The sequence below is a fragment of the Aliiglaciecola lipolytica E3 genome, assembly GCF_000314975.1.
Classification (GTDB): Bacteria; Pseudomonadota; Gammaproteobacteria; order Enterobacterales; family Alteromonadaceae; genus Aliiglaciecola; species Aliiglaciecola lipolytica.
In genome coordinates this window covers 56,703-114,373 of record NZ_BAEN01000035.1, presented here as the reverse complement: position 1 = coordinate 114,373, position 57,671 = coordinate 56,703, and the positions used below count along the sequence as shown (strand labels likewise).

Below are 57,671 nucleotides of genomic sequence, written 5' to 3'. Positions count from 1 at the left end.
AAAATGGATAAAGCAATTGATTTACTCGAACGAAAACGCCTCAACGCGAAAGACATAAGAGAAAAGTACGCTGAATTCTCATTAGAATTAGCGCGCTGTTATTTGACAATAGCCGAATCCAAGCAAGCTAATGAACGAGCGAATCCATTGCGTGTAGCTCGTTATTTAATAGGTAATGCTGGTCGTAAGTATTTAGAAGAAAACCTTGCGATAAAACGTGATTACATGAACATATTGGCGGCAATTCTAGAGAATGATCAAGATAAAGCTGCTGCGTTATTAGATGAGGTAGATCAGAAAGACTTTAATAGCGCTGATGTGCCTACCATGACCGATGCTATTAAAGCCTGGATAGGTGTAGGAGATGAATTGCGTGCAGCACAAATCTTGTTTGATTGTGAAGAAAAAATGCACGAAACTGAGGATCTGACAGATAAAACCATCTCATCAGTGGTCATCGCTCAACAAGAAGAAGAGTTGGGTGAGCGCCGACCACGAGCCCTTAAATTTAACAAACAGGGCCTGCACTTACACAACCAACAACAATATCAAGAATCCGTTGATTATTTCTATCAAGCCTATTTGTTATTTCCCAAAGAAGCGGCATTTGGATTAAATTTATTGCAAGCCCTTTTAGAGTCAAATCTAGCTGAATACAAAAAGGCCAAAACCCTGCGCTTATTTAACGAATTAGATAAACGCGAGCTAAGTAATGACAACCGCAAGCGCTTAAATGATATTGGTCGAAGAATTAGTGCAAATAAAGAGCAATTTATCATTGAAGGTGAAGAACAAAATAACCAATGGGAAGCAATATCTTGATGCTATTGACTGCGTTTAAGTTAGCTAAGTCACTTTACTTTGTTGGTTAAACTCAGCTCGAAGATATGCTTTAGTTTGCACAATTTCTGCTAATTTTAGTAATGCAGTCGCCACATCAGCATAACTAACATACAAAGGTGCAAAGCCTAACCGTAATGTATCTGGGGCACGAAAATCAGCAATCACATTTTGGGCTATCAATGCTTGGCAAATCGCGTAACTGTATGGATGGTTCAAGGCAACTTGACTACCGCGATGGGCAGATTTCTGAGGGGAAATACACTCAAATATGCTATCCAGTTTCAAAGTAGACATCCCAGTCATAAAAAAGTCTGTCAGTTTTTGCGACTTCTTTGCAACCTCAAGCATACTAACCTCGTCGAACACATCTAAAGCTGCGTCTAATATACTCATTGAGATAATGGTTGGTGTACCGGTTAAACATTGTTCTACATTATTTTTTGCGACAAATTCAGCGGTGAACTCAAACGGGTTGCTATGTCCCATCCAACCAGACAATGGCTGCTTTAAAACTGGTTGATGACGTTTTGCCACGTACATGAATCCCGGAGCACCGGGGCCTCCATTTAGATATTTATAAGTGCAACCTACGGCAAAATCCACAGCACATTGATCAAGTTTTAAATCAAGTACACCGGCACTATGAGCAAGATCCCAAATCACAATAATGCCCTTCTCATGCGCCAATTTTGTGATTTTTTCCATATCATGAATATATCCTGTACGGTAATTCACTTGAGTTAACAGTAGTACCGCCACATCTTCATTAAGTCCACTGACTAACTCGTCTGCGGGAACCGTTTTTAACGTGCAACATTGTTGCCCTAATAACTGTTCAATGCCCTGCACCATATATAAATCAGTAGGAAAATTATCGGTTTGTGACAACACGACATTTCGTCCGGGTTGCATTGCTAACGCTGCACACACTAGTTTGAATAGATTGACAGAAATAGAATCACAACAGATTGTTTGCCCTTTTGCCGCACCAATTAATCGTGCGATCTTCTCACCGACTTTGGTTGGCAGATCAATCCACTGGTGTTTATTCCAACTGGTAATTAGATCTCGTCCCCATTGCTGCTCAACCACGTCAATAGCGCGCTGCTTGGCACAAATAGGTAATGCTCCTAAAGAATTTCCATCCAAATAGACGCAATTTTCAGGCAACGCAAATAAGCGTTTATAGGTTTGTAACGTGTCGTTTTCATCCAGTATTTCAGCCTGCTTTTTGATGACTGCAAAAGGAGTAGATATCATATCTTGGTAGGCCATTTAATCATTCTATTTTCTTGTTTGTACGTATTTATTCAAAATTGAAAACGCTTTTGTTTTTGGATGTAAGAAATCAAAATGTCCTGCACCTTGAATGACTACGACTTCTGCATTCGTTTTAGTACTTTGCGACAAAGGTACGATTTGATCTTTATCACCATGTAACAAAATTGCTGAGTTCACGTCCTTAGGATTCGCATCCGCAAAAGCGCTTGCCTCATCAACAGCGCTTCCTCCCATGAATTCAACAACCGCCTGCTGACAACTATTTGACCCTTCTGCATAGTCGATGATGTCGGTAATCGCGGCCAACCCTATGACTTGAATCTGGTGATTAGATTGTTGTTGAGAATCCAATGCTTGCTGGGCCAGTAATGCTAAATGTCCTCCGGCGGAATGACCTGCGATGATAATACGTTTGCTGTCAAACCCATATTGCGGCTGCTGTTTTAAAATATACTCTATGCCTAGTACTATGTCTTCTAACGTACCCGGCCAACCGCCACCATTATCCCCTGTTCGCCGATATTCAAGGCTCCATACCATTGCGCCATTTTTAGCTAAAGCGCTGGTCAAAGGGTAGCTATGTTCAATTGAAAACGCATTTAACCAACAACCACCATGGATAAATATAACCAATGGAAAATTTTCTTTAGTATTTTGCTTAGCTGGGAGCCAAAGTTTGCCAAATTGTAGCTTATCGGTACCGTAACTTAGGGTTTTATCTGCGACGTTAAATTCTGCTTCCAATACTTGACGATAGGCTACATTTTCAAACTCTGTTTCTGCAGCATCTACTTTTGCTAAAAACATAGTCGCAACAAGCGAGACAACCATCGACGTTACTTTTATAATATTCATTTATGCTATTTACTTAGTACCAGTGAACCTCATCATAAAGTTGATCGAAAGTTTTCGCTAGCAGATTAATTTCGATTGGACGAATACCTGTACATGAAACTGAACATTTTCGTTTTCATCTTTTCAATTACCTAGCATTGTAAAATTTGACCTTCAGCAAACGGTAGATTACCTTTATATTAAGTTTACGTGAACGTAAAGGTAAGGTTGGGAATAAGAAATTTAGGCAAAGTACGTGGGTAAATAAAAATAACACTATTACTTAGCTTATTAGCAACTTCTTGTCTCCCATCGCTTAAACAAGTTCACCCCAAGGAATAAACAATGAATGAAGATAAGCAAGTGAACAGCCCCAACACAGATGTAGCCAAGGAATGTCAGACATTCAGCATCGGAGAACTTGCTAAAGCATTTGACGTTACCCCACGTTCTATTCGGTTTTATGAAGAACAAGGCCTGTTGTCTCCTCAACGCTCTGGGCAAACGCGTATTTACAGTAAAAAAGATAAAGTTAGATTGAAACTCATTTTGCGTGGCAAACGTTTAGGATTTTCATTAGCAGAAACCAGAACGCTATTTAATCTTTATGACAGCCATCAAAATTCCAAAATACAACTTCAAGCGATGCTTGAAATGACCGCTCAAAAACGCGCCATACTGACGCAACAACTTGAAGATATTAATGTGTTGATGACAGAGCTGGATGACGTTGAACTTCGTTGTAAAGACGAACTTGAGCTATTAAAAAGAGGATAATTTTAATGAATGCACCCTACCCTACATTAAACTTTGGTTTAGGCGAAGAAATCGACATGCTTCGAGATCATGTTTACAACTTCGCACAGGCCGAAATTGCCCCACTAGCAGAAAAAGCAGATGAAGATAATGCTTTCCCGAATCAACTTTGGCCCAAACTTGGCGAAATGGGATTGTTAGGAGTGACTGTTGCAGAACAATACGGTGGCTCGGATATGGGCTATCTTGCGCACACTATCGCCATGGAAGAAGTGAGCCGAGCATCAGCTGGAATCGGTTTAAGTTATGGTGCGCACTCCAATCTATGTGTCAATCAGATACATAAAAACGGATCGGACGCACAAAAAGAAAAGTATTTACCCAAGCTAGTCTCAGGTGAGCACATTGGCGCTTTAGCTATGAGTGAGCCAAATGCCGGATCGGACGTGGTCAGCATGAAATTACGTGCAGATAAAAAAGGTGACAAATACATCCTCAATGGTAACAAAATGTGGATCACGAATGGCCCAGATGCACATACCTTCGTAATTTACGCAAAAACAGATGTCAAAGCAGGCTCTAAAGGTATTACCGCATTTATCGTTGAAAAATCGTTTCCGGGATTTAGTCAGGCACAGAAGCTGGATAAATTAGGGATGCGTTCATCCAATACGTGTGAACTGGTTTTTCAAGATTGTGAAGTACCTGCTGAAAATATATTGGGTCAAGAAGGCGGCGGCGTCAAAGTCCTGATGAGCGGGTTAGATTATGAACGTTTAGTTTTATCAGGCGGCCCTTTAGGCATTATGCAAGCTTGTATGGATGTAGTTGTACCTTATATTCATGATCGCCAACAATTTGGTCAATCTATTGGTCAATTTCAATTGGTACAAGGCAAAGTAGCTGACATGTATACCCAGATGAATGCCGCAAGAGCGTATGTTTATGCCGTAGCCCGCTCATGCGATCGCGGTGAAACCACTCGTAAAGACGCCGCAGGTGCTATTCTTTATTCTGCAGAATTGGCCACTAAAATGGCATTAGATGCAATTCAGCTTCTAGGTGGCAATGGCTATATCAACGAATATTCAACAGGACGTTTATTGCGTGATGCTAAGCTTTATGAAATCGGAGCGGGCACATCAGAAATACGCCGTATGTTGATTGGAAGAGAATTATTTAACGAAACTTGTTAATTATCCGCACCTTGACATCAGGATGTCATGCTTGTGGGTTTAACTCATTATTAATCGGATTAGGAGCGAATAAGTGCCCCCTATCGTCACTAAATTAAACGTTAAAAGTCAGGAATTTATCGACAACGCTGCCCACATGAGTGAGCAAGTTGATGATTTAAATGCGGTTATCGCCAAAATTAAACTTGGTGGTGGTGAAAAAGCAAATGAGCGTCATACATCCAGAGGAAAACTACTTCCAAGAGAGCGAATTAATGCGCTACTAGATAGCGGATCACCCTTTCTGGAATTATCTCAGTTAGCTGCGTTAAATGTGTACGACGATTATGTTCCCGCTGCTGGAGTAATTGCAGGTATTGGCCGTGTATCTGGCGTTGAGTGTATGATAGTCGCCAACGACGCAACCGTTAAGGGTGGGACTTATTATCCACTGACGGTGAAAAAGCATCTTCGCGCGCAAACTATTGCAGAGCAAAATAACCTCCCCTGTATCTATTTAGTAGATTCAGGTGGGGCAAATTTACCTCGTCAAGACGAGGTATTCCCTGATCGTGAACATTTTGGTCGCATCTTCTATAACCAAGCCAATTTATCAGCACAGAATATCCCTCAAATTGCTGTAGTGATGGGTTCTTGTACAGCCGGTGGTGCTTATGTGCCAGCCATGGCTGACGAATCAATAATTGTCAAAAATCAAGGAACTATCTTTTTAGGTGGTCCGCCTTTGGTAAAAGCGGCCACAGGAGAAGTGGTAACAGCAGAAGAGTTAGGCGGCGGTGATGTCCATTGTCGTACATCAGGTGTCGTCGATCACTTGGCAAATAATGACCATCATGCGCTACAACTAGCACGCGACGCAGTTGCGCGTTTAAATCGACCTAAACCAACCTTTATCGACGCAATCGAACCATCAGAACCAGCTTATCCCGTGAAAGATATTTACGGTGTTATTCCAAAGGATAGTAAGCAGCCTTTTGATGTCCGGGAAATAATAGCGCGCATTGTAGACAGTTCAGAATTTGATGAATTCAAAGCTTTATTTGGTACCACGCTAGTGTGCGGATTTGCCCGCATATACGGACACAATGTGGGTATTGTGGCAAACAATGGGATCTTATTTTCTGAGTCTGCGCAAAAAGGCGCTCACTTTATTGAACTGTGTGCACAACGCAAAATTCCGTTGGTATTTTTACAAAACATCACTGGCTTCATGGTTGGAAAACAATATGAATCTGGCGGCATAGCAAAACACGGTGCCAAAATGGTAACTGCTGTAGCCTGCGCAAAAGTACCTAAGTTTACGGTTCTTATTGGCGGTAGTTTTGGCGCTGGGAACTATGGTATGTGTGGTAGAGCTTATGATCCACGATTTATGTTTATGTGGCCAAATGCACGTATTTCAGTCATGGGTGGAGAGCAAGCTGCTGGCGTGTTAGCGCAAGTTAAGCGAGATCAAAAACAACGTCAAAATGAAAATTGGAGCGCCGAACAGGAAGCTGAATTTAAGCAACCTATTATTGACACCTACGAACAACAAGGTCATCCCTATTACGCATCAGCTAGGCTCTGGGACGACGGTGTTATTGATCCAGCTGATACTCGATTTGTACTCGCGCTTTCTATTTCGGCGGCTTTAAACAAACCTATTGAAGACACACGCTTTGGCGTGTTTAGAATGTAAGGTATTTTTCTTATGAGCGATAATTCAAATAGCCAACAAAGCGCGTCGCAAGACGTACTTTACGACCTCGATGCACGAGGCGTTGCAACGATTACATTAAACAGGCCAGAAGTTCACAACGCATTTGATGATAAAATTATAGCGTTACTTACTCGTTTATTTAAGCAGGTTGCCAGAGATGAAAAAGCACGTGTTTTAGTATTGCAATCAAACGGTAAAAGTTTTTGCGCTGGCGCTGACCTTAATTGGATGAAGCGCATGGTTAATTATTCCTACGAGGAAAATGTTGCCGATGCGAATGCATTAGCCCAGATGCTACACACGCTTTATACCCTTCCCAAGCCAACTATTGCCAAAATTCAAGGCGCCGCCTTTGGTGGTGCTGTTGGTCTCGTATCTTGCTGTGATATTGCGATTGCTAGCCGACTCAGTAAATTCTGCTTGAGCGAAGTAAAATTAGGACTAATACCAGCAACAATAAGTCCCTATGTCATCGATGCGTTAGGCGATAGAGTCGCACGTCGTTATTTTATGACTGCCGAAGTATTTTCTGCCAGACGTGCACGTCGCTTAGGCTTGGTTAGCGAAGCGGTAACAGAAGAGGAATTGGACTCAACCGTCTCGTTTTTAGTTAGTCAAATAATTAGTAACGGACCAGAAGCCGTCACGGCTGCAAAACAACTGGTTTTCGATGTTAAAGATCAAGAACTTGATGATGAACTCATGGAAAAAACCAGTTTACGCATAGCAACAACCCGCGTTTCAGCAGAAGGTCAAGAGGGTTTAACTGCATTTTTAGAAAAAAGACGTCCTGCTTGGCGAGATCAGTCATGAAAAACATTAAACCGATTAAAAAATTATTGATCGCGAATCGAGGCGAAATTGCTTGCAGAATCATTAAAACAGCACGCTTGCTTGGCATTTCCACAGTAGCAGTTTATTCAGATGCGGATGCAAATGCGTTACACGTTAAAATGGCTGATGAAGCAGTAAGGCTGGGTCCTGCACCCTCCCGAGAAAGTTATCTCAAAGGCGAGTTGATAATCGCTGCTGCGATTAAATTAGGCGTAGATGCGATTCATCCCGGCTATGGTTTTTTATCTGAGAATGCCCAATTCTGTCGCCTTTGCGAACAACACAATATTATTTTCGTGGGGCCACCTGTAGCCGCCATTGAAGCGATGGGTTCAAAATCGGCTGCTAAACAGATAATGCAAGAAGCAGGTGTCCCGTTGGTTCCTGGCTATCACGGTGAAGATCAATCCCCACAATTACTCAAAAAACATGCTGACGATATGGGTTATCCAGTATTGTTAAAAGCCGCTGCCGGTGGCGGTGGAAAAGGAATGCGTCAAGTAAGTCATAGTGACGAATTTTTTGATGCATTAGATGCGGCTAAACGTGAGGCCATGTCAGGTTTCGGTGACGACATAATGTTAGTCGAAAAATATTTAACCCAGCCTCGTCACGTTGAAATTCAAGTATTCTGTGACTCCCACGGCGAGGGTGTATATCTATTCGAACGAGACTGTTCGGTACAACGACGCCACCAAAAAGTTATAGAAGAAGCCCCTGCCCCAGGAATGACAGAAGAATTACGTCAACAAATGGGTGAAGCGGCTTTAACGGCTGCACAAGCTATTGGCTATGTTGGCGCAGGAACTGTAGAGTTTTTACTAGAGCCAGATGGGCAATTTTTCTTTATGGAAATGAACACCCGTTTGCAAGTGGAACATCCGGTTACCGAAATGATCACAGGGCAAGATTTGGTAGAGTGGCAGTTAACTGTTGCGACAGGAAAACCATTACCGCTTCAACAAGCTCAGCTCGCAATACAGGGTCACGCGTTTGAAGCGAGAATTTATGCCGAAGATCCCAACAACCAATTTCTTCCTTCAACTGGATTATTGAGCCGCTTAATTCCACCTGAAGAAAATGAACATATCAGGGTTGATACCGGAGTGCTTGAAGGTGATGAAGTATCGCCATTTTACGATCCTATGATTGCAAAACTAATTGTTTGGGATCAAAACCGTGAAAAAGCGCTTAGTAAGTTAGCAAAAGCGCTCAGTGTTTACCAAGTAGACGGGGTAACCACAAATATTGATTTTCTATATAATTTAGCGACGCATTCCGCGTTTAAACAAGCGCAGCTAACCACCCACTTTATTGATTTACATGAAGATGAATTGTTTGTATATGATGTGCACCAACACGAATTACTTGTTCCCATGGTTGTCACCTACTTAATCTTACAACGTCAATCTGGCAACACTGGAAGTGATAGTCGTAACTCTCCTTGGCAGGCAAATAATCACTGGCGCATGAACGAACAACACGTGGAAGGTTTAAGTCTGAGCATTCAAAACCAACTTGTTGAAGTTAGCGTAGAGTATTTAACCTCCCGACATTCTGGTGCACAACGATTTAATATCACCACAGATAAGGGTAATTATTTGTGTTTTGGTATTTTAGCCAATGGTACTTTGGAAGTTAACATCAATGGTCATAGTTACCAGCTTAATCTGCAAGTGCATTCAGAACTTACTTCATTGTTTACAACTCAATGTGCAATCCAATGTAAATTAAATACACCTGATTTAGGTCTGTCGGATGCAGATGACCATCATGCGGGCTTCGCAGCACCGATGAATGGCACTATCGTGGCGCAATTAGTAGAGACTGAACAGCTAGTTGAAAAAGGGCAAACCTTGATGGTCATGGAAGCAATGAAAATGGAACATGCAATTAAAGCTCCCAGCTCGGGGAAAGTAAAAGAGTTCTATTTTTCGCCCGGTGATTTAGTCGATGGTGGAGCTATCTTGTTAGATTTTGAACAACATGAGGCCGATGAATGAAACTTAACTACCCTGCATCAGTAAAAATTGTTGAGGTTGGTCCACGAGACGGGCTGCAAAATGAAAAGCAACTCATCAACATTGCCGATAAATTACGTTTAATCGATGAATTGGCGCAAAGTGGATTAACATTTATTGAAGCGGGAAGTTTTGTTTCACCCAAATGGGTACCGCAAATGGCGGACAGTGCTGATATTTTTCGCCAACTTATTCGTCATCCCGAAGTAACCTACTCAGCGCTGACGCCCAATCTACAAGGTTATGCAAATGCGTGTTTGGCTGATGCGGATGAAGTTGCGATTTTTGGCGCTGCTTCTGAGTCTTTTTCGCAAAAAAATATCAATTGTTCCATATCAGAAAGTTTACAACGTTTTGAACCCGTACTAGAACAAGCTAAAAAGGATAAAAAGCCAGTGCGTGGTTACATATCATGTGTGCTGGGTTGCCCTTATGAAGGAGAAGTTTCGCCTCAAAAAGTTGCGGAAGTAGCAAAACAGCTTTTGGATATGGGCTGCTATGAAATTTCATTGGGAGATACTATAGGTGTAGGCACTCCATACAAATCGCAAAAAATGTTGGAAACAGTGCAAAAGGTTATCCCAAACAACAAAATAGCAGTGCATTTCCATGATACTTACGGACAGGCTTTGGCCAATATATTGGTTGCATTACAACAAGGGATCAACATAGTAGATAGTGCTGTGGCAGGATTAGGTGGATGCCCATATGCCAAAGGTGCGTCAGGAAATGTAGCAACTGAAGACGTCATTTTCATGTTAAATGGGATGGGAATAGAAACGGGTGTTGATTTAAACAAGTTGGTTTTAGCCGGACAAAATATAATGCAAGCACTTGGCCGGACTTCCACTTCGAAAGTCGCCAATGCAATGCTCAATTAAGACGCCTCAACTTACTTAACAGATTCTTTTAGTTTGTGTTTTTCTAATGCATTATTGAAAATTCGCTGGGCTTCAGCTTTAGCCCTTTGTGGATCGTTATTTGAGTAACTAATTCTAGACACGATCTCATTGAGGTCGTTGGTCTGCATACAATCTTTCAACAACAATAGTCGTTCTTCCAGACCCGGGATCTTGCGCAGTACTGTGTCTGATACCAGCGGCTGAGCTAGATATCTTGGAAAGAACTGTTCACTGTCATTTAACCGAGTCACTTCGCCATTAAAAACCTGAGGGTCAGATTCATAACCGACGAAGACTTCAGCTTCACCCGATTCTTTAGCGGAATATCGGTCAGTTACGCTGCACGGTAGAACAGATTTAAACTTGACTCCGTATTCCAACAAGCCCAGTAAACAATCCTTTCGATTCATAAATTCTGGATCTGCACTAAAGGTTAACTTACCTCCTTTGGTTTTTAAATCATTGATACTGGTTATCTCTTCAGATTCAGCAAACTCGGGGGTCATCACTAAACAATAATCTTCACTGCAGCCTAAACTAGGCAACCATTTTATCCCCAACTCTTGTCCATATTGATTTAATTCATCAGTCAAAGTCGCATGAGATTTAATTTCATTCTTAGTTGTTTTATGGTGAATATTGAAATATTGAATACAAGTACCGGTATAATCCATATAGATATCCAACCACCGATATTTTAATTCAGCAAAATTATGCATACTATCGCCATTAGGATATCGAATATCACACACAATATGCGCATTTTCATGGGTAATCGCTAATGCTAATAATTGCGTAAAAAACAATTGTGAAGGATCGTTTTTAGCACCAATGATAATTCGCGGATTAGCTCCTTCTAATCTTTTCTCAGCTAAAATATCAACACCCGCTAAAATTGGCCAAAAGGATTGCTCTGAAGTACTAACTTGTTGTTGAACGCGTCCTATGGTTTGCGTGAAATTAGATTCCAATTCATTGAGTTGTACGTGAAACTCTTTGTCCGACACTTTTAACGTTAGAGACTGAATAAAGCTTGGCATGTTAATAATAACAAACGGCATGATCAATAAAGCAAATAGAATTAAAACTTGATTAGTAGCACGCAGATATTCATCCAAACCAAATAACTTCAACTCGGCAAGAAAAAATAACAATACTGCGATGCAATATATTGTCAGTAAGTAAGGCGCCGATTTGGATAACATACTATGGTTCTTTTTATGTTTCATCGTTCTTCCTTTTAACATTTATTGTAGTTGTACCGATGTCGGCTCAAAACAATACATGGTTATTTTCGAGGCTAATGGGCCATTCAAAACGCTAGCTACTACCATTTTATTTTTAGCTTCATTTGCACTATCTAAAAAGATATCTGGCCATTGCCGCACTAATGCTTTTGATCCTTTTGGAAAGGTAAACATCTCCGTCTGTAGACATTTTAATTGTTGTGGATCATAAAGTTGGCCCTTAACCAATGCGTGCTGAGAACTGGCTGTTAGGATGACCGAATCCGCCAAATCGATTTCATTTGTCGCTTGGTTAAGTAAGCTGTTGTATGCCTGAGGGTTACTTTTAAGTCTTTTCAACACTTCATTGAACTGATTTTTTAGCGACAGATTGTTGGGGTTGTTTTTGGAAAACATCACGCTATGCGGCACGTAATCAATGTAATTAGCAAAGCCAACTTTAGCCGACAGTTCTGGCTTTGTTTTGGTGAGTAAAGTCTCGCCAACTTGCATGGATTCAATCAAGATTTTTGGCTTTGACATATAAGCCAACCAGCGTAAACCATCAATAAATGATAGTTGGCAATCCGTATTATTCTTTTTGATAAATACAGAATCACCGTTAATCTCAGGCGTTACAATAAAAGTGACATTTTGCGCTTGTAAAATATCAAAGGTTTGCGATTTAGCTTGGTTTGACACTTTGTATGCAAACAGATTATTAGCTTCGTTTTGAAATATTGTTGGCAATGTTGAGTGCGCTATTTGTCTAATCTGTAAAAGCGAATCTCCTAGATTTAGTCGTTTTGTTTCAGCACTATTTCTAATCTCTTCTACAACTTTTTTCGTTAACTTTTTAGTGCTTATTAGCACCCACTGTTGATCACTATCCAATATCTCAAAGCCTTGTAACGTATCTTTGAAATTACAGCTTTTTTGTGGAATATATTGGCGTAATTTTTCCGTGTATTCATATCCAGCCAAGGTGATAACAGCATAGTTTTGTAAGTCAGATGGTTTCGAAATGGTGGCTGCCAAAGGGCTGTATTGCCGGTGATAAAAAATACCATTTGGCACATCAATAATTGGATCACTAAAATAAAATTGGTTTTCTCTTTGTTCAGTGCGGATATACGGAAAGGTACCACTTATTTGGCTATCTTGCTGTGATGACTCGGCTTTGGATTGGGCGATACTCCAAGGCATGAATTGTATCTCGAGTTGGTATCCCATTTGCTCAATCACAGATCTAACGATAACACTGGCAATACCTTGTTGTGGTAAGCCTTCCCCTGAATACGGCGCCCATTCACCAGAGGATAGTAGAATCACTTTTGGTCCCGATGCTGGTTTTGAACCTGAATATATAATTGCTGCTATTAACAACATTAGCGCAACAATCAGACTAACCATAATCATTGGATTACTTCTGGTTCGCACCGTATTCACTTTGATTTCCTATCCGTTATCGTTTATTGGTTATTCCAACCATTACTGATCAAATTTTAAACAACTAATTACTATTTGTCAGGTTAATGATGCGTAAACAATGAGAATTCCCACACTTCAATTTACAAATACTCGCAAAGAGGAAATCACAAACTGCTTTAAATAAATGAGCGAAACACGTATTTTAAAGGTCTGTCTGTTCAACTTGATGAAATTGAAATGAAGTTTAACTGGCTTGTAATAGCCATTTGCAGCACTCTCGCTGCGACAAGTATCACGGCTTATGCTGACGTAGTGCTGCGAGAGAGGTTTGAGCATTATTCGATAAAACCTGAAACTACCCAACAAATAAAAACTGAATTACGTTTGAACTCTCCGGTGATGAGAGAAAATCAATTATTTCACGGTCGCACACAATGGCAACTGACCCCGCAATTTGGATTACAAATGATCAGTAATCTATGTTATTTGGTCGATATAAGGGTATTTTTAGATGGCATTTATACCATGCCAGAGATGTCGAATAGACAAAATACGTCGGTTCAATTGCAACAAGTGTTTGACGATTATTATGCAGCGCTTTTAGAACATGAGAAAGGTCATCAGGCAATTTGGATTGAAGCTGGGGAAACCATTGAACGAAAACTTAATAGCATGACGCCACACTTTCAATGTAGCCAATTAAAACATCAGGCAACTCAGCGAGTAGCAAGAATCGTTAAACAATATCAATTACAAAATAAACGCTATGATCAAGATACAGGCCACGGACGAACACAAGGTGCTTTTATAGAGAGCCAATAAAAGCACCTGTGTTTGCTAGAAGAAAATTACTTTTCTGACAAGCTTTTAAGATTTGCTAAGCCTTTTTCAAAGTCAGGTCCAATTAGCGAATCCATTGCCATTGCAAAATATCGATTGACAGGATTCCCCCCAACATCACCGGCTGCAACCCAAGTCACGACGGTTTGACCGCCATTCTGAGCAAAAGTGAGTTGTCCAGTTGACGACATTTCAAAATCAGGAAAATACAAGTCATAAGTCACACTTTTAGCCGGCTCTACAGCAACGATGGTCATTTCCCCATCGCCTTCCGTTGAACTTTTCCAAGAAGACTTCATACCCACGCCAGATTCAGGACCAGAATAACTAACGATCATGTTTGGATCTTTTTCGTACCATACTCCCCAATCTCGCCACTTTTTAAGATCGGCAACTTGAGCATAAACTTTCTCAGCAGGCGCATTTACTGTAACACTGCGTTGCACTTGATAATCAGACGGTAAAAAATACCCAATTGCGATAAAAATCACCAAGATAGTTAGAATTGTAAAAATGATTTTTTTTAACATGCCCATATCGCACTCTCCGAGGTTATCGTTTAAATTGTTCTAATATATAGTTCAGTACAGCGTCTCTATTTACGTTGTACGCCACATCAATAGCAAATCCGTTATCTGGATCACGATAAGTTTGCCCTTCATTAGGCTCTTCCGTCGCCACATCGATTTTAACGGTCTGAAACTCAATTTCATTGCCCTGCAGTCCTAAGACACTAGTCGCCAAAACATCCCACATAAAATAAGTAAATTCATAACTTGGAATAGTGTTGATTGTAGTAGCCCAGAATTGACACGCCAAACTGGAAATTGGATAGTGTTTTTGTGCTGCCAGTTGACTCAAAAAATCGACATTAACAGGCAAACAATTTGTGGCGTCCAGACTGATTAATTTAATATTTAAACCAGATGCAATTAACTTTTGACTGGCCGTGGGATCCCAATACGCATTCCACTCGGCACTTTTATCGTGATTGTACATCGCTACATTGCCAGGCACATCTACAGCGCCTCCCATCCAAACCACCTGCTCAATAGCTTCTTTGATGTCAGGTTGAGATTCAATTGCTGCAATTAAATTTGTACTTGGTCCTGTCATTAACACGGTGACATCTTGATTTGTGCTCAGACATGACTTAATCAGAGCATCAGCCTGTAAGTCTGACACCTGTTGAGGATCATATTGTTGTGTCAACATGTCAGGCAATACATTACAAATCTTTGGCTGTGCTCGCCAATCTGCAGGAAACGCATTTACGCCATGAATATTTCCTAAACCAACAGGCACGTTTTTACGCCCAAACATGGCCAAAATTTTCAATGTTGAAATGGTTGCATCTGACAAATAACAATCTGCTGGTGTGATGGTGACAGCTAAAAGTTCGACATGATCCATGCTCAACAGAAGCATCAACGACAATAAATCATCTACTCCTCCGTCATGATCAAATACGACTTTGCGTTTTTCTGATGCACTTGTTTTGGTTTTATTGATTTCATCTTGTTTTGTCATTAATGCGTTTCTTTACCTTGATAAAATTGTTGTTGATATTCGCTCGGAGAAATCCCAACGAATTTATGGAAGTTAAAGCGTAACGTAACCGTATTATCAAACCCCACGCGAGTCGCGAGTTCATCCATCGATAAGCGGTCGTGTTCTAAAAGCTCTTTTGCTAATCTAATTCTCTGCTGATTTAACCATTCTTTTGGTGGCATTCCTACGCTCGCTTTAAAATGCCTATCAAAACTACGACGTGACATATTTGCATGGCGTGCTAAATCATCCACTTTTAAAATGCTGTCTAGTTTTTTAATTGACCAATCCAGCGTTTTAGCAAAACGATGATGTTTATGTGGCATAGGCGTATTCACAAACTGCGCCTGCCCTCCTGCTCGATGTGGCGAAATGACGAGTCTTCGAGCAACCACGTTTGCCACTTCGTGACCGAAGTCCTGACGAACGATTTCGAGCGCCAAATCGAGCCCTGCGGCACTACCAGCAGCACAAGAAATATGGTCTTGTTGGGTATAGAGCACATTATCAACGTATTCTACTGCCGGAAATCGTTGTTTAAATAAATCTGCATATCGCCAGTGCGTAGTGGCCTTAAAGCCATTTAACAGCCCTAACTGAGCAGGCAAAAAAGCACCTGAACAAAAGGTAATGATACGTTTATTAAGACTGTGAAATGCGACGATCTGTTCGGCAAGTGCAAGTTTAATTTTGCGCGATTCAGTGTCCCATCCTGGAATCAATAATATGTCGTAATGCAACAGTTCAGAGACTTCAGTAACTTCTATCGACATACCGGTTGAAGTGGCTAGCTTTTCGCCGTCAAAACTAACTACATCGCATTTGTACCAAGGTGAGATTTCCTTCTTCGGTAAACTAAATACCTCTAATGCACAACCCAATTCAAACAAGGGAAGGTTTTGAGTAACTAAAATCGCCATATGGTGCATTTTCAGTCCTATTCCGCACAGCAACGATAAAATGTGGCTTAATATTAGCGAATATTCATTTATTTGCCAGTGTTAGACCATAGTTAGCAGAAATACTTAATAATTTTTTAACAATTCAAATTGTTTTAGCAGAAATTACGTGCCAAACTCTTTATATCAAGGTGACTGTTAAAGTTGTCTATCTCCTTGTCCTACCTAAATTATAAATTGTTTGAGGAAGTAACTATATGGATAGTCAAAACCCCCGATACATCAGTAATTTGACCCGCGACACCTATGCCTTGATTCTTGCCGGAGGGCGAGGATCGAGGTTGCACGAACTCACGACTTGGCGGGCAAAACCAGCTTTATACTTTGGGGGAAAATTCCGAATAATTGACTTTCCACTTTCCAACTGTATCAACTCAGGAATCCGCAGAGTTGGCGTTGTAACACAGTATAAGTCACACTCGTTAATTCGACATTTGGTAAGAGGTTGGGGACATTTTAAAAAGGAACTTGGAGAGTCTGTAGAAATTTTACCCGCTTCTCAGCGCTCATCTGACAATTGGTATCAAGGTACAGCTGACGCTGTATTCCAAAACATCGATATTATTCGCAACGAACTTCCAAAATATGTCATGGTTTTATCGGGTGACCATATATATCGCATGGACTACGGAACCTTACTTGCACGTCATGTTGAGTCTGGTGCGAAAATGACAGTGTGTTGTATGCCAGTACCCATTGAGGAAGCCGCTGGTCAGTTTGGTGTTATGTCAGTTGACGAAACCATGCGCATTAACGGATTTGAAGAAAAACCGGAAAACCCTACTCCTTTGCCAAACAATCCTGACATGTGTCTTGCTTCTATGGGAAATTATGTTTTTGACACTGAATTTTTGTTTGAACAACTTAAACGCGATTCAGAAAAATCCGACTCAGACCGTGATTTTGGTAAAGACATTATTCCCGATATCATAAAAGATCAGCCCGTTTATGCGTACGCATTTGATGAAGTTGATCAACGTGAAGTGTATTGGCGTGATGTGGGGACTTTGGATTCTTTCTGGACCGCAAACATGGAATTGGTACAGCCTGTACCTGCACTTAATCTGTACGATAAACGTTGGCCAATTTGGACATATCAAGAACAGCTTCCGCCAGCTAAATTTGTGTGGGAAGAAGATAACCGCCGTGGAGCAGCAATTAATTCGGTTGTTTCCGGAGGGTGTATTATTTCTGGTGCAACGGTACGTAAGAGCGTATGTTTTTCTAATGTGCGTGTGCACTCTTATTCAGTGGTAGATGAATCTGTGATTTTACCCGACGTAGAAATTATGCGTCACTGCCGGATACGCAGAGCGATAATCGATAGAGGGTGCATAATTCCAGAAGGCATGGTAATTGGCCATAGTCGTCAAGATGATGAAGCTCGCGGATTTAGAGTGACCGAAAAAGGTGTTACTTTGGTAACCAGAGAAATGCTCGGTTTACCAGTAGGCTACTAAATTCCTTTTAACGATTTTTGCTATGTAAAAAGTAGTTTGAGTGTGAAAAATATATTTTTACATTCAACTACTTTTTTGCTTTTGTGATTCCCACTGATCTATTTTATCCAAAATCAACGAAGCCACATGTTGCGGCTGCTCCAATGGAAACATATGCCCGCCCCCTTTTACTACTAGATGCTCCAAATTATTTTTGGCAATAAATGGTGCAATCAATTTTTGCTTACATACTTTGGTTTTTTCACCAGTAATAATAGTTGCTGGTATACTTTTGGGTAGTTTATAAGTTCCCATATTTAGCGGTATGGTTCTAAATATATTTGCTTCTACATTGTTGTCAAAATCTAACATCAAATCATTTGGCGTTTCTTTTACAGCTGAGGAAACATAATCTTCAATACACTCAGGATGCATATTTTTGAACAACGCTTTGTTCGCAAAATAGTTCACTAAATCGGTATCTTTAGGCCAAGTTGTGCACCTATTCGCTGCCAACTTAGCCGGTGATAATCTATCGGCCCAGGGAGTTCTACGAATCGTCTTAAATAACAAACCTGTCAAACCTGTTATTAACGGCGGGTCGAGTAAAATAACCCCTTTTACCGATTTTGGATGCCGGCAAGCCGTTAGGAATGACACTACAGCACCAAACGAGTGCCCAACCAAATAGCATGGTAAAAACTGATGACTCTGAAGGTAGTCAGAAAGCTCTGCCACTTGATTTGACCAGCCATAATCCACCGGAAAGTTGGGATTGTGAGCAAACTTTTCTAGCGCTAGCACTTGGTGTCTTTGGCGTAAGTCATCGAGAAGCACTCGATAACTTCCCGCAGGGAAACCGTTAGCATGGGCAAAATGGATATAAGCCATGTAATTTTATACCTTTTCAATTAACGTATACACATTAATACCTAAGTATTATTAGTAAGATTTATTTATATGTTTCACTAGGCCAAAATCAACCCACGTTAAAAAACAAACCCAATATTGAGGTCAATATGAAGTCACAAATAAAGCTTCTTTTGTTAGCAGGTGTTGCGTCACTAAGCGTTAGTACTGTTGCAAATGCCAATATTAGCACTTCAATAGAGTCGGTTTGTTTAACTGCATCGAATCAACAAACTCCGGCTGAACTTAAACAAGTTGCTGCAACGCAAGGTAACTCAACATTGCTGGCTCAACACTTTAACGTTATGGCTTGCAACGGAAAACTGATGCTAGAAGACACAAAATTAGAACAAGCTGATTCATTATTACCAAAATCTCAAGATAATCAGCTAGTAGGTTTACCAAATTAAGCGTTTTAACATTTAAATCGTCACCATTTTCCTTTGATACTTAGTGGTACTTTCCCATCCCTTGATGGTAATAGCCGCTCCTCCCCGGAGCGGCATTTTTTTATCCGTTTCTTTGTTCCGCCAATTGCCAATCTTTATCCACGCGTCTTGAAGTCCAGTAAAATGCCAGAATGGAAAGTATATAAGGCACCACTAACCAACTCAGCGCTAATCTAAGCGATTCCACTTCACCATATGATTCACTTAACATATTACTTAAAATCCCAACGAATGTAGGTCCACCACCTAAAGCAATAATGTTTAATACGAAGAAAAATAAAGCGGTAGACATGGCACGCACTCTAACGGGAGCTAACGTTTGGGCTAATGCAAATGAAGGCCCTAAATAAGCGCCACTGGTAAACAACAATACGGTTAGTAACACCAATGACCATATTGGACTTCCCACTTGTAATGCGATGAAAAATGCTGGGGTACCAATCAATAACATGCCTGCAGGCACAAGACCGTAAGCTTTTTTACTCTTCTTACCTAACTTATCAACTAATACGCCACCTATCCAAACTCCGGCCGCGTATGCGGTTCCGTTGCTGATCCCCATAATGATCAACAAATTGAAAAAGCTAAAGTCAGGGTGCGCTCTGACAAAAAAATCAATAATCCACGTCGATATAGCATAATTACCAAACGATCCAAACGAAATACCTAAACACATTCCCCACCAAGAAGGTATTGTTAACAACGTCTTTATTGCTTGTTTAAACGGGACTTTTTCTAAATCTGCTTTATTATTGTCTGCTCCACGAATTGGCTCTTTGACGGTTAATTTAAGCAAAATAGCTAAAGCAACACCTGGTAATCCCACACTTATCATCACCATTCGCCAATCTGCGCTGCCGCCTTTAATTAGAAAAGCAGTCGCAAAAAAGGCCAACATGACACCAAATGGAATCCCAAGAGAATAAATAGCCAATGCACTTGCGCGTTTTTCTTTCGGAAATAAATCGGAAATCATAGAGTGAGATGGAGGGCTACCGCCCGCCTCGCCTATTCCGACCCCCACTCTTGCTAATGCAAGTTGTAAATAGTTAGATGCCAAACCTGAAAGCGCGGTAAAAGCACTCCATAACGTTAACGATATCGCCACGATATTGACTCGATTATATTTGTCTGCCAACCACGCGATAGGAATCCCCACTAAGGTGTATAACAAGGCAAAATATATTCCTTTAAGCCAACCTAATTGTGCATCGTCTAACCCCAAATCGGCTTTAATCATAGGTGATAAAATGCCTATGATTTGTCGATCTATAAAATTAAACGCATAAACAAGTGTCAGGATTATCAAAACATACATACGATATTTTTGACTTACTGGGTTTTGCTGTGTTGAGAGCGGCTCTGCTGAGCTAGGCTTTATATCCTCACTCACATCCTCTGATGCAGTATTTGACATGTAAATTCCCATTGGTATTGAAATCTTCATTCATACTAATGGCCATCGCTTAAAAATAACAAGGATTCTTGTTAACCATTTGTAAATAAAATAATTATCATCATAGAGATTGATAGTTCAGCCAAAATACCGGCTGGAAAGCTAGTCAAAGTGTTCTCGGACTTGAATAGTTATAATAAATACCTGATGCATATGGAATCAGGGTGGACATCGGACCAGTAACTAGTTATAAAAGCACCTGTAAATAAGGACGCATTTATGACAATAGACGAACTATTAGAAAAAGCAGTGGCTCACAGCCAAGATGCTGAAAATCATCCAAACATGACCATACCCAAACAATGGGGTCAAGGCCGAACCGTATTCGGTGGACTATCCGCTGCAGTCGCTTACATGGCAATTAAACAAAAAATTCCTGAAGATAGAGTAATGCGCTCTTTTAATTGTAATTTTGTCGGCCCTCTAACGGTAGAAGAGCCGTTTGAGATTCAAGTAGAAATATTACGCCAAGGAAAAAATGCGACTCAAGCACTAGGCCGAATCGTGCAAAACCAAAAAACAAGCCTATCTTGTCAAGTGTGTTTTGGTGTAGGTAGAAAATCAAAAATATCGGTTGAAAACTCCGATATACACGATATGCCTCTCCCCAAAAAAGCGATGTTCTTACCGCAAATTCCCAAAATAACACCTAAATTTTTAAGGTATTATCAACTTTCATCTGTTGAGGGTGGGCTTCCATTTACGGGCAGTAAAAAAAGTAATATTAAGGGTTGGATGCGATTTAAACAGCCACCAAAACAAATAAGCGACGCGCATTTAATTAGTTTAATTGATGCATGGCCACCCACAGTATTACAAATGCTTCGTTTACCAGCACCTGCAAGCACCATGAGTTGGAATATAGAATTTATTCATCCTCATCAAGATTTCAATCCTTCCGATTGGTTTGCATTTCAAGCTACAACCAGGCAAGCAGCAGATGGGTATGCGCACACAGAAGGAAACATATGGGACCAGAGTGGAAAATTGGTTGCACTTAGTCGACAAACAGTGGGAATTTTTGACTAACGTCGATTTTATCGAATACGTAAAAACATGATTTTGGAAAACAACGGTTTTCCAAATTCGTTTCAAGCCGATGACTATAGTTGTCGTTATACAATAGCAACCGAAGATGGGCTAAACATTGCTAGTACACTTAAGCTTTGCATACCCACATGACTTAGCGCAGCGTTTAAATCATCGTTTTCTAACCCCAATGATTCGTATAATTCAACTTCTAAATTTGCCTGTCCAGAATAGATTTCAGGATTACAGTTATCTAACGCCATGATGTAGCTTAACTGAATAATTTTATCTTCTATATTTTCAGCTGGATGTTGACTGTAGTGTTGTTTACGAATGGGAACTACTATTTCATCGGGAATGCCCCACATTTTAACCAATGTAGAGCCAAGATCTGCATAAGAACAACCATCTAAATACTTTAATTGTAGATCTAAGGGCGTTTCCGTTTCATTAATTTGTGCACATTTTATGGCGATTTCGGGGTTAAATCTAACCATTACTAACTCACCCACGTTGTGCAATAAACCAGACACAAACAATCTTTCCGATTCTTTTAGTTTTTGACGCTCAGCGAAGTATTTACATAACAAACCGCAATATACTGAGCTTTCCCAAAAACGTTCTAGATCTATTACATTTGATTCAATCTCAGAAAACGCTTTACAAATACTGCATGCAACAACTAAATCATAGACTGAATTAGTTCCAATAACTTGAATGGCTTTTGTTACCGAATTAATTTTATTTGGAAATTTATACAAGGCGCTATTAGCAATTTTTAAAATTTGCATTGTTAGAGCAGGATCATAATTAATCACTTCAGCGATATCTTGCATACCAGTAGCATGATCATCGATCAGTCTTTTAATTTGGACCACGGCATCGGGCAATACGAAAATATCTTTTGCTTCACAAGCATAGTCCACTACATGCACCATCGAATCTCCGTTCAACCTCTACTCTACCAAGTGTAGTTAAATTAATATAATTTACCCAAAAGTGGGAACTAATATTGTTTAATTACCGTGAAATAATTCGTTTCGCCTATTAAATCTTCGGCATAACTAAATTATATAACTGTTTTCCTGTGATTTTTCGTTTGTTTTGTAATTTGTTATTACTTAATTGATAAATAAGTTCTATTACCTTTTGGTTTACTGGGGTGGATATTCCCAACAACTTTGCTTGTTCAACAATTGCCCCATTTAAATAATCGATTTCGGTTGGTTTTGCTTGGGAAATATCCCACCACATAGAGGTTCTTACATTTTCATCTATTGCTAGCATCCGATTGGCTACAATTTTAAATAACCAGTCTGGCAAATTCAGTATTACCGGCAAATAATGAGCAGAAATTGAGGTAACTTTAGGTAGTTCAATCGATTTCGCATCCGTGACCAACAACAGTTCACGCATCATTTGCGCAATTACTTGTCGATACTTGCGCTGTTGTAGCATTGCTTTGACTGGAATATCCGCTAAAGCGTTAATACTGTTGCCTAAATTTAATTGCAGTTTAGCCCACAATAGAGAGTCCATATCATTGCAAATTGAAGCCTCTAAAACGGGAGATTCAATATGAGAAACAAGATCTGTAACGAAATTAAAATTAGCTGGATTATCTTCAATCGCAAACGTACCTTGAGAGCCTCGATGGAAATGACCATCCGCCAATTCAACAACATTAAATGGCACCATTGCACGTAATACTTGATTATCTGGAAAAGCTTGCTTAACAAGCTGTTCAGAACCTAACCCATTTTGACAACAAACAAGGGTTGTTTTACTTCCAACAATAAGACGTAGCTGTGCCAATGCCGTCTCTACTGCTGTGCATTTAACAGTCAGCCAAATAACATCAAACGAATCCATTGCGTCAACAACCGAAGTCAGGGAAGGTATTGGTTCAACTGCAATGCGATGCTGTAAATAGTCAGTTAAAACAATGCCTTTGGATAACTTATCCGCAATATGCTCTCGACAAATCAGTGTAACTCTTTGCTTATTATATTGTAGATTCGCACCTAGGTAGCACCCTATCAGGCCAGCACCAAAGACTAAGTGGTTCAGCATGTACGTTTCCAATTAATGAGTTTTAAAGAATATTATGACTTTCACCTGCAACTTCATAGCGTTATCATCCAATGCCACATTTAGAAAGCGATAATGTCAATAATGACAGTCTTGCATAAAAAGAAACATTGAAAAACCAATAGGTCTGCATGAATACTCCTCAACAAGACACGAAAAAACGGCTTTTAGTAATAGGTTATGTGTGGCCCGAACCAAATTCGTCTGCTGCAGGCAAGCACATGCTTAGTTTACTGAAATCATTTCAAGCATTTGGCTATCAAATTTGGTTTGCAAGTCCGGCAATGAAAACCGAACATAAAATTGATTTATCGACAATGGGGATCGAAGAGGTAAGCATAGCACTTAACCACTCTTCTTTTGACCAGTTCGTCTCACAATTAGCCCCTGATGCTGTGCTTTTTGACCGCTTTATGATGGAAGAGCAATTTTCATGGCGAGTCGCACAACAATGTCCAAATGCGATTCGAATATTAGATACAGAAGACTTACATTTTTTGCGAGATGCGCGTCACAAAGCCTTTAAAAAGTCTGTTGCTGTCACTGAAGCAGACCTCAAAAGCGATATGGCGATGCGAGAAATAGCTTCGATTTATCGTTGCGACTTAACGTTGATCATCTCCGATTATGAAATGAAGTTGCTTACCGAACAATTCCAGATTCCACCAGCGTTGCTGCATTATTGTCCATTTATGTTAGACATAGAAAAGTTAACTCCCTCATCCTATGGATTTTCTCAGCGACAACATTTTGTCAGTATCGGTAATTTCCGTCACGCGCCTAATTGGGATGCAGTTTTATACCTTAAGCAAACTATTTGGCCAATTATCCGTAAAAAAATACCGACAGCTGAACTTCACATCTATGGTGCATATCCTCCTCCTAAAGCTACCGCTCTGCATAACCCTAAAACAGGATTTTACGTGGATGGTTGGGCTGACGACGCTTTGCATGTACTGGAACAAAGTAGAGTATGTTTAGCACCGTTGAGATTTGGAGCCGGCTTGAAAGGAAAATTAGCAGACGCAATGTGGACAGGCACACCATCAGTCACTACAAATATTGGAAGCCAAGGAATGCATGATTCGGTAACTTGGCCAGGCGGAATTGAAGACGATCCGCAGGTATTCGCCGAACTAGCAATTCAATTATATACAGACGCGGAAAAATGGAGTGAAGCTTCAACTTACGGCTATCAACTTTTGACTGAACGATTCAATTCAGTAGAAATTCGAAAGCGTTTAAGTGAGCGCATTGTGCATTGTCAGAACAATTTGTCCCAATTGAGATTGAATAATTTTACGGGAATGATGCTACAACACCATTCTCACAAATCTACACAGTACATGTCACAGTGGATAGAAGCGAAAAACGCTCATCCAAAGTGACATTTAAACGAGGTTTACTTAACCTGTTTGGTAATGCTCTTTTCACCTAACCATTCGATTTTGTAGAGATCACGACGCTTATCCAAAAAGTTACGCACTGAGCCGGTATTTTGCAATATTTGCAGTTTATCGAGGTCCACATCCACAATTAAGGTCATTTCTGTGTTGGGAGTGGTCTCAGCCATTACTGCATCATGCGGGAACGCAAAATCAGAGGGCGAGAAGACCGCAGTTTGACCATATTGAATATCAACATTATCAACTTTGGGTAGATTTCCGATACTACCCGCAATTGCAACATAACATTCGTTTTCAATGGCTCTTGCCTGTGCACAACGCTTAACCCTGAGGTAACCGTTTTTGGTGTCTGTCCAGAAAGGTACAAACAAAATTTGCATTTCTTCTTCACTGAGTAAACGAGCAAGCTCTGGAAACTCGACGTCATAACAAATCAACACACCAATGCGACCGAAATCGGTTTCAAATAACGTTAACCTGTCACCACCTTCCATCGCCCAATCTTTCTTTTCAGATGGCGTGGGATGCAGTTTATATTGCGATTCAATTGTGCCATCACGTTTACAGATATAGGCCACGTTGTATAACAAATCCTCTTCAATTAACGGCATTGAGCCAGCAATAATATTAATGTTGTAGCTCACCGCCATATGTGAAACGGCAGTCACAATTTCATCTGTGTAAGTGGCAAGATGTTTTATCGCTTCAATTGACGAGCTTTGATCACCCAAGCCCATCAATGGCGCGTTGAAGAACTCAGGAAACAGCGCGACGTCGCAGCGATAGTCTGACAATGCGTCAACAAAATACTCAAACTGTTGAAGTAATTCATCGACACTTTGCATTTCACGCATCTGCCATTGCACACAACCAATTCGTACCGAGTCTTTTTGATGTCCGAATAATTTGCGTTTCTTGGGTTCATAATAAATATTGAACCACTCTAACAGTGTTGCATAGCCTTGAGATTCTTTATCTTCAGGCATATAACCGCGCAGAACACGTTTCACTTCAAAGTCATTTGATAGTTGGAACGTCAATATCGGATCATAAAGGTCTCTTCGTTTAACCGCCTCTATGTACTTTTGCGGTGATAACTCGTGACTGTGGTTTTTGTAATTGGGTATTCTGCCACCTAAAATGATTGCTCGTAAATTCAAGCTCTGACAAAGCTCTTTACGGGCTTCATACAAGCGGCGTCCTAGGCGTAGATTACGATATTCAGGATCAACAAATACTTCAATACCATACAAAACATCACCGTTAGGATCATGCGTGGTCAGATAAGAATTCCCAGTTATTTCATCATAGGTATGTTCATCGCCAAACTTATCGTAATCGACAATAACTGAAAAAGCTGCAGCGACGACCTGCCCATCATCCTCTATACAAATTTGCCCATCTCTGAATATCTTTAACATCGCTAAATAGCGTTTTTTAGTGATAGAGCCACCCAAATTAGGGTAAACCTTATTCATTATGACTTTGAGCACTTCAAAATCTGACTCATTAAGATTTCGAGCGAGCAACTTGACTTCATTTTCTTGGGACATATATTTCCTATCGTTACCAGGTAAGACAGCTAATCTCAATTAGCTCATTGACTTACAAATATTGTTTTGCATGTTGTTTAATTCGCTGAATAACCGCGTTTAAACCATTACCACGTGTTTCGCTTAAATGTTTTTCTAACTGTATCTCAGTCATATAAGATTTGTAATCAAATGATGAAACAAATTCAGCAGATTGATTTTGAATAGGCTCTAAAATAACAGCTAATAGGCCACGAACAATTTTACTACTCGCATCAACTTCAAACATTAAATCTTGAGATTGATTGACATAGCACACCAGCCACACTTGTGATTCGCAACCATAAATCTCTGCATCGGCAGATTTTTTATTATCTGCCAATCTCGTCAACGATTTTCCAGCCAACATTATTTGCCGGAATACTTGATCCCAACCGTTAGCCCCTTTAATGGCGCTAGCCAATTCCCCCTTGGATTTAGCCTGTTCTGTAGCCACAGTAGAAACATCACTCTGTACTTTCAATGGCTGAACTGTGGACTGGCTTAACTGTTCAATAGCAGCTTGTAGTTGTTCAATAAAATAATCAATTTCAGATTGCGTGTTATAACAGCTAAGGGAGACGCGAATCGTGCCAGCTATACCTAACCGTTTCATTAAAGGCATAGCGCAATGATGACCAACTCGCACGGCAATTCCTTTCTCTGCCAGCATGATACCCACATCGTGACTATTCAAACCCTCCACCGTAAATGACACAGTCGCAATGCTATTTTTATTATCACCATATAAAGTAACATTTTTAATTTGTTGGATTTTTTGAAGTAGATGATCCAATAAAAATTTCTCATGATGTAATATGCTTTGACGATTATCAGTAATAAACATTAACGCGTCTTTTAGCGCTAGAATCCCTTCAATGTGCGGTGTTCCCGCCTCGAATTTCAATGGCGCTAACTGATAAGTGGCCCTATCGAACTCGACGTCTTTGACCATTTCTCCGCCGGTCAAAAATACCGGTAAATTAGCAAGCATTTTTCGTTTTCCGTACAACACTCCGGTTCCTGTCGGCGCAAACGCTTTATGCCCACTGAATACCAAGAAGTCACAATCCAACGCCTGCACATCAATTGGAATATGGGCGACGGCTTGTGCTGCATCAAGTACAGAAATCGTCTGAAATGCTTTTGCTTTTTGCAAAAAAGCCTGAACCGGTTGAATACTGCCAAATGCATTGGACACCATACCGATTGCCAAAATACAGGTTTGCTGAGTAAGCAATTTTAAGCCTTCATCAAGGTCCCAAATCCCATTTTCATCAATCGGTATCACATCAATATGCAAGTTTTTCTTTTTCGCCAGTATTTGCCATGGAACAAGATTCGCGTGATGCTCAGAGGCTGAAACCAATATCCTGCCACCGCTAGGGAAGTCTTTTTCTTCAAGAGATCGAGCGATTAAATTAATACTCTCTGTCGCTCCTTTCGTAAACACGATTTGGTCTTTATGCGACGACCCAATAAATTCACTGACCGCTGATCGCGTCGCTTCAAACTCTGCAGTTGTCTGATTTGCTAATGAAAAAGAAGAACGGTGCACATTTACGTTTTTTAATAAATAAAAATCGCGGATACTATTTAAAACAGTTAACGGCTTTTGAGTAGTGGCCGCACTATCAAAATAGACAAATTCTGCATTTTGGTGATGTTCAAAAAAAGGAAAAAAGTGACGTAGTGAAGTATCTTTCATGTGTCCGCATATAGTTTTATAGATGTGAAGAATAATAAGGATATACCGTCACAAAGCGCGATAAAGATATATCCTAAAATAATCTTGTTAAAGCAAATGAAGATGGCGGCTTTATTCCTGCAACTCGTTAAAGCACTCGGTAAGTTCACTAGCCTCTAACATTATACCTTCTTCATCTTCACTAAGAGGAAAAACGAGTATTAATGTTCCATTTTTCTCCATTCCGGGCAACCACTGCTGCATCCAATCCTCTAACGATATAGTTTTGGGTTTGCAATCCGGAAAATCGTTTTTCTCCCACGCTTTTGCAAATGATTCACTTGGCCAAATTGGCATACAAGCATCGTCTTCCGCTTGCAATAATAACCAACCATTTTCGCCGAATAACCCCCACAACTCTTTATGTTCTGTGATTTTCTCCAACGCATAATCAAATCGCGCTTCAGGTTGTAATTTGCTAATGGCAATAAATTCGTCCGTAGATAGGTCTGGCATCGCGTTTCCTTTTTACTTGACCGAAATTGGTTCCCGGTCAAAAAATGATTAAAATTTAACCTTTTTAGCTTGCAAAATAGACAATTTGATAGCTTAATTAACCCTATAGGGAAAAATATTATGCCATCGGAAACTGCCAAATCGACAACTGCCGGTCCCATTAAAAAAACGTGGGTTTACGGCATTCTAATTTTGCTAATTTTTGCAGCAATAGGTTACTACGCGCTTTTAAACCAAAAAGATCGCACAGCTAACCATGACTATTATAGAGTGCTTTACGAAGCATCCAATGAATTTCAAGAAAATTTAAACAAATTAGACAGTATGCACCGTTTTAAGGAAGGTATTTCTTCAATTCGATCATTGCTACCTAGCTATACCCGAAAAGCCTCTTCAGAACAAAACTTATTAAAAGTTGATTCATTTAAGTATTCAATCATTGGTAAAACCTTACATGTCACTGCAGACCAAGAGTCAGGTGCTGAACAGTTCGAAGCCGAATTATCATTTGAAGATATCCTCCCCAGCCCTAAAAAAGGGTTTAGCCAATATTTATTTGCTGATATCAACGGCAAGGTCATTGCCACAGTCGGTGACGAGCGCACCATATCCATAGTTGAACTACGCAGCATTAATCAGCAGATTCAACGCAAAAACAAACAATTCCAATTTAATTTCAGTGAGTCCCAATCGCAACAAAGCGATGGAAACAACGCTAGCCTGCCAAGTTATAGCAACCATGTAGACATGAAAATCTCCTATGGCGAATTTCGCGTGTTTGTCTTCCCCTTTTCTTTAGAAACACCACTCAAAAAGGCATCGGATACTACCAAGGGCAGTGACAGCTCTGCTAAATCGATCGATTTAGAAAAATTGTATCTGGTTGGATTGTTGCCACAAAGCAAGCTAGCCAACCGAGAAAATAACGATTGGAACTTATCTTTACTCGTGGTCACCCTAGTCAGTCTGTTGTTTATGTGGTGTTTGTTGCGTTTATTTTTATTACCTAAAAACCAATCAATTACCAAAACGTATCGTTTGCTAACTGTGGCTGCTAGTTACAGTTTTTTCATCGTTATTTTGGCATTTACACTGGGATACATGCAGAAATCGTTGTTGCAACTAGAAAAAGACCAAATAGCACTGGAGTACGCCCATCACCTTGATAACAAACTACGTAAAGATATCAATCAAGTATTTACCCGATTGGATCAATATAAGTCATTTTATACAGAAATTTTAGCGACCTTAGCAAAGTTCTCTAAAAAGTCTGAGATCTATAACAGTTTCAGCAATGAGGACATAAGCGACTTTAATGACTCAATGAAAAAAGCAGTGTTAAGCCTTAATAAATTACATTGCAACGACAACACGCCCAACTATTGGTTACCTGGTAGCGCTAGCACCCCTAACAAAACCTACTCGATAACTTATAATTGCCCCAAAGATGCCAAGACCGATAATGTAATCCAGCTTGAGTTTGATGATCACGCTATAAACGTGATGTTAAAAGCATTCTCTTCGAATAAAGCAGATGATGTGACCCTGGATTTTTATTCTAACAACCAAACCCTAAACTTAGATTCAGAAAAATCCTTAAATACGTCGATTGCTAGTGGATTTAAACAGCAGCAAAACCATACTATTTTGTCTGCGTTTGCTATTAATAAAGAAGGTAACTCGGTTCTACCTTCACTTAATTTTCAAGAAAGCAACGCACTGCCTGCAACCTTTAACTTATCCCATCGTAACTATTACAAAAAAGTAAGAGATCAAAAAGGTTGGGATATCGCGCGTATCACTGAGCCGAATAACACGTCAACAGCTACAGATGACAAGGCCGAACAAAGTCAGCATGCTGACTCGGCCCAATTCCATAACATTTATATTCAAAGGTTATTAAATGTCACCAATGGTACCCGTGGGACAACTATTTCGATGCCGATTTCAGCACCCGGCGATGAGCACACCTATGATTACATTTTAGCTGCTGATGTATTACTGCCTTCGATGACCCTTGGACAATCTCCACCTTATGATTTTAATTATATGGTTGTAGATCGCAGTAATGGCGACGTATTGTTTCACAATGACTCTGGGCGTTCATTGGTGGAAAATTTATATTTCTCTGGTGACCCTAGCTCTTCATTAAGTAAATGGTTAAAAGCGGGATTAGATCATTACCCGGAACTAAATAAAGGCTTGATAGAAGGCACCTACCACGGTCAAAGTGGGCGCTTTGCGTTATCTAGCACGGTAATTGATAAATGGGCTATCGTGGTTTTTTACCCCAATGACAGTCTTCAAACGTTTATGAGTAATCAATTTTTGTACGTTGCCACTACATTTGCGGCGATTATCGGTTTGATGGTGTTGGGTATATTAATGATTCGACATTTTGTTTATACCAATACGCTGAAACAAAAACTTAATTTACCGTCTAAACTGAATGTTAGGCTTGTGATGTTAGTCAGTTCAGTGCTGTTTAGTACCAGCTACTGCTTGTATATTTTAGGACATAATATTGATGGCCTGATTAGCCATGGTCACGGACTCAATTGGTCTTTATGGCTACCATTTATCGGCTTAACCATTGCAACTTTTTTTGTTTATCGGGGATGTTATAAACATTTTTGTTTTCCTTACAAACAACTAAATGAAACCACATTAGTATCAGCAAGACTTGGCTCAAAAAGACTCATCATCGCGGTGTTAATCGCCGTTAGTATCCATTTTTTGTACTTGCAAGAAACCGCAAGTACACCTGAAAAAAGTTTAGATTTCCATTATCAACAGCTTGCTTGCAACTGGTTAAATTACGAGCGGCAAGAAGTTACATCGATTGGTTTAAGTCGCTATCCTAACTCCATCACGTCTAAGCGAATCGCACCAACCGATTTACTACCGTTAGATAAAAATTGGCGTGAACGTTTAACGCGTCGAGACGGAGATTGTCAAAATCATTCAACACAAGTTCACCCAGACGACTACCCTAGCCTAAGTTCTGTTTTCGGAGCCACCTATTTATGGCAATGGATAAACATTTATATTCTAGATAAAGAACTTGCAGCGACTTATGTACCTAGCGCAGATTTCCAAGCTTATTTAACTGAAAAACACAGAAAACCAAATAGTCTAGTAGAAACAATCTTGTTTTACGCATGTATTTTCGCCGTTCTTATTTGGGCATGGTTTAAGTTTAACTCTCACTTATTGTGGAATCGCTTATATTGCCCAGAGCGATTCCTACAACATATCAGTCGCATGACGCGATCAGTACAAACACTGCATTTTGAACAACGTAGTGAAAACCTAAAAATTGAATGTGACACGATTAAACTTAATGGAATAGGGCTATCCCTACTGTTACGCAGTATGCAACACGTCAAAGAACAACGGAGCAATCAACTATTAGAAGGTTTTGACTATTTATTTGATATCAGTCCTTGTCTGCAGAAATTTAGTAGTGAAAACACATTTCTACCCAATCTCAAGTTGAATATTATTCGCTGTGATAACGCGAAAATTGCAGTTGAATTATGGGATATAGAAACCTGTTTAGAGAAAAGTGAATTTAGACAATTATTACTCGATTTGATCATGGAGTTAAAATCATTAACCCTATCCGGCCAACTAGATAGCTTTACAATATTTACAGGTTTCCACAGTTTACAACGAGTGAAAATGAAAGATCCCTTGATGCTTGATCAAAGCAGCGTTTTAGATCATGCCGAATATTTGTCTTGGGCAGAGTGTTTAATGGACTTTATTGTAGTGATACCTGAGAGTTTTAAACAAGGAATCGATTGGCAGTTACTAAAAGATGAAGTATCTGCTTTTCCAGAATTGCAATTCCTTCAACAAGAAGTTGAACAAAACACTGAACTCGATTCTTGGTCACACATTTGGAGAAAAGATGAACAACTTAATATCGAAAGCCGTTGGAGTACCATCAATTACATTTTGCTAAATGCCGAAGCACTTTATCGTTTTAAATGGGAGTCTTGTTCGCGCGCTGAAAAACTGGCGCTCTTAAACTTAGCCAAACGTCAAAAATTAAATCCCGCGAACACGCAAATGATTGAACACTTAGCCCTAAATGGGTTAATTACCGTGCGTAAAGGCAATATCGAAATCGTTAATCACAGCTTTACTCACTTTATTTTACATGCGGAAACCAGCGCTACCCTGAATCAATTAGTGAAGCATGGCGAAGAAGGTCTTTGGAAAAGTTACCGGCTTCCTTTGGGTGTCATCATTATTTTGATTATCGGCGGCATAGCCCTGACGTCAGGCGAGTCTATCTATATTATTGCGGCGTCTATGGCTGGAGTGCTAGGTACCATTGCCAGTGTGACTAATAGTGCCAATTTGTTGCGCGGACAGATGCGCGATTAAACACACGCCAACTTAGAAACAAGTTTTTAAACAAAACCAATGATTGTAGATACCTGCTTGGTTAACCAAGCAGGTGCAAAGAGTGCCTCATAGTGATTAACTGGAACAGTCTTATATTACCTCGCTATTGGGTAGACTTTTCATCTCGTTCACTTTGAGGCGAAAATGGCCTATCTTGGCTAGATGATAAATTTGGTACAGGAGGTTTAGGATATTTATTCCAATAAGTGATATGCACCTCTAAATTTTTTGCCCAACTTTCATCCCCCCCTTCAGGATAATGTCCTTTAAACAATTTTTTAACGTCAATTCTAGGGCTAATTAATTGTGATTTTTCAACGTTACTCACTTCTAACTCTGCCGCTTCTGCAAACTGAGAAAGTTGATTCCACCATTCGCTGGCGTCTGCGCGCTGATCTTGCGATGCCTCTTCGTCTATTGCGAACACACAACCGAGACCATACTGAAGCGGAGACTTCCAAGGCGGCTCAGTTGCACCTTGGTTATGCAGCTCTTCTTGACGAACAGGTGAACGATAACCTTCTAGCAGTTTAAGTGGAATATTATGTCGCTCAAGACTTGCTATCACGTTTTTCACTTTATCGCGTACAACAGGATGTAGATGATTTAAGTCTGTATCAAATGCCATTGCCATTTTCCTTTTATTTCGATTGAAATGCTGGTTTGAATATTTTTGCAATACTTCGAAAAATTTCCATGAACATCATTACTTTACACTTAACCACTATAGTTGCATAATTTTTAAACAGCTAGTTGGTGATATTAGTAATTATCGGTTAACGCTTGGGAACTATCTTGATTAGGATATTTAATGAATAGCTTTATTGCAGAGCTAAGAAGGCGGAATGTTTTCAATGTGATCGGTGGTTACGCCGTAGTGGGTTGGTTGTTGATGCAATTAGCCGTAGTACTAGAAAGTGCATTGTACTTACCAGCTTGGTTTGACACGCTTTCAACCGTGCTTGTAGTAATCGGTTTTCCCATTGCTGTATTATTGTCTTGGCTGTTTCAATTTACAGCAAAAGGATTCAAGCGAACCGCAAAAAATCCAGTTTTAAGTAACGCTGAACACTCCAAAAATACCATCATAATTTTCACCCTGACAGGACTCATTAGTGCCGCACTGATTTCTGCTATGTGGTTCCATTTAAGCAATAGTTCAAAAAGTGAGACTAATCTTGAGGTAAACAAACAAGTTAGCGATTCAAAAGTTGAAGAAGTACTTAGTTCAGCCACTCAATCCATTGCTGTTCTGCCATTCAATGACTTTTCTGCCAGCAACGACCAAGGTTATTTTGGTCATGGCATTTCTGAGGAATTACTTAACTTATTAAGTCGTATCAAAGGCTTAAGGGTAGTATCTCGTACTTCTTCATTCGCATTCTTTGGTAAAGATTCAACCGTCAAGGAAATTGCACAAGTGCTCAAAGTTGCACACATTTTAGAAGGCAGTGTGCGTAAATCAGGAAATACTATTCGCATTACTGCCCAGTTAATTAATGCAAAAACTGACGAACACATATGGTCAGAAACCTATGATCGCCCGTTATCCGCACAAAATTTGTTTGCGGTTCAAGACGAGATAGCCAGTGAAATTATTCAAAAGCTAAAAGGGAAATTAACTGTTGTTCCATTAGCTGATTCGGACAAGACATTATCACTGCAAGCTTACGAACTATATCTACAAGCGAGAGAAAATCAAAAATTACGTTCCCCCGAAAGTTTACGTTTAGCAGTTGCAGGATTTACCAAAGTCATTGATTTAGATCCCCAATTCGCCCATGCCTATTCTGGATTATCGGAAACCTACCTGCTCATGGAAGCCTATGCAGGCATGAATAAACAAGAGTCACAAGACAAAGCCTCGCCTTTGGTCGCAAGAGCACTAGAGCTCGCACCTAATTCGGCAGAAGTACTTGCTAGTGCCGCTTACCTAGAGAAAGATAAAAATACAGCAACATCTATAAAACAAGCTCAACAATATGCAAACCAAGCGATAGAAGCGAATCAAAATTATGCAAATGCCTATTTTCTATTAGGCGGAATTTTGTGGGAGCAAGGAAAGTTAAACGACGCAATAGAACAATACAAAAAGGCCCGAACACTCGATCCCTTATCGATTAATATTTTAAGTAATCTTGCGCGTATTTATGTGTCAATAGATGACAAAGCCAGTGCTAAAAGCATTGGCAATGACCTGGTACGCCTGCACCCTACTCTGCCATTTGGATATAGCGTATTGGCAGATTTGGCGATTAAAACAGGGAAATATACCGACGCCCATGTAATGTTGCAAAATGCCTATTTTTTAAACCCGCAAAGTACCACCATTCAAAAAGGGCTTGCAAAAGTCTACAACTTAACCGGATTGTACCAGCACGCTATTTATTATCATGATACACCGGCGAGTCAGGTTTGGTTTGGCATCTATACCAATAACTTAGCATTAGCTACTAGCGAGTTGCCTAAGGTTACAGAAATGACCGACGTAGCTTGGTTTTTGTACTATTTACGTCAGTTTACTAAGACCAAACAAATTGTGGACGCCTATATTAAGGCGTACAAGTTATTAGACAGGCCCATTGAAAATACTGTCAGCGCAGACTTCTTTATTGCTTTAGCACATACACGAAAGACACTTGGCGAGAACAATGAGCAACTTTTTCGCATGTTGAATGAATACTTTCCAATAAAATCTCCGCAGGAAGTGGACAATATCAATGAACTGAACCAGCGAGCATTATTTGCAATACTCAAAGGGGATTACCAACAAAGCTATAGGTGGATAGATCGCATGATTGCACTGGGTTACATTTCTACCTTCATCGATCCGATTTATGATGAAATTAGACAATCTGCTGATTTTAAAACTCGACTGAGAAAAATGCAGGCACTAAGAGACAAATATCGATTAGAAATTGAAGCTCAATTAAACAATGCTGGCCCCGAATGGATGGTGCCACCTAAAGATGTGTAAAGGAATCGTTCATGTTGTTACAAGGATAACCTCTGTGCTAATCCACTGCTGCGCGAACAAACATTTTTGATACAAGACTGTAAGCTATCCGCAGAACTGTAAAGCACAAATTTTTCACGTGCGCGAGTCAGTCCAGTATAAAAAAGCTCGCGACTCAATCCTTTTGCCAATGGGTAAAAACTCGCATCAGGCAAGCAAAGATAGACTTGATTAAATTCAGAGCCCTGACTTTTATGTATTGTCATTGCAAATACTGGCGAGTGCTCTGGTAAACGACTCAATAACACCCCTTTATATCCACCTTCCGCTGTTTTAAACCAGGCTTTTTTCAATTGTTTGTTGCTTGGATCGGGCATTACAATTCCTACATCACCGTTAAACAACCCCAAGTTATTATCGTTTTTACTTAACATGATCGGCCGTCCAATGAAGTCTTTCTCTTCTATTGAAATATATCCTTGGCGATCCAGTTCCCGCGTAATTAAGTAATTAATATTCTCAACGCCCCACTCACCTGTTTTATAAGCACACAATATTTGTTGTTCAAACAAATAGTTAAAACTGTCTTCTAGATTACTTTGACTAACTGCTGAAAAATAACGATTTAGCTGACTTGCATATTGTTGAGCAAACACTTGGGGGCTGCCATTTTGATGCCAAATCAAAGATTCTTGGTTGACGTCGGCCAAGATTGACTGAACCGAATCGGCTTCACCTGTTATCACCTGTTTGGCCAATAAGCCAATGCCACTTTGGGAAGAAAAGCGGTGACTTTTTTGCAGCTTGACCAGACAATCTGTAATCTCTGGAATCGGCTTTAATTGGTTTCTGCTGGGCACATCTTGGTCACAAATATCTTCAATTAAGCGTGCGGTCTGAGGCGAATATTCGGGATTTAGTTTTCCCATCAATGCAGCATGGCAAATATCTGATAAAACACTGCCCGTTTCAACCGAAGAAAGTTGATTGTGATCACCCAGCAAGATTACTTTTGTATGTAGCGGAATTGCACTCATCAATTTATACATAAGAGGCAAATCCACCATAGAAGCCTCATCGACAATCAACGCATCTAAATGCAGTAAATTATTCGCATTATACTTAAACTCTGCTCGTCCTGGTTGACTACCTAACAGTCGGTGGATAGTACTCGTTTGCAAGTTTAAGCCCGCATTATATTGTTCGGGAAGTGTGTTTTTCGCTGCAATAATCGACTCTGTTAATCTGGCTGCAGCTTTACCTGTTGGCGCAACTAATTGTACTTTGAGGGTTTTGTTTCGAGTGAGTTGAATTGCAAATAGCAAAGCAAGTAGTTTCGCCACTGTGGTCGTTTTACCTGTCCCTGGACCACCGGTAATTAAACTAAAACTACGTGTCGCTGCAATGCCTACCGCAACCTTTTGCCAGTCAATTTGATCGTCTTTTTGCCGCGTAGATGAATCAAACAGTTCAGCTATAATCGGTTTGATCACATCCGTATCGATAACAGACTCAAGGCTTAATTTCTGTTTAATGATCGCAGTCAAGCCAATTTCATAAAGGAAATAGCGTTGTAAATACAACGCATTTTGATCAAATATTATCGGTTTATTTTTTTGTCCGCGTCGGCAAGCGCAATACTATGGCTAGCATGAATTGTATTGATTACATCTTGTATGTTAGAAAAACCAAGCAAGCGAAGTTGCAAAGAATCTAATTCAGACAAATTTAAACAGCTATGTTGTTGACCTAATCGTTGGCTGATAATGCCAGCAAGTAATGCTAGTTTATCTTTGTGTTGATTTTCTTGCTGATAAATAAAGCTGGCAAAAGCACGATCCAAAGCAGTAAAACCTAACCTGATCATTTGTTGTTCACAGGATTCTAAAAAGTGTTTATCAAGTAGTCCGGTTACCATAAATCCATCTGCTCCTGACCCGTACTTTTTACCTCTTTTGACGTTATATTTTCTCCCATAAACAAAGCATCCAGTGATTCAATCACCTCTCTATCAGGTTTAAAGAAGTAAATGCCATTGCCTTCTTGATGAGCAGACATACCACGTAAAAACCAATAATAAGCACCGCCCACATGTTGATCATAATCATAATCTTCTAGCTTGCTTTTTAAAAAGCGATGCAGGGCTAAAATATAAAGCAATGACTGAAGATGATAGTCATGCTCTATCATAGCTAACTGCATTTTGTCTTGACTATAATCTGAAAAATCCGGACCTAAATAGTTGGATTTATAATCCGCCACATAGAATCGCCCATCTAAACAGAAGGTTAAATCAATAAAGCCTTTTAATAATCCATGCAATTGAGAAAACTGATATTGCCGTTTACTGGTTTTGAACACACCGTTTATTAATTGATTAAATGGCTTTGCCTGTACGGTTTGTAACGGTAAGTGGAACTCCATTTCGGGGCAAACCTGTTGCGCAGTTAATGACGCCAAGCTAAATCGATTATTTGCGGTTTGTACGTGTGGTATCTCAATGCTTGCTGCGAGCACGTCTTGCAACCAAACTGCGACGGTATTGTGCCATTTTTCATCAATGCCAAACCAAGCACTTTGTTGGGCAATGACTTGAGATAGTTGGTCAGGTTTTTGAAAGTCAATATTTTCTAACACACCATGTAAAAATGAACCTGCTTGTGCACCACGGGTAAATTCAAATCGGCTCAGGTTATCTGGCTGGGACTCACCCACCAGACTCACAGTTTGATCTGAAGACAACGCATCCAAATGATTTGGCGTTTCCTGTTCATCCGTACCAGGTTGTTCATGCTCCACCAAAAACTGGTTGCGAGCGATGGCTGAATAACTGGTAATTCGCCAAGTACCATCAATTTGTGTATTAAATGGTTTAATCGAAAAAGTAGCTGATTCACTCGTTTCGGGCGTGTGATAATGCAAAATTTCTGGTTCGGGTAACAACGTTTGATAATCGATATCAGCTTGCAATTGCAACTGTTGGATCTGCTCACTAATCAATCGATCACAAGGTTCAAAGTCTGCCCTTGATAATAGTTTTCCCAGGGCAGTTTGATATAATCCAGATTGCGACTGGCTCCTTCCCAAGGCCGGATTCCACACACCCACAAAACAATTATATACGGCACGCGTAAGTGCTACATACAATAAACGTGTATCTTCGGCTAGCCGTTCATAATCTGCTTGTTCCAGATTCTTTGAGTTATTCTCAAAATCGAGGATTAATTCCATATCCTCATTATGAAAAATGGCTTCTGACGCTAATCTGTAGGCACAACCAAATGGGATGAAAACATATGGGAACTCAAGACCTTTCGACGCATGGATAGTTATAATTTGAACCAAATTACCATCCGTTTCTAAGCGCAATTGGTGTGCTTCATTATTATGATCCGGTTGTTGTATTTGCTGTCCAAACCAATACAGTAACTGACTGTCACCGGGCGTTATTAAACTTTGCTGTTGTAGCATTTCAATTAAATGGCGAAGATCTGTCAGACGTCGCAATCCGTCGCTAAAATGCAGCATCAGTCCAGAAAATAGGTCGAAATGCTGCATAATTTGATTCAACACCATCATTATGCCAAAACGTTGCCATTTTATTTGCCACTCTACAAACAAATCGACCGTTGTTTGCCATTCCGATTCACTACTAAATAGCTGATCTAATTGCATCGCGGTGAAACACATAAGTTCACTACTAAGAGCAGCTTTCAGTCGCCTTTCATCTGTAGGGTTTACCAAGGCATCAAGCAATCGATACAAATCCAGTGCGATCTCGGTCGCATAAACGCTATGTCGGACAAGAAAAACACTATCGACACCGCGAGCTGCTAACGCTTGTTTGACTACATTCGCTTCTGTTCTATCTTTGACCAGTACACAGCAATCTTTTGCTAGCACTTTTTGCGAGCGACTATTAGCATCATCATCGTTTAATAATGTAGCGTTTTGCAATAACCCAACAATAATATTGGCAACATGCCCTGCCAAATTAACCTTGGCATCTTTTATAGCAATAACATTCTTATCTGCCTGCAAGTGACAAAACGTTAGACTGGCCACCCGCTGTTGGTTTAATTCTAAAAATGTGTTTGGGGAGGCAGCATTCACCGGATGAAACGGAATGTCTCGTTCAAACAAAAAGCCATTTTCGCTGTTATCAAACAAATGATTAACCGCATCGACTAAAGCCTTTTGTGAACGCCAATTAGTCGCTAGGGTAAACTGCTTGTCCTTACTGACTTGTTGTTTGGCCTGAATGTAAGTGTAGATATCAGCACCACGAAATCCATAAATAGCTTGTTTCGGATCACCAATCATTATCAATGAATAATTAGCTTTGGTATTTTGTTGCAAAGGATAAACTTGGCTAAAAACACTCAGTTGGTAATGATCAGTGTCCTGAAATTCATCTATCATCGCAGCTGGAAATTGTTCACGAATGAGTTTAGATAGTGTTGCGCCATTTTTACCTAGCAAGCCGTCATTTAAACGAGTTAGCAAGTCGTTAGGTGACAATTTACTCGTACGTGTCTTAAACGCATCTAAATTTTGTTTCACTTGCCGTAAAGCTTCATTTTGAACAGCAATTTTGAGTGTTGTTAAGAATACGCTTCGTTGCTCTTCAACTATCTCAAAAATTTCAAAATTTAAATCGGTTAACTCTGCGCTATTCTTTGATCTGGCTTTTTCAACTTTCTCTGGAAACCAATCTAGCCAACCATTATCAAATGGACATATAACAGATTCACTTTGACAAAACGTGTCCATCTTACGATAAATATCGCTTTTACCGAGTTTGGTGTTTCCTTTGAGCTTAGCTTCCTGCAACCGTGAAGAAACGTTTTGTGTGAGCCACCAATGTTTTAGTTGCTGAGTACTTTTAATGAATTGTTCGAGCTGTTCGCTAGCCTGCGAAAGAGAGGTTGTTTTATAAGCAACGAACTCTCGTTCTAGAACACCATCTATGGTTTTTTGCAACGCTACCGGGCTTGTCCATAAACTACGAATATAATGCAACATCACTTTTGGCTGCGGGACAATGTGGCTGCGCCAGTAATCTTCGACAGCTTGCTGCACCCATTTGGATTGATCCAATTCTAATTGCTCATCAAAAACACTGCCACTGGCAAATGCATGCTCTGACAGCATCCGCTGACTAAAACCGTGAATAGTAAAAATCGCAGCTTCGTCCATTTGCCTAGAGGCTAATAACAGCGTTTCGGCAGCAAGTTCAAGATTGTCTGTATCATCAATTAATTTCTGGATAAAACTGTCATCGCTACGCTGCTGATAAAAATCTAAATATGCGCGGTGAAGACGACGCTGAATACGTTGTTTAAGTTCTGCTGTTGCAGCATTAGTAAAGGTAACCACTAAAATTTGGTCAACCCCTAAACCTGCACGATTATCTGTTAAAGATGAATGTAATTCAGAACACTGATGACCTAACAACAGCCTTAAATACAAATTCACGATGGTATAAGTTTTACCCGTCCCTGCACTTGCTTCGATTAACGATGCCCCATAGAGCGGGTAAGAGTAAGTATCTAATTGATTCATTTCGCTACCTTGTATTCGAAGATAGGTGCAAAAACCGTATCGCTAATTAACGCGAATTCAGTAAATTGGGCGGACAAATCTGGGCATATACGTTGAATATTGGTTTCCTGCCCCTCTCCAGAATTAAAATCGGTGCCGTTAAACTCAGCCAAGGTCTTGTCGATATCTTGTGTTTCCACCCATTTTTTAGCCGTATTTGCAAAAAACAGAGGAGGTTGGTTTTCACCATTCTTAAAAATAGTTATTAGCATTTCTAAATATTGAATTGCTTGAGCTTGGGGAACAACCATTAACTCAAAAGGCTTATCAAGCGTTAAGTAGCGCGCGACCCCATTATTGCGCTCAGAAATAGCGCAAAAACATAGCCACTTAAGCCATAATTCCATGATGTCTTTGCCGCGCAATTTTCCGGCTCGAAACAAAACTAAATCTGTGCCATAAACTTGCTTAATCCAACCTTGTATATTGCCATTGACTAGTTTCAAATCGATTTCGATCAAACTTGCTGGTGTATTTTTGACGCTTTGCAAAAGCTGTTCTCTTAAACTTTCAGACGCCTGCCAAATGTGTTCAAAACTAAGTGAGCCTGCATGTCCTGTAGGTAATTTTCCTTGAGCATGACAGCTGTCATAAAACTGCTGCTGAAAAGTGTGTTCATCTGAAGAATGTTGTAAGAATTGGTCCAGTAGCACTTCGTTTAATTGATAACGCATTAATTGATCAATTTCAAAGGGCTCTTCATCAGCAAGCTCATTAAAGTACACGGATAAACTCAATCGCCAGCGTTGACGAAAAAAGAATTTTGCTGGATTTTGATAAAAGGCGAGCAAATCATCAACCTCTATCAAGGACGAATGTTCTTCGCTTTGTGCATTTAAAGGTTGACTGAAAAAAGTGCTGTTTAACGGCTCACTCATGTGTGAATTCAACACATTTAGCCATATTTGTTGAAAACTTCGAATTCGGCTCGATTCATCAAAATACTGCTTTGAAAATGGTTGTAGTCCATGTAATTGCAGCAAGTGATTTTGTAACTTATCTTCTGTTTCCGCGACTGGCAAATGTAAGGTATTTTCTACGCAAAATACCTGCTTACAATAATCTAAAAGCTCTGTTACTAAAATAGAGGGGTTGCGCTCGGAATTGTCGCGACTGCTATTGCCTAAATAACTTACGTACAATTGCTGACGGGCTGATAAAATAGCCTCTAGAAACAAGTACCTATCATCCATTCTTCTTGAACGATCGCCTCGACGACTTTGCGCCTCACGCATCAAGTCAAAACCAATGGGCACGGTTTGACGCGGATAGTCCTGATCATTCATACCTAATAGGCAGACTAGTTTAAAAGGAATACTACGCATTGGCATTAGAGTACAAAAATTCACTTTTCCCGCAAGAAATCGCTGACCGACGCCTTTATCTTGCAAGCGCTGCTGCAATTCAGCGACAAACACGTCCTGACACACATCTGAATTAAATTGCTGAGTATGCACTTGAATACTCTCTAATGCTTGGCGTAATTGATTCAGATAAACCTGCTCATTTTCATCCACGATGTAAACGCGATCTATGTAGGCTAAGCTCTTTTCCACTTTGTTTTGCAGGATGTCATCAGATAAACAAAACGACAATATGTCCTGCATTAACAACGCAAAGTCATATAATTTGCCGAGTGCAATTGCACGTTGTCCTTCAATATTTTCAAATGGCGCAATAAAGGCTTGATTTGGATCTCCTTGTACTTCTAACATTTCCCCTTTCATTGCATAACCAGATAACAAACGTTGTAACGCAAAAATCAGCGTATTTTGTGACTCTTCTGGCACCGTCCAGCGCGCCTTATCAGTACCACTCAATCCCCAACGAAAACCAACTTCAATCAACCAATCACGTATATCTTCATATTCATTAGCGCTGAGTTCAAATCGCTTTTGTATTGCTGGAATTTCTAAAAATGCCAAGAGTTCGGAAAGATTAATACGACTTTGATGTAAATTGAGCAAACTAATAAAACTTTCAAGAACATGTGACTCTTGAGCAGCATTACGATCGGAGATGCCATAAGGGATAAATAGTTCAGCTTCTGCACTACCAAATACCCCATCAATAAAAGGCGCGTAAGCCGCGACGTCTGGCATCATCACAACTATATCGGCAGGCTTTAAATCCGGATTGATTGTAAATTGCTCGAGCAAGTGATCATGTAGTACTTCCAACTCCCTGACTTTTGAATGACAGCTATGAAATTGCAACGAGGTATCGCGCTCTGCAATTTCTATTTTAGGATGTAAATCCCCATTGCTTAATAGCTCATTAGCGCTGATAGGAGGCACTGTATTGCGCATGGTTAAATCATAAATTTCGTGCTGTAGCCATGCCAATATACTGTCTGGTTGCTGGTCGATAAATAGATCCTGTGATTCAGCGCTGCTGGCTAATAACATTTCTAAATAGTCCCGCCCAGGTTTTCCCCAACTGGCGAGTAACGGGTTGCCAATATCAAACAAAGCACTTCGGTCAGAATCAACATTTTTGTCCTGCAATTTCTGCCGACTTAACGTATTTTGATCGACAATATCTGCCCAAAAATGTTGGCTGGGATTACACCAAAATAGAAAAACGTCTCGGTGTTGTGCGAGGGCTTCGAATACATCTAGTTGCTGCTGGGGCAAGGTAGAAATACCAAACACATATAACGGTTTTTGTAGCCCTTTGGGCTTGCCTTGTCCAATGCGTTGAATTAATTGCGCATGCAAGTTAGCCCGGTGATAAACCGATTCATTCAGCTTTTTGCTAATCTCCACCAGCGCACGCCATAAAACAGGTTGCCACGGATGGGAAGTGATATCCCTATCGTCGATACTATTGGCACCTGTTTCCCAATTATTGATCCACTCAGGGCGATAGACTTGATATTGGTCAAATACGTCCGCAATTTTTTGACAAAGTTGGTAGTATTTAAGCCCCCTATCCCCATTTAAATATAAATTAATTTCGGAAAATTCAGGCCTATCAAGAAAACGCTGCAAAATATGCATGAGCTTCCACACCATATTAGGTTTAGTGAATGCTGAGGTTTCAGGTAGATCGTTAAAGAAACTTTTGTATTGCTGCCAAATAAAGCTTGAGGGCAATGGGAATTGTATATTTGCCGCAACCCCCAAGTTATGTGCAATCGCAATTTTAAGCCATTGGGCCATGCCGGGGCTTTGCACAATGATGGTTTCAGGTGTTAATAATGAGGCTAAATCACTCTGCTGAGATACGTTTTGAGACAATCGATGCAATAAATCAGCCTGTAATACTTCCATTTTATTTGACTGAATCAGATGCAGCACACGACGTCCTTAGGCTTTTTTAGCGTTATTCAATTTCACGCATGTTAGCGCGTTTAAAGTAAATGCAGCAAATAGAAATCCTAACTTTAGATATTTCCTCTCCATGATTTTTTCGTTCTAAAAGGTCAACACACGCAATTTTGTTTGTTAGAATCAGCGGCAAAATTTAGTTGCTGAGAAACTTATGAAATTTGTGTCATTTAATATCAATGGCGTGCGCGCCCGCCTGCATCAATTGCAAGCATTAATTGAAAAACACCAACCCGATGTGATTGGGCTGCAAGAAATTAAAGTACACAACGATCAATTTCCATTAGACGACGTTGCCGCGTTGGGCTATCACGTGTACTACCATGGTCAAAAAAGTCACTATGGCGTAGCTATGTTATGCAAAGAACTCCCTACCGATGTTCAATATGGGTTTCCTTCTGATGAGGAAGATGCTCAGCGCCGTATGATCATGGTCACCTACCCCTTGCCTAACGGCGAAAGTGTAAGAGTATTAAATGGATATTTTCCGCAGGGGGAAAGTGAAAAACATGAAACCAAGTATCCGGCCAAACGCAAGTTTTATCGCGATTTGATGGGTTACTTAGACGATAATCATTCGCCTGAAGAAAATGTAGTAGTGATGGGTGATGTTAATATTTCACACACAGATTTGGATATAGGTATTGGTGAGGAAAATCGTAAACGATGGTTAAGAACTGGAAAATGTAGCTTCTTGCCTGAAGAACGCGAATGGCTAAATACATTAATTAACTGGGGATTCCACGACGGATTTAGAGCCTTGTACCCAGAACAAACTGAGCAATATAGCTGGTTTGACTACCGTTCAAAAGGCTTTAATGATAACCGCGGATTGCGTATAGATTTAATTCTTTCCACGCCTGGTTTACATAAATATTTAAAAGATGCCGGCATAGATTATGAACTTAGGGGCATCGAAAAACCGTCTGATCACGCCCCAATTTGGTCAAGCTACGAGTTTTAAATGTTTGAGATAACATTTATGCAAGGTACGGCTTGGATTATTTACCTAGCCGGAATAGTGTTTGTATTAACACGGATTTCCTTCAATCAGTTTCGCCAAAATAAAAAACTGCAACATTTGGTGTTAGGTTCGTCTGTTTCCGTATTCGGATTGTGGTTGTTTCGGGTAGGTATAGAGCCAGGATTAGACGTGCACTTTTTATGGCTAACAGCCATGACACTGCTGCTTGGCTTACGCTGGGCTTTGATAAGTGGGTTTTGTACATTGCTAGTATCAACCGTAGCAGGCTATGACAGTTGGGCTATGTTTGGTATCAATGGGGTATTAGGAATTAGTATTCCAATCGTGATTAGCTACCTAATCTACAACTTCTCATTTCACAAATTACCCCGTCACTTCTTCATGTATGTATTCGTTTGCGCGTTTCTGGCCGGTGCAGCCATGATCGCTGTCAAAATGTTGCTGTTGTCGGGTTATTATTATGCTGATGGGATTTACAGTGGCGATACAATTTATGACTCTTATTTGTTGTTAATTCCGTTGCTTTTGATGTCAGAAGGAATGCTCAACGGTTGGACAATGACGATATTGGTTATTTACAAACCGACTTGGGTCTATACCTTTTACGATAAACACTATTTACACGGTAAATAACGCTTATCCTGACTTCTTAAGGTATAAAAAAAGGGCGGATAATTCCGCCCTTAACACTCAACAAATTAATTATTCATCAAACAAAATGTCATGCACATTTTTCAAATCAGACTTTCCTTCAATGATTTCATCGGGTGTTAAACCAGAGATTTCATGAGGAAATACTAACCATTCGTCACTTTCGTGAATAAAATAATCAGGTACCATCTGAGTTTTGTTATTGGCTGGTTTGTAGTACGGACAAGCTACCCGAATATCTTCAGGCATGTTTAAGCGTGAAAGTTTTTTGATTTGTTCGATAAGTGCGTTAACACTGCGCCCCGAATCAAACACGTCATCAACTATTAATAATCCATCACTGGCATTCGCATTTTCAATTAAATAATGCAGACCGTGCACTTTAATTTCTTTAGACTGTTTATCAATACCGTAATATGAAGAAGTACGCACAGCAATATGATCTGTTTCTACTTTTTTATAATCAAAGTATTCCTGAACGGCGATGCCAATAGGCGCACCACCGCGCCAAATGCCCACGATAAATTGCGGGCGAAAACCGTCTTGATACACTTTAGCGGCTAAACGAAAGGAATCTTCCAACAATTGTTGGGCGGTAATATACGTTTTTTGCATTAAATAACCTTATTTACAAATACTCGTTTGTGTTTTAATTATAGAGTGATAGAGACTTTTTCTAAGTTATGCCAATTATAGCGAAAGCAATCCATAAAGTGTTGAGAAAAACCCGACAATTTACTGACTATTCATATTTTAAGGCTTCGGCAGGTCGCACCTTAAGGGCTCTGTAAGCTGGATAAAGCGTCGCGATAAAGCATAGACCAATGGACAACACCACCAAGAATATTATCTGTTGCCATTGGATGTCGATTGGTAAGCCTTGCCCATCACCTACTGCGATAGGCAAGCCTAAAAAATTCAAAATAGTATTTAGCTGGGAAACTAAAATCAAACCTAGCACTAAACCAAAAAAAGTCCCTTTGATTCCATTGTATAAACCATTAATTAAGAAAATAGAAATAATGCTAGAGCCTCGCATTCCCTGGGTGCGCAAAATCGCAATATCACCTTGCTTTTCCGTCACTATCATCACCAAAGCTGAAACGATATTAAATGCAGCAACCGCAATAATCAGTAGCAACATCAGCGACATCATATTCTTTTCCATTTTAACCGCATCGAACAACGGTCCCTGTCGAAAACGCCAATCTACCGTGGGCACCTGTATTTGCTTCACAATCTGTTGATATTCAAAGGCATCGTCTAAAAATAAGCGCGTTTGTCGCAATTTATCTTCTGATTTTCTTAATAACTTAGCGTTATCTGCAATGTTCACATACACCACTTTGTCATCCAATTGGGACGCTAAATCAAACAGTCCTACCACATTAAATAGGCGCTGACTCGGCATTCTCCCCATCGGCGAAAACGAACTAGCTCCGGCAGAAATCAATCGGATCTGTTCGCCAGGACGGATATTTAACTTGCTCGCCAAAGCCCGCCCTATAATGATGTTATATTGTCCAGCTTGGAGTTTGTTAAACTGCCCTATCATCATATTTTCTGACACGATTGAATGTTGCTGCATAAATTCAGGATCAACACCGTGAAGCAGTACACCTTGAATGCCGCGTCTCGATTGCACAATAGCTTCACTTTCGATAATACCGGAAATAGCTTGAACCCCTTTTATCTCACCTATAGCTTCAATCTGTTGAGGGGGTAATTCACGAGTATCGGCTACAATATGAGGTGTAATTCCTAACATCCGCGTTTTTAACTGCAATTCAAATCCGTTCATCACAGAAGAAACAGTAATTAATGCGATTAGGCCTAATGCAATACCAACTACGGAAAACAAATTAATAAACGCGATAAAGTGGCTACTTTTGCTGGCTTTTGCGTATCTAAGGCCGATAAATGTGGAAACGGGATAAGACATATTTAAACACTAAGCCTTCTGGGGAATTGAGTGAGACGATAATTTTTACGCACAATAAACTTCGTTTTGGCTATTCATTGTGAATGATAAGCTGGCATAATACGTGTTTGATATCCGCTAAACAAGAAACAAAACAGGTTCACTTTGGTAAACTATAAGCAGAGACTTTTGGAATCTTTATAGTTTAATTGATTGGGCGAACTAAATATAAAACACGCGGCGAGCGTTATCTATCGGGGAAAACATGGATCCACTAAGCTTGGAACAAAAAATGGCGCAATTTCATGAGTTTTTTACTATTAAGCATCAACTCAATGTCAATATGATCCCCGTAGCTGATGGTTTTCAACTTCCCAGTTTAGACGACTTAGTGAGTCAAATGCCTTATGCTTTCAAAATGGCATCAGAGATGTCTAGCATCGATGCACAAGCCCTTCGCCCTTTGCGCAATCTTGGTGAACACGCGCAAGATTTAACTGACTTTCTTAACCATCAAAACAAGAAGCTCGATTTGATGATGTCATTCATTTTGCAGCAACAAGATGATCCGCAACATCGCTATCAGTCGGTGGAGTTTGGTGGTGGTGGATTGGTTCTTAAAAGCGATGCTCCGTTAGAAGATGGTAGCATTGTAGAGCTCAAAATATTTTTAACAGAAGAGTCTGCGGCAGTATATTGCTTTTCAGAAGTCATCAAATCAGAAAAAGTAGATGATGATTACCATATATACTTACTATTTAGCCGTATTCGTGAAGAAGACCAAGAGTTACTGGTAAGAGCCAGTTTACACATGCAAACCATTCAACTTCGCGCTCGCTCTAAACAACAAAACAATGATTCAAATTAATGACGATAAGTATTTTCAACCCTGAATTACCGCAAAAAGCTGGCAATACAAGCCATTGGGGAAATATGCACGGCAGCAGTTTATCATTGGCAATTGCCAATGCTGCTAAACGAAATCCCGGTTCAACCTTATTGGTAACAGCAGATACGCCTAGCGCGTTAAAACTTGAAAAAGAACTGCATTTTTTTATGGCCGGTGCAGGTAAAAATGAATTGGAAGTTAAACTTCTACCAGATTGGGAAACCTTACCTTACGATACCTTTTCTCCCCATCAGGATATCATTTCACAGCGTTTAGAAACCTTATATGAGCTAACTCAGAATAAGCGCTGTGTTTTTATCGTTCCCGTAAATACCCTGTTACTTAGAATGCCGCCAGTGGACTTTTTAGGTCTCTACTTACTCATTCTAAAAACGGGCCAAACCCTCAATATTGATGAATTTAGACTCAATTTAAATAAATCCGGTTACCAACATGTAAATCAAGTCATGGGACACGGTGAGTTTAGTATTCGCGGTAGTATTATCGATCTTTATCCGATGGGAAGTACTGAACCGTTTCGTATCGATATGTTTGATGATCAAGTGGACTCTATTCGTCACTTTGATCCTGACAATCAGCGCTCCGGTGACAAGGTTGACGAAATAAACCTATTACCGGCAAGAGAGTTTCCTACCGATCAGGAAGCATTAAAACGTTTTAAACAGAACTACTTAGATACGTTTGAAGCTAACAACAGTAAAGAGTCCATCTATTACCAAGTTAGTAAAGGCATCATGCCCGGTGGCATTGAATATTATTTGCCGTTATTTTTTGATCACACCGCCACCTTATTTGATTATTTGCACCCTAACACGTTAATCATGACCGCGGGTGATCTTGCCTCTGCTTGTGAGTTCTATTGGACAGACTTGACTGAACGTTACGAACAGCACAGGTATAATCCAGCACGGCCTTTGTTGGCCCCTCAACAAATATTTCAGCGTTACGAAGAATTATTTGCTGGTTTTAAGCAATGGCCAAGAATCAACTTGTCTGCCCAGCCATTGGAAGAAAAAGCCGGTCGCATCAATTTTGCCACAGAAGCCATAGGTGAAATTGCGATTAAACACCAGCATAAAGTTCCTTGGACAAGTTTGAAAGAATCGGTTAAAAACTGGCAGAAAAAAGGCATGAAAATTTTATTTTGTGCCGAATCTCAAGGACGTCGTGAAAGCCTTTTAGATATTTTGCAAAAAGCACAAATACCGGTTAAAGCGTTTGAAAATATCCATGCTTTTTTATCCAGTGATGAACCCATTGGCATCGCAATCGGGTTGGCTGAAAATAGCTTTCAACTGTTAGAAACTGATTGCGAACTAGCGCTTATCACTGAAACCCAACTGCTGGGACATAAAATTAGTCAACGGCGACTGCGTGAAAAGCGCCAAGCTACCGATGAAAGTGCGGTAATTCGTAACTTAGCGGAACTCACCCAAGGTCAACCAGTTGTGCATTTAGAACATGGTGTAGGTCGCTTTTTAGGATTACAAACCTTAGACGCCGGCGGCTTAACCACTGAGTACCTCACCATTCAATACGCCAAAGAAGCTAAGTTGTACGTACCTGTTGCTTCACTGCACCTTATCAGTCGCTACAGCGGTGGCGATTTAGATCATGCGCCATTGCACAATTTGGGTTCAGATGCATGGAGCAAAGCGCGTAAAAAAGCCGCTGAAAAAGTGCGTGATGTGGCAGCGCAGTTGTTAGATGTATATGCTCGAAGAGCTGCCAAGCCCGGTTTTGCCTATAAAATTGATTGGCCGGAATATCAGGCATTTGCAGATAGCTTTCCATTTGAAGAAACTGACGATCAATTACAGGCAATTAACGCGGTAATTCAGGATATGGGAAGCCCTAACGCAATGGATAGGCTGGTATGCGGAGACGTCGGTTTTGGTAAAACAGAAGTGGCTATGCGTGCCGCGTTTTTGGCCGCCAATCAAGGAAAACAAGTTACAATTTTGGTGCCTACTACCCTGCTTGCCCAACAACATTATGAAAACTTTAAAGATCGCTTTGCCAATTGTCCATTTCGTATAGAGGTGCTTTCGAGATTTGTTACCGGAAAGGACCAAAAACAAGTAATTGAAGGGATTGCCAATGGCAAAGTAGATATTGTGATTGGCACACACAAGTTATTACAAGACGACGTGAAATATCACGATCTAGGTCTTGTTATCATTGACGAAGAGCATCGCTTCGGTGTACGTCAAAAAGAGAAGTTCAAAGCGTTGCGATCTGATGTGGATATTCTAACCCTGACTGCCACACCAATTCCAAGAACACTAAATATGGCATTAAGTGGCATGCGTGACCTTTCGATTATTGCTACGCCACCAGCCAAACGTTTGGCAATTAAAACCTTTGTTCATCAGCGTAGCAAAGATTTACTACGAGAAGCTATCATGCGTGAAATATTGCGGGGTGGACAAGTGTATTTCTTGCACAATGAAGTAGATAGTATTGAAAAAACAGCTGCTGAGATTGCTGAAATTGTGCCTGAAGCCCGAATTGGTATTGGACACGGTCAGATGCGCGAACGCGAATTAGAACGCGTAATGAGCGAGTTTTATCATCAACGCTTTAATGTATTAGTGTGCACTACAATCATTGAAACCGGTATAGATGTCCCTTCAGCAAATACCATTATCATGGACAGAGCAGATCATTTAGGATTGGCACAACTGCATCAGTTACGTGGTCGTGTTGGTCGTTCGCATCACCAAGCCTATGCTTATTTATTAACGCCTCACCCTAAACGCATGACCAAAGATGCTAAAAAGCGTTTAGATGCAATTGCAAACTTAGAAGATCTCGGCGCTGGTTTTGCGCTTGCCACACATGATTTAGAAATTCGTGGTGCGGGTGAACTATTGGGGGATGATCAATCCGGTCAAATAGCGACGGTAGGCTTCTCCTTGTATATGGATATGCTAGAACAGGCGGTTGAGGCATTAAAAGCAGGTAAAGAGCCAAGTCTGGATGCAGCTTTATCTGCCCATACAGAAATTGATCTTCGCATTCCGGCTTTGTTGCCAGAAGATTATATCGCAGATGTGAACACCAGATTATCCTTGTACAAAAAGCTGGCGGGATGTAAAAATCTCACTGAAATAAAAGAATTTCAAATTGAATTAATCGACAGGTTTGGTTTATTGCCAGACTCAGCCAAAAACTTGGTGCGTATAGCGGAATTAAAACTGCAGGCCAAAAAAGTTGGGATAAACAAAATCGATGCAACTGTCAAAGGCGCAGTTATCGAGTTCTCTGACTCGACAAAAGTAGAGCCTGGCTACATTATTCGTTTAATCCAAACCAAGCCAAATAAATTTAAATTAGAAGGCCCAGAAAAATTGAAAGTGATTATAAACAATGATTCTGCCAAAAATAGTATAGATGTTATTGAAAACTTATTAAATGATTTTAGTCGACAGGTAAAAGCCGCATGAAGAATTCTGTAATTTCACGCATTTCATGCAATCCACTAGTGCCGAGTTTATTAGCCATACGGGCTAAGCTTGTCTGGTTAATATTACTTAGTGTGAGTTTTGGCGCAATTAGTCAAGAGAAAGAATGGTGGTTTGATATCGAATTAATCGTTTACAAACGCAATATTGATCCCGCATCAATTGTTGAAAAATTCCCCGAAAAACTCGATTTAGTGACAAATCAGGCCGCATTTAAAAACTTGCATGCCTACCTGTATCCAGATTTGCACGGGACTTTCATTGGATTGCCGCTATGTTTTGCTAAAGAAAAGAAACAGCTTAGTTCAAGTGTTATTTTAGAGGATTCGTTCGGTTTATTTACGCCCTTTGATAAAGAACAATTCACCCAGTTATCGGAAGATTTACCGTTACAACAAGAAACACTGGTTGAAGCAAACGAATCGTCAATTTATTTAGAAATATGGCAACAACAATTTTTGTTAGCGCCGGTTGATTTGCCAGAGAAATTTTTGTGTCGATTGCCGAATGAAACGCCTATTCATCCTTTTATCGAAAAAGTACCCACGCAAATAAGCCAAGTGGAAAAACCTGGTTTACGTAGCACTCAGTTGTTGTCTCAAGAGAGTTTACAACTTAGTCAGTTAGCGAAGGACATTAACCGCCAAAGAGGGTTATCGACCATGCTGCATTTGGGCTGGCGTCAACAAACCTTATTTGGGCAAGATAAAGGCTTACCGATGCATATATTTGCTGGTAAAAATTATGGGAAAGAATTTAATTTAGATGGTTATAAAAAAGTCGAACAGCTAGCAAAAGACTCAATTAACCCTGTTGAAATAACTCCAAATAAAATTGCCCCGTTATCGGCTATAGACGCCAGCTCGGATGAGCAAACAATCAACAAACCAGATTTAATTGAACAAATAAAACTGGCGTTAGCTGATGACAGTTATGTGTTCAAAAAGCAATCGGTGAAAAATCCTGTAGAAGAAGTCCACACTGATCAGACTTCGAATCCTGACATGCTCGAAGATATTTGGGAGCTTGACGGTAATATCAAAGTGTTTCTACGTTATATTCAACGTACGCCATATTTGCACATCGACAGTAATTTGGATTTTCGTGCACCGGTATTTGACACTCCATTGTATTTAAGAGAGCAAGCTTCAGAGAAACAAGTGCAGACTGAACTGCCTACTCCCGATAGATTACAAAGTTATCCTTTCAGTCAATTACGTCGCGTTATTAGTCAACAGGTCCATTATTTTGATCACCCAATGTTTGGCATGATTATGCAGATTAGACGATACGATTTACCGGCTTCGTTCGATGACACCGCAACTGATGAGCAATAAATTTGAAAATATATACAAAATCTGGCGATTCAGGCAAAACCCAAGTATATGCAGACGAAGTGATTCGTTTGCACAAAAATGACGATATTTTAGAATGTTATGGTAGCTTAGATGAGCTAAATGCCAACATCGGGCTTTTAATTAGTTATAGCAAATGTTCTGTTATCACCCAACAAATGGAGCTGTTAACCGAAATTCAAAAGCATCTATTTCAAATTGGCTTTGCTATTTCAGCCAGCACATCATTAACCGCAGATGATGTCATCCAACTCGAACAAGCGATTGACTCACTACAAGCAGATTTGCCCCCGCAAACGCATTTTATTTTACCTGGAGGACATACAATAGCGGCACAAGCTCAGGTATGCAGAACGGTGGCAAGACGAGCGGAAAGACGCATGGTTGCATTGCTTCAACACCATCAGGTACCGGATGTTTGTTTGCATTACTTAAATCGGTTATCTGATTATTTATTTGTCATCGCCAGAGCGGTTAACCAACACTATCTCATCGAAGACGTTAAAGTTTAGCCAAGATATAAAGACCAGAAATAGACTCAAATCAACTTAGAAAGTGACGATTGTGACTCCGGTAATTACTAGCGCAGCAATGAGATTTAATACCACCCCTTCTTTGGCCATGGTGCGGATACTAAATTTACCAGTACCATAAACGATTGCATTAGGCGCTGTAGCGACAGGTAACATAAATGCACAACTCGCACTCATCGCGGCAGGCATCATTAATAATGCAGGATCGATTCCTGCTGCTATTCCCGCAGTAGCTAACACGGGCATCAACAAGGTCGCAGTTGCAGTATTAGACGTTATTTCAGTTAAAAATGTCACAAACAGACAAATGGATAACACTAATAATGGCACAGGTAATTCAGACAATCCCTGCAACCAACCACCCATTACTTCAGTTAATCCAGATGCGGTAAATGCTTTAGCAATACATATCCCCCCAGCAAAAAGGAGTAACATTCCCCAAGGTATATCATTTGCGGTGGGCCAGTCTAAAAGGGTTTCTGTCTTGCCATGTTTATCCTTTTTACCATTGGGAACAAGGAACATTAGCACCACACCAAAAAGTGCAATTGTGCTATCGCCTACAAATGGCATGTTAAACCAATTAGTCCAATAAGGTCTAAGAATCCAAGCCAAAGCAATAAATGCAAACACCAGCAAAACACGTCTTTCAGCTGTCTGCCAAATACCCACCTTAGGTAAATGGCAGTCATCCATGGTTTTCAGGCCACGAGTTAACCAAATTGCCATTAACGGGATGGCTATTACCACTACGGGGATCCCTGTTTTCATCCACTTTAAAAAATCTATTTCTTGTCCCTGCACTTCAGAATAGACACTCATGAAAATGATATTCGGTGGTGTACCAATTGGCGTTCCAACGCCACCTAGACTTGCGGAATATGCGATACCTAATAGCAAGGCCACTACGATTTTTTGTTGTTTAATATGCGGAACGATAGCCAACACAATCGGAAGTAACATTAAGGTAGTGGCAGTATTAGAAATCCACATACTAAGAATTGCCGCGGTCAACATAAAGCCTAACACTAGACGACGTGGACTATGACTTCCGGTAATTCGAATCATATAAAGTGCCAGCCGATTGTGTACATTAGATCTTTCTATTGATTTAGACAGCATAAACGCGCCCATCAACAATAAAATCACGTGACTTCCAAGTGCGGAAGCCGCCTCTTTATGTGTAATAACTCCCGCCATCGGAAACGCAAAAAAAGGTATGAGTGAAGTAGCGGGTATGGGTAACGCTTCGGTTACCCATAAAGTAGCAATGAATAACGTTATCGAAGCGGTGATCGCAATAGTATGTGTTTGTTCAAAATAAACATTCAAACCTAAATAAACAATTATTGAGAGTAAAAGCGCACCGCCAATCACGGAATAATTAATTTTCACTAAATTTTCCAAGCAGCCTAATTGCTTGCTGATATTGTTCGGTCTTTTTTAAGCTAGTGAAATCCGAAAACGCCCCTTTTCGCATGGCTTTGACTCTTCCTGTAGGCGCATAATCAGTAGGTAAGCCATCTAATACTTCAGCTGCACCTTTAGGATGATTACATACCAACGTCATGTCACAACCGGCTCTTAATCCAGCTTTTGCACGCTCAGTAAAAGATCCTAAATGAGCGGCTCCTTGCATTGATAAATCATCAGTAAATACCACACCGTTAAATCCGAGTTGCTGGCGTAATATCTGATTAACCCAAATTTCTGAAAAACCAGCCGGCAAATCATCTACAGCGGGATAGATTACATGAGCAGGCATGACTGCATCGAGCATACCTTGACCTTGTAATTTACTAAAGATTTCCATATCCAATTGAAATATCTCGTCTTTGCTTCGCTTATCAACGGGTAACGCGATATGAGAGTCTTCTTTAACATTGCCGTGACCAGGAAAATGTTTTCCAGTACATTTCATTCCAGCACTGTGCATTCCTTCAATAAAAGCACTTGCCAATAAAACAATTTTTTCTGGATTTTGATGAAAACTGCGATCCCCAATAACGTCAGATACACCGTGTATATCGAGTACAGGAGCAAAGCTGATATCAATATCGAATGCCAGCAATTCCGCTGCCATTAACCAACCAAACGTCTTAGCTTGGTTGCGAACGTTTTCGGTTACTTTTGCTTCTTCTATGCATAAAGCCCCCATGGCAGGAATGGCACTAAACCCCTCGCGGAATCGTTGTACCCTGCCCCCTTCATGATCGACGGCAATAAGTACATCATTTCGTGCGTTCTTTCGTAGCTCTTTAACCAGCTCTCGTAATTGTTTTTGGTCGTGATAGTTACGTGAAAATAGAATAATTCCACCCACTAGCGGATGATCTAAGATGTCTTTTTCTACAGGCGTAATCTCGTACCCGGAGACATCTAACATTATGGGTCCCATCAAGCTCTCATCATTGGTTTAGTCGATAGTTAAAACTATATAAGAATGAATAACATAACTAAAGTGAAAAACACCGACTCTTCACTAAATGGGCATTTTTATATTGATTGCAGTTATGCATACGTATGTATGCGATAAATCCAAAACGCTTACGTTACAATAATGTTAATACTGAAGTTTGTTGTAAACAATAAGAACAAGAGAATAGCAT

Annotated in this window: 44 protein-coding genes (2 of these 44 cut by a window edge); 21 read left to right on the top strand and 23 right to left on the bottom strand. The window is 40.2% G+C overall.

The window, feature by feature from the left end; genetic code table 11:
• Positions 1 to 822, top strand: partial view of a response regulator gene (locus GLIP_RS07645; RefSeq protein WP_008844030.1) — the 3' end only. 840 nt of this gene lie to the left of the window's left edge; 822 of the gene's 1,662 nt are visible here — the last part of the coding sequence; its start codon lies off the left edge, out of view; its stop codon occupies positions 820 to 822.
• A 24-nt stretch (positions 823 to 846) separates the two neighbouring features.
• On the opposite strand, the gene kynU is transcribed toward GLIP_RS07645, so the two are convergent.
• Both kynU and GLIP_RS07635 read right to left on the bottom strand, forming a co-directional pair.
• Positions 847 to 2,118 carry a kynureninase gene (gene kynU, locus GLIP_RS07640; protein ID WP_008844029.1) on the bottom strand — a complete coding sequence of 424 codons (1,272 nt, stop codon included), beginning with the start codon at positions 2,116 to 2,118 and terminating at the stop codon, positions 847 to 849.
• A 9-nt stretch (positions 2,119 to 2,127) separates the two neighbouring features.
• Entirely contained in the window at positions 2,128 to 2,979 is an 852-nt protein-coding gene (locus GLIP_RS07635; RefSeq protein WP_040522316.1) for an alpha/beta hydrolase, read from the bottom strand.
• Positions 2,980 to 3,303: 324 nt separating this feature from the next.
• On the opposite strand from GLIP_RS07635, the gene GLIP_RS07630 reads away from it, so the two are divergent.
• The 6 genes from GLIP_RS07630 to GLIP_RS07605 all read left to right on the top strand — a co-directional run bounded on the left by GLIP_RS07630 (position 3,304) and on the right by GLIP_RS07605 (position 10,348).
• On the top strand, positions 3,304 to 3,735 hold the full coding sequence (locus GLIP_RS07630; RefSeq protein ID WP_008844027.1) for a MerR family transcriptional regulator: 432 nt from the start codon (positions 3,304 to 3,306) through the stop codon (positions 3,733 to 3,735).
• Positions 3,736 to 3,740: 5 nt separating this feature from the next.
• On the top strand, positions 3,741 to 4,910 hold the full coding sequence (locus GLIP_RS07625) for an isovaleryl-CoA dehydrogenase (RefSeq protein WP_008844026.1): 1,170 nt from the start codon (positions 3,741 to 3,743) through the stop codon (positions 4,908 to 4,910).
• Between the two features lie 73 nt (positions 4,911 to 4,983).
• Positions 4,984 to 6,591, top strand: coding sequence for a carboxyl transferase domain-containing protein (locus GLIP_RS07620; protein ID WP_008844025.1), 1,608 nt, complete (start codon positions 4,984 to 4,986; stop codon positions 6,589 to 6,591).
• Between the two features lie 12 nt (positions 6,592 to 6,603).
• Positions 6,604 to 7,425, top strand: a complete 822-nt coding sequence (locus GLIP_RS07615; protein ID WP_008844024.1) for an enoyl-CoA hydratase/isomerase family protein — start codon at positions 6,604 to 6,606, stop codon at positions 7,423 to 7,425.
• Positions 7,422 to 9,449: an acetyl/propionyl/methylcrotonyl-CoA carboxylase subunit alpha gene (locus tag GLIP_RS07610; RefSeq protein WP_008844023.1), complete on the top strand. Its 2,028-nt coding sequence runs from the start codon at positions 7,422 to 7,424 to the stop codon at positions 9,447 to 9,449. Before GLIP_RS07615 ends, GLIP_RS07610 begins: the two co-directional genes overlap by 4 nt.
• Positions 9,446 to 10,348: a hydroxymethylglutaryl-CoA lyase gene (locus tag GLIP_RS07605; RefSeq protein ID WP_008844022.1), complete on the top strand. Its 903-nt coding sequence runs from the start codon at positions 9,446 to 9,448 to the stop codon at positions 10,346 to 10,348. The genes GLIP_RS07610 and GLIP_RS07605 overlap by 4 nt, the downstream gene beginning before the upstream one ends.
• Before the next feature lie 11 nt (positions 10,349 to 10,359).
• On the opposite strand, the gene GLIP_RS07600 is transcribed toward GLIP_RS07605, so the two are convergent.
• The gene (locus GLIP_RS07600; protein ID WP_008844021.1) at positions 10,360 to 11,598 is read right to left on the bottom strand and encodes an ABC transporter substrate-binding protein; all 1,239 of its coding nucleotides are present in this window, start codon (positions 11,596 to 11,598) and stop codon (positions 10,360 to 10,362) included.
• Between the two features lie 18 nt (positions 11,599 to 11,616).
• Entirely contained in the window at positions 11,617 to 13,044 is a 1,428-nt protein-coding gene (locus GLIP_RS07595) for a substrate-binding periplasmic protein (RefSeq protein WP_040522314.1), read from the bottom strand.
• 219 nt (positions 13,045 to 13,263) lie between these two features.
• Between GLIP_RS07595 and GLIP_RS21375 the strand changes: the two genes are divergently transcribed.
• Positions 13,264 to 13,848, top strand: a complete 585-nt coding sequence (locus GLIP_RS21375; protein WP_008844019.1) for a DUF922 domain-containing protein — start codon at positions 13,264 to 13,266, stop codon at positions 13,846 to 13,848.
• A gap of 26 nt (positions 13,849 to 13,874) precedes the next feature.
• Here GLIP_RS21375 and GLIP_RS07585 read toward each other — a convergent pair whose 3' ends face one another.
• The 3 genes from GLIP_RS07585 to GLIP_RS07575 are packed head-to-tail and all read right to left on the bottom strand — an operon-like array spanning position 13,875 to position 16,346.
• A complete protein-coding gene (locus tag GLIP_RS07585) occupies positions 13,875 to 14,402 on the bottom strand; it encodes an SRPBCC family protein (protein WP_008844018.1) in 528 nt (175 codons plus the stop codon).
• Between the two features lie 16 nt (positions 14,403 to 14,418).
• Positions 14,419 to 15,396, bottom strand: a complete 978-nt coding sequence (locus tag GLIP_RS07580) for a nucleoside hydrolase (protein ID WP_008844017.1) — start codon at positions 15,394 to 15,396, stop codon at positions 14,419 to 14,421.
• On the bottom strand, positions 15,396 to 16,346 hold the full coding sequence (locus GLIP_RS07575) for a GlxA family transcriptional regulator (protein ID WP_008844016.1): 951 nt from the start codon (positions 16,344 to 16,346) through the stop codon (positions 15,396 to 15,398). The genes GLIP_RS07580 and GLIP_RS07575 overlap by 1 nt, the downstream gene beginning before the upstream one ends.
• Positions 16,347 to 16,573: 227 nt before the next feature.
• Between GLIP_RS07575 and glgC the strand changes: the two genes are divergently transcribed.
• Positions 16,574 to 17,836: a glucose-1-phosphate adenylyltransferase gene (gene glgC / locus GLIP_RS07570; protein ID WP_040522309.1), complete on the top strand. Its 1,263-nt coding sequence runs from the start codon at positions 16,574 to 16,576 to the stop codon at positions 17,834 to 17,836.
• Between the two features lie 63 nt (positions 17,837 to 17,899).
• Here the strand turns inward: glgC and GLIP_RS07565 are convergent, their stop codons facing one another.
• Positions 17,900 to 18,706, bottom strand: coding sequence for an alpha/beta fold hydrolase (locus tag GLIP_RS07565; RefSeq protein ID WP_008844014.1), 807 nt, complete (start codon positions 18,704 to 18,706; stop codon positions 17,900 to 17,902).
• A gap of 128 nt (positions 18,707 to 18,834) precedes the next feature.
• On the opposite strand from GLIP_RS07565, the gene GLIP_RS07560 reads away from it, so the two are divergent.
• Entirely contained in the window at positions 18,835 to 19,134 is a 300-nt protein-coding gene (locus GLIP_RS07560) for a hypothetical protein (RefSeq protein WP_008844013.1), read from the top strand.
• A 100-nt stretch (positions 19,135 to 19,234) separates the two neighbouring features.
• Here GLIP_RS07560 and GLIP_RS07555 read toward each other — a convergent pair whose 3' ends face one another.
• The gene (locus tag GLIP_RS07555; protein WP_008844012.1) at positions 19,235 to 20,590 is read right to left on the bottom strand and encodes a spinster family MFS transporter; all 1,356 of its coding nucleotides are present in this window, start codon (positions 20,588 to 20,590) and stop codon (positions 19,235 to 19,237) included.
• A 258-nt stretch (positions 20,591 to 20,848) separates the two neighbouring features.
• On the opposite strand from GLIP_RS07555, the gene GLIP_RS07550 reads away from it, so the two are divergent.
• Positions 20,849 to 21,658, top strand: coding sequence for an acyl-CoA thioesterase (locus tag GLIP_RS07550; RefSeq protein ID WP_008844011.1), 810 nt, complete (start codon positions 20,849 to 20,851; stop codon positions 21,656 to 21,658).
• 86 nt (positions 21,659 to 21,744) lie between these two features.
• Here the strand turns inward: GLIP_RS07550 and GLIP_RS07545 are convergent, their stop codons facing one another.
• Together GLIP_RS07545 and GLIP_RS07540 are read right to left on the bottom strand one after the other, a co-directional pair.
• Positions 21,745 to 22,596, bottom strand: a complete 852-nt coding sequence (locus GLIP_RS07545; RefSeq protein ID WP_008844010.1) for an HDOD domain-containing protein — start codon at positions 22,594 to 22,596, stop codon at positions 21,745 to 21,747.
• Between the two features lie 109 nt (positions 22,597 to 22,705).
• Positions 22,706 to 23,731 carry a 2-dehydropantoate 2-reductase gene (locus GLIP_RS07540; RefSeq protein WP_008844009.1) on the bottom strand — a complete coding sequence of 342 codons (1,026 nt, stop codon included), beginning with the start codon at positions 23,729 to 23,731 and terminating at the stop codon, positions 22,706 to 22,708.
• Positions 23,732 to 23,880: 149 nt separating this feature from the next.
• Here GLIP_RS07540 and GLIP_RS07535 point away from each other — a divergent pair, with 149 nt between their 5' ends.
• Complete coding sequence (locus tag GLIP_RS07535) at positions 23,881 to 25,137, top strand: glycosyltransferase (RefSeq protein ID WP_008844008.1); 1,257 nt, start codon at positions 23,881 to 23,883, stop codon at positions 25,135 to 25,137.
• A gap of 14 nt (positions 25,138 to 25,151) precedes the next feature.
• Here the strand turns inward: GLIP_RS07535 and GLIP_RS07530 are convergent, their stop codons facing one another.
• The 3 genes from GLIP_RS07530 to GLIP_RS07520 form a co-directional block, all read right to left on the bottom strand.
• Complete coding sequence (locus tag GLIP_RS07530) at positions 25,152 to 26,708, bottom strand: bifunctional GNAT family N-acetyltransferase/carbon-nitrogen hydrolase family protein (protein WP_008844007.1); 1,557 nt, start codon at positions 26,706 to 26,708, stop codon at positions 25,152 to 25,154.
• A gap of 52 nt (positions 26,709 to 26,760) precedes the next feature.
• A complete protein-coding gene (locus GLIP_RS07525) occupies positions 26,761 to 28,434 on the bottom strand; it encodes an aminotransferase class V-fold PLP-dependent enzyme (RefSeq protein WP_008844006.1) in 1,674 nt (557 codons plus the stop codon).
• 111 nt (positions 28,435 to 28,545) lie between these two features.
• Positions 28,546 to 28,929 (bottom strand): DUF2750 domain-containing protein, encoded by a 384-nt coding sequence (locus GLIP_RS07520; RefSeq protein WP_008844005.1) that lies wholly within the window; start codon positions 28,927 to 28,929, stop codon positions 28,546 to 28,548.
• Positions 28,930 to 29,049: 120 nt separating this feature from the next.
• Between GLIP_RS07520 and GLIP_RS07515 the strand changes: the two genes are divergently transcribed.
• Positions 29,050 to 33,327 (top strand): hypothetical protein, encoded by a 4,278-nt coding sequence (locus GLIP_RS07515; protein ID WP_008844004.1) that lies wholly within the window; start codon positions 29,050 to 29,052, stop codon positions 33,325 to 33,327.
• 124 nt (positions 33,328 to 33,451) lie between these two features.
• Here the strand turns inward: GLIP_RS07515 and GLIP_RS07510 are convergent, their stop codons facing one another.
• Positions 33,452 to 33,976, bottom strand: coding sequence for a M15 family metallopeptidase domain-containing protein (locus tag GLIP_RS07510; protein WP_008844003.1), 525 nt, complete (start codon positions 33,974 to 33,976; stop codon positions 33,452 to 33,454).
• A gap of 183 nt (positions 33,977 to 34,159) precedes the next feature.
• Here GLIP_RS07510 and GLIP_RS07505 point away from each other — a divergent pair, with 183 nt between their 5' ends.
• The gene (locus GLIP_RS07505) at positions 34,160 to 36,325 is read left to right on the top strand and encodes a tetratricopeptide repeat protein (RefSeq protein ID WP_008844002.1); all 2,166 of its coding nucleotides are present in this window, start codon (positions 34,160 to 34,162) and stop codon (positions 36,323 to 36,325) included.
• 17 nt (positions 36,326 to 36,342) lie between these two features.
• On the opposite strand, the gene recD is transcribed toward GLIP_RS07505, so the two are convergent.
• The 4 genes from recD to recC are packed head-to-tail and all read right to left on the bottom strand — an operon-like array spanning position 36,343 to position 45,210.
• Positions 36,343 to 37,887, bottom strand: coding sequence for an exodeoxyribonuclease V subunit alpha (gene recD, locus GLIP_RS07500; RefSeq protein ID WP_008844001.1), 1,545 nt, complete (start codon positions 37,885 to 37,887; stop codon positions 36,343 to 36,345).
• Between the two features lie 17 nt (positions 37,888 to 37,904).
• Positions 37,905 to 38,222, bottom strand: a complete 318-nt coding sequence (locus GLIP_RS21370; RefSeq protein ID WP_008844000.1) for a hypothetical protein — start codon at positions 38,220 to 38,222, stop codon at positions 37,905 to 37,907.
• Entirely contained in the window at positions 38,216 to 41,869 is a 3,654-nt protein-coding gene (gene recB / locus GLIP_RS07495) for an exodeoxyribonuclease V subunit beta (RefSeq protein WP_008843999.1), read from the bottom strand. Before recB ends, GLIP_RS21370 begins: the two co-directional genes overlap by 7 nt.
• Positions 41,866 to 45,210 carry an exodeoxyribonuclease V subunit gamma gene (gene recC / locus GLIP_RS07490; protein ID WP_008843998.1) on the bottom strand — a complete coding sequence of 1,115 codons (3,345 nt, stop codon included), beginning with the start codon at positions 45,208 to 45,210 and terminating at the stop codon, positions 41,866 to 41,868. The genes recB and recC overlap by 4 nt, the downstream gene beginning before the upstream one ends.
• 184 nt (positions 45,211 to 45,394) lie before the next feature.
• Between recC and xthA the strand changes: the two genes are divergently transcribed.
• Together xthA and GLIP_RS07480 are read left to right on the top strand one after the other, a co-directional pair.
• A complete protein-coding gene (gene xthA / locus GLIP_RS07485) occupies positions 45,395 to 46,204 on the top strand; it encodes an exodeoxyribonuclease III (protein ID WP_008843997.1) in 810 nt (269 codons plus the stop codon).
• Positions 46,205 to 46,858, top strand: coding sequence for an energy-coupling factor ABC transporter permease (locus tag GLIP_RS07480; protein ID WP_008843996.1), 654 nt, complete (start codon positions 46,205 to 46,207; stop codon positions 46,856 to 46,858). It abuts the gene before it with no gap.
• Between the two features lie 69 nt (positions 46,859 to 46,927).
• Here GLIP_RS07480 and GLIP_RS07475 read toward each other — a convergent pair whose 3' ends face one another.
• Positions 46,928 to 47,491 (bottom strand): phosphoribosyltransferase, encoded by a 564-nt coding sequence (locus GLIP_RS07475; RefSeq protein WP_008843995.1) that lies wholly within the window; start codon positions 47,489 to 47,491, stop codon positions 46,928 to 46,930.
• Positions 47,492 to 47,618: 127 nt separating this feature from the next.
• The gene (locus GLIP_RS07470; RefSeq protein WP_008843994.1) at positions 47,619 to 48,818 is read right to left on the bottom strand and encodes a lipoprotein-releasing ABC transporter permease subunit; all 1,200 of its coding nucleotides are present in this window, start codon (positions 48,816 to 48,818) and stop codon (positions 47,619 to 47,621) included.
• Between the two features lie 244 nt (positions 48,819 to 49,062).
• On the opposite strand from GLIP_RS07470, the gene GLIP_RS07465 reads away from it, so the two are divergent.
• From GLIP_RS07465 to GLIP_RS07450, 4 genes are read left to right on the top strand one after another with little or no spacing between them, the layout of a single operon-like run.
• The gene (locus tag GLIP_RS07465) at positions 49,063 to 49,665 is read left to right on the top strand and encodes a PilZ domain-containing protein (protein ID WP_008843993.1); all 603 of its coding nucleotides are present in this window, start codon (positions 49,063 to 49,065) and stop codon (positions 49,663 to 49,665) included.
• Positions 49,665 to 53,156, top strand: a complete 3,492-nt coding sequence (gene mfd, locus GLIP_RS07460; protein ID WP_008843992.1) for a transcription-repair coupling factor — start codon at positions 49,665 to 49,667, stop codon at positions 53,154 to 53,156. The genes GLIP_RS07465 and mfd overlap by 1 nt, the downstream gene beginning before the upstream one ends.
• Positions 53,153 to 54,511: a CsiV family protein gene (locus tag GLIP_RS07455; RefSeq protein WP_008843991.1), complete on the top strand. Its 1,359-nt coding sequence runs from the start codon at positions 53,153 to 53,155 to the stop codon at positions 54,509 to 54,511. Before mfd ends, GLIP_RS07455 begins: the two co-directional genes overlap by 4 nt.
• Positions 54,512 to 54,513: 2 nt before the next feature.
• Positions 54,514 to 55,041 carry a cob(I)yrinic acid a,c-diamide adenosyltransferase gene (locus tag GLIP_RS07450; RefSeq protein ID WP_008843990.1) on the top strand — a complete coding sequence of 176 codons (528 nt, stop codon included), beginning with the start codon at positions 54,514 to 54,516 and terminating at the stop codon, positions 55,039 to 55,041.
• Positions 55,042 to 55,077: 36 nt separating this feature from the next.
• Here the strand turns inward: GLIP_RS07450 and GLIP_RS07445 are convergent, their stop codons facing one another.
• Complete coding sequence (locus GLIP_RS07445; RefSeq protein ID WP_008843989.1) at positions 55,078 to 56,457, bottom strand: SLC13 family permease; 1,380 nt, start codon at positions 56,455 to 56,457, stop codon at positions 55,078 to 55,080.
• Positions 56,447 to 57,448: a beta-N-acetylhexosaminidase gene (nagZ, locus tag GLIP_RS07440; RefSeq protein ID WP_008843988.1), complete on the bottom strand. Its 1,002-nt coding sequence runs from the start codon at positions 57,446 to 57,448 to the stop codon at positions 56,447 to 56,449. The genes GLIP_RS07445 and nagZ overlap by 11 nt, the downstream gene beginning before the upstream one ends.
• A gap of 221 nt (positions 57,449 to 57,669) precedes the next feature.
• Between nagZ and GLIP_RS07435 the strand changes: the two genes are divergently transcribed.
• Positions 57,670 to 57,671, top strand: partial view of an MFS transporter gene (locus GLIP_RS07435; protein WP_008843987.1) — a 2-nt sliver only. 1,435 nt of this gene lie beyond the right edge of the window; a 2-nt sliver of its 1,437-nt coding sequence is all that appears in the window; only part of the start codon is in view: it crosses the right edge, with 2 bases visible at positions 57,670 to 57,671; the stop codon falls past the right edge of the window.

Bases quoted from the DNA above. Each gene is read 5' to 3' on its own strand.
- GLIP_RS07525 (WP_008844006.1), bottom strand. From the start codon at position 28,434: ATGAAAGATACTTCACTACGTCACTTTTTTCCTTTTTTTGAACATCAC.
- GLIP_RS07610 (WP_008844023.1), top strand. From the start codon at position 7,422: ATGAAAAACATTAAACCGATTAAAAAATTATTGATCGCGAATCGAGGC.
- xthA (WP_008843997.1), top strand. From the start codon at position 45,395: ATGAAATTTGTGTCATTTAATATCAATGGCGTGCGCGCCCGCCTGCAT.
- mfd (WP_008843992.1), top strand. From the start codon at position 49,665: ATGACGATAAGTATTTTCAACCCTGAATTACCGCAAAAAGCTGGCAAT.
- GLIP_RS07560 (WP_008844013.1), top strand. From the start codon at position 18,835: ATGAAGTCACAAATAAAGCTTCTTTTGTTAGCAGGTGTTGCGTCACTA.
- GLIP_RS07630 (WP_008844027.1), top strand. From the start codon at position 3,304: ATGAATGAAGATAAGCAAGTGAACAGCCCCAACACAGATGTAGCCAAG.
- GLIP_RS07585 (WP_008844018.1), bottom strand. From the start codon at position 14,402: ATGGGCATGTTAAAAAAAATCATTTTTACAATTCTAACTATCTTGGTG.
- glgC (WP_040522309.1), top strand. From the start codon at position 16,574: ATGGATAGTCAAAACCCCCGATACATCAGTAATTTGACCCGCGACACC.
- GLIP_RS07510 (WP_008844003.1), bottom strand. From the start codon at position 33,976: ATGGCATTTGATACAGACTTAAATCATCTACATCCTGTTGTACGCGAT.
- GLIP_RS07575 (WP_008844016.1), bottom strand. From the start codon at position 16,346: ATGCACCATATGGCGATTTTAGTTACTCAAAACCTTCCCTTGTTTGAA.
- GLIP_RS07455 (WP_008843991.1), top strand. From the start codon at position 53,153: ATGAAGAATTCTGTAATTTCACGCATTTCATGCAATCCACTAGTGCCG.
- GLIP_RS07550 (WP_008844011.1), top strand. From the start codon at position 20,849: ATGACAATAGACGAACTATTAGAAAAAGCAGTGGCTCACAGCCAAGAT.
- kynU (WP_008844029.1), bottom strand. From the start codon at position 2,118: ATGGCCTACCAAGATATGATATCTACTCCTTTTGCAGTCATCAAAAAG.
- GLIP_RS21370 (WP_008844000.1), bottom strand. From the start codon at position 38,222: ATGGTAACCGGACTACTTGATAAACACTTTTTAGAATCCTGTGAACAA.
- GLIP_RS07520 (WP_008844005.1), bottom strand. From the start codon at position 28,929: ATGCCAGACCTATCTACGGACGAATTTATTGCCATTAGCAAATTACAA.
- GLIP_RS07505 (WP_008844002.1), top strand. From the start codon at position 34,160: ATGAATAGCTTTATTGCAGAGCTAAGAAGGCGGAATGTTTTCAATGTG.
- GLIP_RS07480 (WP_008843996.1), top strand. From the start codon at position 46,205: ATGTTTGAGATAACATTTATGCAAGGTACGGCTTGGATTATTTACCTA.
- GLIP_RS07540 (WP_008844009.1), bottom strand. From the start codon at position 23,731: ATGCTGAACCACTTAGTCTTTGGTGCTGGCCTGATAGGGTGCTACCTA.
- GLIP_RS07625 (WP_008844026.1), top strand. From the start codon at position 3,741: ATGAATGCACCCTACCCTACATTAAACTTTGGTTTAGGCGAAGAAATC.
- GLIP_RS07600 (WP_008844021.1), bottom strand. From the start codon at position 11,598: ATGAAACATAAAAAGAACCATAGTATGTTATCCAAATCGGCGCCTTAC.
- recB (WP_008843999.1), bottom strand. From the start codon at position 41,869: ATGAATCAATTAGATACTTACTCTTACCCGCTCTATGGGGCATCGTTA.
- GLIP_RS07465 (WP_008843993.1), top strand. From the start codon at position 49,063: ATGGATCCACTAAGCTTGGAACAAAAAATGGCGCAATTTCATGAGTTT.
- GLIP_RS07530 (WP_008844007.1), bottom strand. From the start codon at position 26,708: ATGTCCCAAGAAAATGAAGTCAAGTTGCTCGCTCGAAATCTTAATGAG.
- GLIP_RS07605 (WP_008844022.1), top strand. From the start codon at position 9,446: ATGAAACTTAACTACCCTGCATCAGTAAAAATTGTTGAGGTTGGTCCA.
- nagZ (WP_008843988.1), bottom strand. From the start codon at position 57,448: ATGTTAGATGTCTCCGGGTACGAGATTACGCCTGTAGAAAAAGACATC.
- GLIP_RS07615 (WP_008844024.1), top strand. From the start codon at position 6,604: ATGAGCGATAATTCAAATAGCCAACAAAGCGCGTCGCAAGACGTACTT.
- GLIP_RS07515 (WP_008844004.1), top strand. From the start codon at position 29,050: ATGCCATCGGAAACTGCCAAATCGACAACTGCCGGTCCCATTAAAAAA.
- GLIP_RS07475 (WP_008843995.1), bottom strand. From the start codon at position 47,491: ATGCAAAAAACGTATATTACCGCCCAACAATTGTTGGAAGATTCCTTT.
- GLIP_RS07545 (WP_008844010.1), bottom strand. From the start codon at position 22,596: ATGGTGCATGTAGTGGACTATGCTTGTGAAGCAAAAGATATTTTCGTA.
- GLIP_RS07470 (WP_008843994.1), bottom strand. From the start codon at position 48,818: ATGTCTTATCCCGTTTCCACATTTATCGGCCTTAGATACGCAAAAGCC.
- GLIP_RS07535 (WP_008844008.1), top strand. From the start codon at position 23,881: ATGAATACTCCTCAACAAGACACGAAAAAACGGCTTTTAGTAATAGGT.
- GLIP_RS07580 (WP_008844017.1), bottom strand. From the start codon at position 15,396: ATGACAAAACAAGATGAAATCAATAAAACCAAAACAAGTGCATCAGAA.
- GLIP_RS07555 (WP_008844012.1), bottom strand. From the start codon at position 20,590: ATGTCAAATACTGCATCAGAGGATGTGAGTGAGGATATAAAGCCTAGC.
- GLIP_RS07635 (WP_040522316.1), bottom strand. From the start codon at position 2,979: ATGAATATTATAAAAGTAACGTCGATGGTTGTCTCGCTTGTTGCGACT.
- GLIP_RS07565 (WP_008844014.1), bottom strand. From the start codon at position 18,706: ATGGCTTATATCCATTTTGCCCATGCTAACGGTTTCCCTGCGGGAAGT.
- GLIP_RS21375 (WP_008844019.1), top strand. From the start codon at position 13,264: ATGAAGTTTAACTGGCTTGTAATAGCCATTTGCAGCACTCTCGCTGCG.